The sequence below is a fragment of the Winogradskyella wichelsiae genome (assembly GCF_013403925.1).
In the GTDB taxonomy this organism is placed as follows: Bacteria; Bacteroidota; Bacteroidia; order Flavobacteriales; family Flavobacteriaceae; genus Winogradskyella; species Winogradskyella wichelsiae.
On the sequence record NZ_JABFDJ010000008.1, the window covers coordinates 57672 to 115342 of the forward strand.

The 57671-nt window shown below is 31.8% G+C and carries 54 protein-coding genes and 1 other RNA gene (2 of these 55 cut by a window edge); 26 read left to right on the forward strand and 29 right to left on the reverse strand.

Features of this window, described 5'->3' with window-relative positions; all coding sequences use genetic code 11:
• The 8 genes from pheT to ribB all read left to right on the forward strand — a co-directional run.
• On the forward strand, positions 1 to 296 hold the 3' portion of the coding sequence (pheT, locus tag HM985_RS15245) for a phenylalanine--tRNA ligase subunit beta (protein WP_179377079.1). 2131 nt of this gene lie to the left of the window's left edge; 296 of the gene's 2427 nt are visible here — the last part of the coding sequence; its start codon lies beyond the left edge, outside the window; the stop codon is at positions 294 to 296.
• A gap of 194 nt (positions 297 to 490) precedes the next feature.
• The gene (tpx, locus tag HM985_RS15250) at positions 491 to 991 is read left to right on the forward strand and encodes a thiol peroxidase (protein ID WP_179377080.1); all 501 of its coding nucleotides are present in this window, start codon (positions 491 to 493) and stop codon (positions 989 to 991) included.
• A gap of 7 nt (positions 992 to 998) precedes the next feature.
• On the forward strand, positions 999 to 1367 hold the full coding sequence (locus HM985_RS15255) for a diacylglycerol kinase family protein (RefSeq protein WP_179377081.1): 369 nt from the start codon (positions 999 to 1001) through the stop codon (positions 1365 to 1367).
• A gap of 111 nt (positions 1368 to 1478) precedes the next feature.
• Complete coding sequence (locus HM985_RS15260; protein ID WP_179377082.1) at positions 1479 to 2255, forward strand: M15 family metallopeptidase; 777 nt, start codon at positions 1479 to 1481, stop codon at positions 2253 to 2255.
• A gap of 46 nt (positions 2256 to 2301) precedes the next feature.
• On the forward strand, positions 2302 to 4761 hold the full coding sequence (locus tag HM985_RS15265) for an FtsK/SpoIIIE family DNA translocase (RefSeq protein ID WP_179377083.1): 2460 nt from the start codon (positions 2302 to 2304) through the stop codon (positions 4759 to 4761).
• Positions 4762 to 4798: 37 nt separating this feature from the next.
• Entirely contained in the window at positions 4799 to 5440 is a 642-nt protein-coding gene (locus tag HM985_RS15270) for a LolA family protein (RefSeq protein ID WP_179377084.1), read from the forward strand.
• Between the two features lie 21 nt (positions 5441 to 5461).
• Positions 5462 to 7477, forward strand: a complete 2016-nt coding sequence (locus tag HM985_RS15275; protein WP_179377085.1) for an LptF/LptG family permease — start codon at positions 5462 to 5464, stop codon at positions 7475 to 7477.
• A gap of 33 nt (positions 7478 to 7510) precedes the next feature.
• A complete protein-coding gene (gene ribB, locus HM985_RS15280) occupies positions 7511 to 8659 on the forward strand; it encodes a 3,4-dihydroxy-2-butanone-4-phosphate synthase (RefSeq protein WP_179377086.1) in 1149 nt (382 codons plus the stop codon).
• On the opposite strand, the gene HM985_RS15285 is transcribed toward ribB, so the two are convergent.
• The 3 genes from HM985_RS15285 to rpsA all read right to left on the reverse strand — a co-directional run bounded on the left by HM985_RS15285 (position 8656) and on the right by rpsA (position 12642).
• Complete coding sequence (locus tag HM985_RS15285) at positions 8656 to 9849, reverse strand: DegT/DnrJ/EryC1/StrS family aminotransferase (RefSeq protein WP_179377087.1); 1194 nt, start codon at positions 9847 to 9849, stop codon at positions 8656 to 8658. The genes ribB and HM985_RS15285 overlap by 4 nt on opposite strands.
• Before the next feature lie 71 nt (positions 9850 to 9920).
• On the reverse strand, positions 9921 to 10550 hold the full coding sequence (locus HM985_RS15290; protein WP_179377088.1) for an NAD(P)H-dependent oxidoreductase: 630 nt from the start codon (positions 10548 to 10550) through the stop codon (positions 9921 to 9923).
• A 256-nt stretch (positions 10551 to 10806) separates the two neighbouring features.
• A complete protein-coding gene (gene rpsA, locus HM985_RS15295; RefSeq protein WP_179377089.1) occupies positions 10807 to 12642 on the reverse strand; it encodes a 30S ribosomal protein S1 in 1836 nt (611 codons plus the stop codon).
• A 306-nt stretch (positions 12643 to 12948) separates the two neighbouring features.
• Here rpsA and HM985_RS15300 point away from each other — a divergent pair, with 306 nt between their 5' ends.
• The gene (locus tag HM985_RS15300) at positions 12949 to 13326 is read left to right on the forward strand and encodes a LysM peptidoglycan-binding domain-containing protein (RefSeq protein ID WP_179377090.1); all 378 of its coding nucleotides are present in this window, start codon (positions 12949 to 12951) and stop codon (positions 13324 to 13326) included.
• 68 nt (positions 13327 to 13394) lie between these two features.
• Here the strand turns inward: HM985_RS15300 and cmk are convergent, their stop codons facing one another.
• The 4 genes from cmk to lon form a co-directional block, all read right to left on the reverse strand.
• Complete coding sequence (cmk, locus tag HM985_RS15305; RefSeq protein ID WP_179377091.1) at positions 13395 to 14084, reverse strand: (d)CMP kinase; 690 nt, start codon at positions 14082 to 14084, stop codon at positions 13395 to 13397.
• A 4-nt stretch (positions 14085 to 14088) separates the two neighbouring features.
• On the reverse strand, positions 14089 to 15108 hold the full coding sequence (gene porQ / locus HM985_RS15310; protein WP_179377092.1) for a type IX secretion system protein PorQ: 1020 nt from the start codon (positions 15106 to 15108) through the stop codon (positions 14089 to 14091).
• Positions 15109 to 15179: 71 nt separating this feature from the next.
• Positions 15180 to 15956 (reverse strand): LysM peptidoglycan-binding domain-containing protein, encoded by a 777-nt coding sequence (locus HM985_RS15315; RefSeq protein WP_179377093.1) that lies wholly within the window; start codon positions 15954 to 15956, stop codon positions 15180 to 15182.
• Positions 15940 to 18393: an endopeptidase La gene (gene lon, locus HM985_RS15320; protein ID WP_179377094.1), complete on the reverse strand. Its 2454-nt coding sequence runs from the start codon at positions 18391 to 18393 to the stop codon at positions 15940 to 15942. Before lon ends, HM985_RS15315 begins: the two co-directional genes overlap by 17 nt.
• Before the next feature lie 231 nt (positions 18394 to 18624).
• Here lon and HM985_RS15325 point away from each other — a divergent pair, with 231 nt between their 5' ends.
• Genes HM985_RS15325 through HM985_RS15340 form a run of 4 tightly spaced genes read left to right on the forward strand, consistent with a single transcriptional unit; the run spans position 18625 to position 21584 of the window.
• Positions 18625 to 19179 carry an RNA polymerase sigma factor gene (locus HM985_RS15325; RefSeq protein ID WP_179377095.1) on the forward strand — a complete coding sequence of 185 codons (555 nt, stop codon included), beginning with the start codon at positions 18625 to 18627 and terminating at the stop codon, positions 19177 to 19179.
• Positions 19176 to 19739 carry a hypothetical protein gene (locus HM985_RS15330; RefSeq protein WP_179377096.1) on the forward strand — a complete coding sequence of 188 codons (564 nt, stop codon included), beginning with the start codon at positions 19176 to 19178 and terminating at the stop codon, positions 19737 to 19739. The genes HM985_RS15325 and HM985_RS15330 overlap by 4 nt, the downstream gene beginning before the upstream one ends.
• Positions 19717 to 20814 (forward strand): hypothetical protein, encoded by a 1098-nt coding sequence (locus HM985_RS15335; RefSeq protein ID WP_179377097.1) that lies wholly within the window; start codon positions 19717 to 19719, stop codon positions 20812 to 20814. Before HM985_RS15330 ends, HM985_RS15335 begins: the two co-directional genes overlap by 23 nt.
• A gap of 41 nt (positions 20815 to 20855) precedes the next feature.
• Positions 20856 to 21584 (forward strand): head GIN domain-containing protein, encoded by a 729-nt coding sequence (locus tag HM985_RS15340; RefSeq protein ID WP_179377098.1) that lies wholly within the window; start codon positions 20856 to 20858, stop codon positions 21582 to 21584.
• A gap of 90 nt (positions 21585 to 21674) precedes the next feature.
• Here the strand turns inward: HM985_RS15340 and HM985_RS15345 are convergent, their stop codons facing one another.
• From HM985_RS15345 to HM985_RS15370, 6 genes are all read right to left on the reverse strand, one after another.
• Positions 21675 to 23057, reverse strand: coding sequence for an MFS transporter (locus tag HM985_RS15345; RefSeq protein WP_179377099.1), 1383 nt, complete (start codon positions 23055 to 23057; stop codon positions 21675 to 21677).
• Positions 23058 to 23206: 149 nt separating this feature from the next.
• Positions 23207 to 24034: a M48 family metallopeptidase gene (locus HM985_RS15350; RefSeq protein ID WP_179377100.1), complete on the reverse strand. Its 828-nt coding sequence runs from the start codon at positions 24032 to 24034 to the stop codon at positions 23207 to 23209.
• A gap of 71 nt (positions 24035 to 24105) precedes the next feature.
• Entirely contained in the window at positions 24106 to 26523 is a 2418-nt protein-coding gene (locus tag HM985_RS15355) for a glycoside hydrolase family 31 protein (RefSeq protein ID WP_179377101.1), read from the reverse strand.
• A 261-nt stretch (positions 26524 to 26784) separates the two neighbouring features.
• Positions 26785 to 28695, reverse strand: a complete 1911-nt coding sequence (gene glgB / locus HM985_RS15360; protein ID WP_179377102.1) for a 1,4-alpha-glucan branching protein GlgB — start codon at positions 28693 to 28695, stop codon at positions 26785 to 26787.
• A gap of 3 nt (positions 28696 to 28698) precedes the next feature.
• Entirely contained in the window at positions 28699 to 29964 is a 1266-nt protein-coding gene (locus HM985_RS15365; RefSeq protein ID WP_179377103.1) for a glucose-1-phosphate adenylyltransferase, read from the reverse strand.
• Positions 29957 to 31372: a glycogen synthase gene (locus HM985_RS15370; RefSeq protein WP_179377104.1), complete on the reverse strand. Its 1416-nt coding sequence runs from the start codon at positions 31370 to 31372 to the stop codon at positions 29957 to 29959. The genes HM985_RS15365 and HM985_RS15370 overlap by 8 nt, the downstream gene beginning before the upstream one ends.
• A gap of 142 nt (positions 31373 to 31514) precedes the next feature.
• Between HM985_RS15370 and msrB the strand changes: the two genes are divergently transcribed.
• Together msrB and lpdA are read left to right on the forward strand one after the other, a co-directional pair.
• Positions 31515 to 32006, forward strand: a complete 492-nt coding sequence (msrB, locus tag HM985_RS15375; RefSeq protein ID WP_179377105.1) for a peptide-methionine (R)-S-oxide reductase MsrB — start codon at positions 31515 to 31517, stop codon at positions 32004 to 32006.
• Positions 32007 to 32185: 179 nt separating this feature from the next.
• The gene (gene lpdA / locus HM985_RS15380) at positions 32186 to 33562 is read left to right on the forward strand and encodes a dihydrolipoyl dehydrogenase (protein WP_179377106.1); all 1377 of its coding nucleotides are present in this window, start codon (positions 32186 to 32188) and stop codon (positions 33560 to 33562) included.
• A 94-nt stretch (positions 33563 to 33656) separates the two neighbouring features.
• Here lpdA and HM985_RS15385 read toward each other — a convergent pair whose 3' ends face one another.
• The 5 genes from HM985_RS15385 to HM985_RS15405 all read right to left on the reverse strand — a co-directional run bounded on the left by HM985_RS15385 (position 33657) and on the right by HM985_RS15405 (position 36934).
• Entirely contained in the window at positions 33657 to 34085 is a 429-nt protein-coding gene (locus tag HM985_RS15385) for a hypothetical protein (protein ID WP_179377107.1), read from the reverse strand.
• A 369-nt stretch (positions 34086 to 34454) separates the two neighbouring features.
• Positions 34455 to 35093 carry a porin family protein gene (locus HM985_RS15390; RefSeq protein ID WP_179377108.1) on the reverse strand — a complete coding sequence of 213 codons (639 nt, stop codon included), beginning with the start codon at positions 35091 to 35093 and terminating at the stop codon, positions 34455 to 34457.
• 181 nt (positions 35094 to 35274) lie between these two features.
• Positions 35275 to 35757 (reverse strand): outer membrane beta-barrel protein, encoded by a 483-nt coding sequence (locus HM985_RS15395; RefSeq protein WP_179377109.1) that lies wholly within the window; start codon positions 35755 to 35757, stop codon positions 35275 to 35277.
• Between the two features lie 34 nt (positions 35758 to 35791).
• Positions 35792 to 36214: a type II 3-dehydroquinate dehydratase gene (gene aroQ / locus HM985_RS15400; RefSeq protein ID WP_179377110.1), complete on the reverse strand. Its 423-nt coding sequence runs from the start codon at positions 36212 to 36214 to the stop codon at positions 35792 to 35794.
• Positions 36215 to 36295: 81 nt separating this feature from the next.
• A complete protein-coding gene (locus tag HM985_RS15405) occupies positions 36296 to 36934 on the reverse strand; it encodes a porin family protein (protein ID WP_179377111.1) in 639 nt (212 codons plus the stop codon).
• A 311-nt stretch (positions 36935 to 37245) separates the two neighbouring features.
• On the opposite strand from HM985_RS15405, the gene xerA reads away from it, so the two are divergent.
• Both xerA and HM985_RS15415 read left to right on the forward strand, forming a co-directional pair.
• Entirely contained in the window at positions 37246 to 38154 is a 909-nt protein-coding gene (gene xerA, locus HM985_RS15410) for a site-specific tyrosine recombinase/integron integrase (protein WP_179377112.1), read from the forward strand.
• A gap of 260 nt (positions 38155 to 38414) precedes the next feature.
• The gene (locus HM985_RS15415; protein WP_179377113.1) at positions 38415 to 39596 is read left to right on the forward strand and encodes a sensor histidine kinase; all 1182 of its coding nucleotides are present in this window, start codon (positions 38415 to 38417) and stop codon (positions 39594 to 39596) included.
• A 40-nt stretch (positions 39597 to 39636) separates the two neighbouring features.
• On the opposite strand, the gene rny is transcribed toward HM985_RS15415, so the two are convergent.
• From rny to HM985_RS15435, 4 genes are all read right to left on the reverse strand, one after another.
• Complete coding sequence (gene rny, locus HM985_RS15420) at positions 39637 to 41214, reverse strand: ribonuclease Y (RefSeq protein ID WP_179377114.1); 1578 nt, start codon at positions 41212 to 41214, stop codon at positions 39637 to 39639.
• A gap of 56 nt (positions 41215 to 41270) precedes the next feature.
• Positions 41271 to 41401: non-coding RNA, 6S RNA (gene ssrS, locus HM985_RS15425), on the reverse strand.
• A 60-nt stretch (positions 41402 to 41461) separates the two neighbouring features.
• Positions 41462 to 41749 (reverse strand): cell division protein ZapA, encoded by a 288-nt coding sequence (locus HM985_RS15430; protein WP_179377115.1) that lies wholly within the window; start codon positions 41747 to 41749, stop codon positions 41462 to 41464.
• 20 nt (positions 41750 to 41769) lie between these two features.
• The gene (locus tag HM985_RS15435; RefSeq protein ID WP_179377116.1) at positions 41770 to 42060 is read right to left on the reverse strand and encodes a hypothetical protein; all 291 of its coding nucleotides are present in this window, start codon (positions 42058 to 42060) and stop codon (positions 41770 to 41772) included.
• A gap of 336 nt (positions 42061 to 42396) precedes the next feature.
• Between HM985_RS15435 and HM985_RS15440 the strand changes: the two genes are divergently transcribed.
• A complete protein-coding gene (locus HM985_RS15440) occupies positions 42397 to 44088 on the forward strand; it encodes a M23 family metallopeptidase (protein WP_179377117.1) in 1692 nt (563 codons plus the stop codon).
• Between the two features lie 116 nt (positions 44089 to 44204).
• Positions 44205 to 46673, forward strand: a complete 2469-nt coding sequence (locus HM985_RS15445) for a TonB-dependent receptor (protein ID WP_179377118.1) — start codon at positions 44205 to 44207, stop codon at positions 46671 to 46673.
• Here the strand turns inward: HM985_RS15445 and HM985_RS15450 are convergent.
• Entirely contained in the window at positions 46670 to 47818 is a 1149-nt protein-coding gene (locus HM985_RS15450) for a cysteine desulfurase family protein (protein ID WP_179377119.1), read from the reverse strand. The two genes, HM985_RS15445 and HM985_RS15450, sit on opposite strands and share 4 nt — an antisense overlap.
• An 86-nt stretch (positions 47819 to 47904) precedes the next feature.
• Here HM985_RS15450 and HM985_RS15455 point away from each other — a divergent pair, with 86 nt between their 5' ends.
• Complete coding sequence (locus HM985_RS15455) at positions 47905 to 48855, forward strand: hypothetical protein (protein ID WP_179377120.1); 951 nt, start codon at positions 47905 to 47907, stop codon at positions 48853 to 48855.
• Positions 48856 to 48857: 2 nt separating this feature from the next.
• Here the strand turns inward: HM985_RS15455 and HM985_RS15460 are convergent, their stop codons facing one another.
• The gene (locus HM985_RS15460; protein ID WP_179377121.1) at positions 48858 to 49415 is read right to left on the reverse strand and encodes a Smr/MutS family protein; all 558 of its coding nucleotides are present in this window, start codon (positions 49413 to 49415) and stop codon (positions 48858 to 48860) included.
• Positions 49405 to 49620: a hypothetical protein gene (locus HM985_RS15465; RefSeq protein ID WP_179377122.1), complete on the reverse strand. Its 216-nt coding sequence runs from the start codon at positions 49618 to 49620 to the stop codon at positions 49405 to 49407. The genes HM985_RS15460 and HM985_RS15465 overlap by 11 nt, the downstream gene beginning before the upstream one ends.
• A 90-nt stretch (positions 49621 to 49710) precedes the next feature.
• On the opposite strand from HM985_RS15465, the gene HM985_RS15470 reads away from it, so the two are divergent.
• Entirely contained in the window at positions 49711 to 50013 is a 303-nt protein-coding gene (locus HM985_RS15470; protein ID WP_179377123.1) for a DUF2752 domain-containing protein, read from the forward strand.
• Between the two features lie 14 nt (positions 50014 to 50027).
• Positions 50028 to 50363 (forward strand): CCC motif membrane protein, encoded by a 336-nt coding sequence (locus tag HM985_RS15475; protein ID WP_179377124.1) that lies wholly within the window; start codon positions 50028 to 50030, stop codon positions 50361 to 50363.
• A gap of 78 nt (positions 50364 to 50441) precedes the next feature.
• On the opposite strand, the gene rocD is transcribed toward HM985_RS15475, so the two are convergent.
• On the reverse strand, positions 50442 to 51686 hold the full coding sequence (rocD, locus tag HM985_RS15480) for an ornithine--oxo-acid transaminase (protein ID WP_179377125.1): 1245 nt from the start codon (positions 51684 to 51686) through the stop codon (positions 50442 to 50444).
• 229 nt (positions 51687 to 51915) lie between these two features.
• On the opposite strand from rocD, the gene rlmD reads away from it, so the two are divergent.
• The 4 genes from rlmD (at position 51916) to HM985_RS15500 (ending at position 55347) form a co-directional block, all read left to right on the forward strand.
• The gene (gene rlmD / locus HM985_RS15485; RefSeq protein WP_179377126.1) at positions 51916 to 53370 is read left to right on the forward strand and encodes a 23S rRNA (uracil(1939)-C(5))-methyltransferase RlmD; all 1455 of its coding nucleotides are present in this window, start codon (positions 51916 to 51918) and stop codon (positions 53368 to 53370) included.
• Complete coding sequence (locus tag HM985_RS15490; protein WP_179377127.1) at positions 53371 to 53967, forward strand: DUF6452 family protein; 597 nt, start codon at positions 53371 to 53373, stop codon at positions 53965 to 53967.
• Entirely contained in the window at positions 53933 to 54697 is a 765-nt protein-coding gene (locus HM985_RS15495; protein WP_246285043.1) for a DUF6048 family protein, read from the forward strand. The genes HM985_RS15490 and HM985_RS15495 overlap by 35 nt, the downstream gene beginning before the upstream one ends.
• Before the next feature lie 125 nt (positions 54698 to 54822).
• A complete protein-coding gene (locus tag HM985_RS15500; protein WP_179377128.1) occupies positions 54823 to 55347 on the forward strand; it encodes a DinB family protein in 525 nt (174 codons plus the stop codon).
• 103 nt (positions 55348 to 55450) lie between these two features.
• Here HM985_RS15500 and HM985_RS15505 read toward each other — a convergent pair whose 3' ends face one another.
• The 3 genes from HM985_RS15505 to HM985_RS15515 all read right to left on the reverse strand — a co-directional run.
• Positions 55451 to 56395 (reverse strand): phosphoribosylaminoimidazolesuccinocarboxamide synthase, encoded by a 945-nt coding sequence (locus tag HM985_RS15505; RefSeq protein ID WP_179377129.1) that lies wholly within the window; start codon positions 56393 to 56395, stop codon positions 55451 to 55453.
• A 120-nt stretch (positions 56396 to 56515) separates the two neighbouring features.
• Positions 56516 to 57031: a hypothetical protein gene (locus tag HM985_RS15510; protein ID WP_179377130.1), complete on the reverse strand. Its 516-nt coding sequence runs from the start codon at positions 57029 to 57031 to the stop codon at positions 56516 to 56518.
• Between the two features lie 137 nt (positions 57032 to 57168).
• Positions 57169 to 57671: the 3' portion of a PhoH family protein gene (locus HM985_RS15515; RefSeq protein WP_179377131.1), read on the reverse strand. It continues 451 nt past the right edge of the window; 503 of the gene's 954 nt are visible here — the last part of the coding sequence; the start codon falls outside the window, past its right edge — the gene reads right to left on this strand; the stop codon is at positions 57169 to 57171.

Here is a 57671-nt window from a genome sequence, read left to right on the forward strand (position 1 = left end):
ATAGTCCTATTTCTAAATACCCATCAACAAGACGAGATTTTGCACTACTTTTAGATAACAAAGTAACGTTTTTAGACATACACACCATTGCGAAGCAAACCGAAAAACAATTACTACAAAGTATTAATTTATTTGATGTTTATGAAGGCAAAAACTTACCTAAAGGCAAAAAAAGTTATGCTGTAAGTTTTATTTTCCAAGATGAACATAAAACATTAAACGATAAACAGATTGATAAAATCATGTCTAAACTACAATCTAATTTTGAAAGTAAGCTAGGCGCTGAATTACGATAATAATCACTAATTATTATCAAAAAGCCCTTAACCAAATATGATTAAGGGCTTTTTTTATTTCATTGAAAATTATCAAATTATAGACTCTTACCATAACTCTGTTTCAGAATGCTTAATAATTCTAAATATTATCCTTTATTTAATATAATTCAATTATAAAGTTCCTATTTTTAACAAAATTAAAAATAAAAATCATGTCAAACATAACATTAGGAGGAAACCCTATAGAGACCATTGGAGAATTACCTAAAGTTGGTAATAAAGCACCAAATTTCACATTAACAGCAACTGATTTGTCTGCAAAATCTTTATCAGATTACTCAGGAAGTCGTGTTGTTTTAAACATTTTTCCTAGCATAGATACAGGTACTTGCGCGCAATCTGTTAGAACATTTAACGAAAAAGCAAGTGAATTAGAAAACACTAAAGTATTATGTATTTCTAAAGATTTACCATTTGCATTAGCTCGTTTTTGTGGGGCTGAAGGTTTAGAAAATGTAGAAAGTCTTTCGGATTTTAAAACAGGTGATTTTGGTAAAGATTATGGTATAACTTTTAAAACAGGACCGTTAGTTCCATTATTATCGCGTTGTATTGTTGTTTTAGATACTGACGGAACAATTTTACATACCGAGCAAGTTGCCGAAATTAAAGATGAGCCTAATTACGAAACTGCATTAGCAAGTTTAGCATAATTACTCAATGCCGAAAAAAGAACCGTTTATAATTAATAGAATTAAGAGTTTTGGCTTTGCTTTTAAAGGTATGATTATACTTTTTAAAACAGAAGCAAGTATTAAAGTACAACTCACTATAGCTATTGCTGTGACCATTGCGGGTTTCTATTTTGAAATCTCGAAAACAGAATGGATGGCCCAAGTTATTATGATTGGTTTGGTATTAAGTATTGAAGGTGTAAACACAGCTGTTGAAGCGATTGCCGATTTTATTCACCCAGATTATCACGAAAAAATCGGATTAATAAAAGATGTCGCTGCAGGAGCTGTTTTTATTGCCGCTATTTCTGCATTAATTATAGCTGGAATTATTTATATTCCTAAGTTCTTATAAGTGTATTATTTTTCAAATTTAATATGCGTTTCCATAAGAAATTGAATAGGATAAACGTTTCATATTTGTATTTTTGCCTCAATCAAATTTATCAAAACCTAGAGCTTCAAAATGAAAATATTATTTGCAACACTTATTATTATTCTCACCTTATTGAGTTGCAATCTAAAAGATAAAAAGAAGCAAACTGAAACTATTTTAAAAACGGAAATAGCAGTATCAAAACCGATTGAGAAACTGCAAATCAGTATTACAAAAAATCTAGTTTTAGGTAAGTTTGATTACAAAACCGATACGACTTTTACAAAAGTTGATAATCAATACACAGCAAAAACACTATACCTTAATAAAGAAGTATATAGCGCTTTTCTTAAAATGCAGAACGCTGCAAAAAAAGACAATATTAGTCTCATTATTCTATCTGGAACAAGAAATTTTGATGAACAAAAAGCTATTTGGGAACGTAAATGGAATAAATACTCTAACCTAGCACCTTTACAACGTGCAAAGATGATATTAGAATACAGCTCTATGCCTAGTTCTTCTCGTCACCATTGGGGAACAGATTTAGACTTAAATAATTTAAGTAATTCGTATTTTAGCACTGAGAAAGGAAAAGCAATATATGATTGGTTAGTAGAAAATGCTAATGATTATGGTTTTTACCAAGTTTATACTCACAAAGGTAATGGACGAACAGGTTATAATCTTGAAAAATGGCATTGGTCTTATTTACCTTTAGCCAAACCATATCTAGATTATTACAATTCTAACGTTACACTTAAAGATATAGAAGGCTTTAAAGGTTTTGAAAAAGCTGAAGATGTAGATATTATAAATATTTATGTTAATGGTATTTCAAACAAAGCAAAAGCATACGAATCATAAATTTCCTAGAAATAGGAACTAGCTACCGAAAAAAATTCGGCTTATAATGGCAAAAAAAACAACAAGAAAGAAAACTACAACTAAAGCTCCTCCAAAGAGCAAAGCTAAACCAAGGTTTAAAAAGCCTTCGTTAACGTTAACCAATCAGCAAAAATTGATTTTTGGTAGTTTCCTTATTATAATTGGTATTCTTCTTTTTATCTCTTTTCTCTCATTTATATTTACAGGAAAAGAAGATCAAAGTGTACTTCAAAATTTCCCTGAACGTTCTAACGATTATAAGAATTGGGCAAGTCAATTAGGTGCTTGGGTGAGTGAATTTTTTATTACAAAAGGTTTTGGTTTGCCTTCATTTATATTTTCTGGATTATTATTTCTTTCAGGTATATATGTTACGATAAACATGGACAAATCGAGGTTAAGAAAACATTGGATTTGGGGCACACTAACGGTTATTTGGCTATCTATTCTATTAGGTTTTTTTACTCATAAATATGATTTTTTAGGAGGAACTATCGGTTTCGAAATGAACGAGTATCTTCAAGATTACATTGGTAAAGCAGGTGTTATTCTTTTATTGCTATTTGGTTTTATTGCTTATTTAGCGATAAGATTTAAAGTTACAGGCGAATCAATTATAAACAGTTTTAAAAACGCAAAAACATCTATTAAGGAAGACTTAAGTTCAGAGGAATCAATCAAAAAACCTTCTGTAGTTATAGATAATAGTTTAACTGAAGAAGCTGAATCTATAAAATCTGCTTTCGATATTCCGAAAGAGAATACGGAGCCTACAATAACTAATTATTCAAAACCAGAACCGAAAGTTGAACCGAAAAAGGATCCTATTGCCGAAGGTTTAAAAATGGAAGTAACTGAAAAGCCTAAAGAGGAAACAATTGAAGAAGCTATTGAGGTTCCTGAGCTAAAAATAGAAGTTGAAGAGGTTGAAGAAGAAAAATCAGAATCAGATAATCTAGCGGATAAATTAGTTGAAGATTTTGGTCAATTTGATCCGACTTTAGAATTAGGAAAGTACCAATTCCCTACTCTAGATTTATTAAAGAAGTACGACAACGAAGGCATTTCTATAGATCAAGAAGAACTAGAAGAAAATAAAAATAAAATTGTTGAAACCTTAAACAATTATAAAATTGGTATTGCAAGTATAAAAGCAACAATAGGACCTACAGTTACACTTTATGAAATTGTACCAGATGCAGGAATTCGTATTTCAAAAATTAAAAATTTAGAAGACGATATTGCTTTATCTCTAGCAGCATTAGGTATTCGTATAATTGCACCAATCCCAGGAAAAGGAACAATTGGTATTGAGGTTCCGAATAAAAATTCGACCATAGTATCGATGCGTTCTGTTATTGCTTCTCAGAAATTTCAAAAATCTGAAATGCATTTACCAATTGCTTTCGGAAAAACCATTAGTAATGAAACCTTTGTGGTTGATTTAGCTAAAATGCCACACTTACTTATGGCTGGCGCAACAGGCCAGGGAAAATCTGTTGGTTTAAATGCTGTTTTAACTTCATTATTATACAAAAAACATCCTGCTGAAGTAAAGTTTGTTCTTGTAGATCCTAAAAAAGTAGAATTAACACTTTTCAATAAGATAGAACGCCATTATTTAGCCAAGTTACCAGATAGTGAAGACGCTATTATTACAGATAATACTAAGGTTATAAACACCTTAAATTCGCTTTGTATTGAAATGGATAACCGCTACGAAATGCTTAAAAATGCATTTTGTAGAAATATTGCAGAATACAATACTAAATTTAAAGCTAGAAAATTAAATCCTAATGATGGTCACGCATTTTTGCCTTACATTGTTTTAGTCGTCGATGAGTTTGCAGATTTAATAATGACAGCTGGTAAAGAAGTAGAAACACCAATTGCAAGATTGGCACAATTAGCTCGGGCTATCGGTATACATTTAATTGTAGCTACACAACGTCCATCTGTAAATGTAATTACAGGTATTATTAAAGCCAATTTTCCTGCGCGTATAGCATTTAGAGTAACTAGTAAAATTGATTCGCGAACAATTTTAGATGGCTCAGGTGCAGACCAATTAATTGGTCGTGGAGACATGCTTTATACACAAGGTAACGAACTCATCCGTATTCAATGTGCGTTTGTAGACACTCCTGAAGTTGAAAAAATAACAGAATTTATCGGTTCTCAAAAAGCTTATCCAGATGCTCATTTACTGCCAGAGTATGTTGGCGAAGAAGGTGGCATAAATCTTGATATAGATATTTCAGATAGAGATAAATTATTTAGAGATGCTGCAGAACTTATAGTTACAGCACAACAAGGTTCCGCTTCTTTGTTACAACGAAAATTAAAATTAGGTTATAATAGAGCTGGTAGAATTATTGACCAATTAGAAGCCGCAGGTATTGTTGGCAATTTTGAAGGCAGTAAAGCACGCCAAGTATTAGTACCAGATTTAGTTGCTCTAGATCAATTATTAGAAAACGAATAATAAATTAAGATTTTAAAAGATTAAAAGAAAAAAACGAATGAAGAATTTAATTATTATCGCATGTATTGCTTTAGGATTTAACGCTTTTGCTCAAAACGATGCTAAAGCTGAAGCCATGTTAAAAGACGTAAATACTAAAATTAAAAGCTACAAAAACATCAGTTTAGATTTTAAATACGAATTAAATAACACCAGTGAAAATATTAAGCAAGAAACCCGTGGAGATGTCGTTCTTGAAGGTGATAAATACAAACTTAATATTTTAGGTATTACGCGTGTTTTTGATGGTAAAACGTTATATACTATTAGTCCTGAAGACGAAGAAGTAACCGTTTCTTCAGACAATACTGAAGATGACAGTACTATAACACCGAGTAAAATGCTATCATTCTACGAAGATGGTTATACTTACAAAATGGATATTTTACAAACTGTTAAAGGGAGAAAAATTCAATATATTAAATTGAGTCCTATGGATACTAATTCTGAAATAAAGCACATTTTATTAGGAATTGATGCCACAACAAAACATATTTACAATTTAATTGAAGTTGGTAAAAATGGAACTAAAACAACCTTAACTGTTAATTCTTTTAAAACCGACCAACCAATTTCAAAAACCTTATTTACATTTGATAAAAGTAAATACAGTAATTACTTTATCAATAAAATAGATTAAGGTTAAATTAAATTATACGCTGTGAAAATATTAGATAGGTACATACTTATCACATTCTTAAAGACGTTTTTTAGCGTCTTTATTATATTCATGTTCATCTTCATCTTACAAGGTGTTTGGCTCTATATAGCTGAGCTTGCGGGTAAAGATTTAGATGTCATGGTGACCGCCAAATTCATCTTATACTACATGCCAAAGCTGATTCCTTTGGTAGTACCCTTAACGGTTTTATTATCTTCAATCATGGTATTCGGTAATTTTGCTGAAAACTATGAATTTGCTGCGATGAAATCTACAGGTATTTCGTTGCAACGCGCCATGCGAAGTTTAAGTATATTTATTGTAGCCTTAGGTATTGGCTGCTTCTTTTTTGCGAACAATGTGATTCCTTGGGGTGAATATAACTTTTATAATTTAAGACGAAATATTGCCAAAATGAAACCCGCTTTAGCAATTGCGGAAGGTCAGTTCAATGAAATTGGAAACATTAATATAAAAGTTGATTCAAAATCTGGTGATCGAGGTCAATTCCTTAAAGGTGTTGTTATACATGAAAAAAGCAATACACGGTCAGGAAATTATAAAGTTATTATTTCAGAGAAAGGTGAATTAAAAAGTAGTCCAGACTCTAGTATTCTTCAACTAGAGCTAGAAAACGGTCATTATTATGAAGAAATCATTAATAAAGACGTCAGGAAAAACCAGAATAAGCCACATGTCAAAAGTTATTTTAAAACATACATTACTAATGTAGATTTAGAAATTCTAAATTCTGATGACCTTGATGAAAAAAATCACACCGACAGATATAACATGTTAAATGTTAATCAATTAAGCTCTGTTATTGACACGTTAGAACAAAAACAAAATAACGATTACAAAGCTTTAGCTACTACACTATTTAATAGAAGTACCTTTTCTTCACTAAATATTAATATTGACACTAGGAGACCAATAGACTCAACCACTAGTGATTCTATCGCAGAGCCTGACGTGTCTAAATTAACGGTATTAGATTATTATAATACAGCTCAGCAAATTCAAATTCTCAACTTAGCTGTAAATTCATCCAATAGTGCCCAACAAATATTAGATTCTAACACAAAAAACTTAGCCACAAAACAAATTTTTCTAAACAAGCATATTATTGCACTGCAAGATAAATTTGTATTAGCCTTTGCTTGTATAATTTTATTCTTCGTTGGTGCACCTTTAGGAGCGTTAATACGTAAAGGCGGACTTGGCTTACCGATGATTATTGCAATTGTATTATTCTTAACTTATCATTTCTTTGGTATTTTCTCTAAAAATAGTGCAGAGAAAGGAAGTTTTAACCCTATAATTGGTTCTTGGCTATCTACTGCTGTAATGTTACCTTTAAGTATCTATTTGACTACACGCGCTACAAATGATAAAGGTGTCTTTCAATTTGGTATGCTTTTATTGCCTTTTAAACGTTTATTTAATACAGAACAAAAACTTCAACTTTCAGAAAGTGACACAAAAACTTATAATTTTTATTCAAAATATTCAATTGAAGAACTAATTGAGATTATAAAGGAGCAAGATGATTTAGACTTAAATAAAAAACCTAAGGAGATTGCGCTTCGTAGTTTATTAGATAGGAAAATACCTTTTGAAGGTTTAAAATCAGAAGGTTTAGAAATTTCAGATGCACTTATTGAAGCTCGATCATTACTTAAAGATTATAAGGATTATTCAAAAACAACTTTAATTAGTTACTGTATTGCCATTCTATTATTTGTATTACATTTTGTCTTCAACAACAATAAACTTTTACAATTTGGAGAATCTGCTTTAACTTTAAGTATTATAGCATTCATCTTTTTTCTAATTTATGTTAGTGTTAATGCTATTGTCTATACTAAATTTTATAAAAAAATAGCCTTAAAAGTGAAGCCAATTAATCCTTTATTATTGATTTTAACGCTTCCTATTTATCCTATAAAATATATCATTGTACGCAGTAGAATTTCTCAAGACTTTTTCTTAAGCTCTCTTCAAAACATAAAATAAGCGTATCTTTACATTGATTAAAAAAACAAGATCATGACTACCAAAACTGTGAATACAAAATTGACTTTAAATACCATTGAAGAAGCAATTGAAGACATCAAACAAGGCAAGGTTATAATTGTCGTTGATGATGAAAACAGAGAAAATGAAGGTGATTTTTTAGCTGCTGCCGAGAAGGTAACACCCGAAATGATAAACTTTATGGCAACTCATGGACGTGGTTTAATCTGTACACCACTTACTGAAAAACGTTGTGAAGATTTAGAACTTTCAACAATGGTAAGAAATAATACAGACCCTATGGAAACTGCGTTTACCGTTTCTGTTGATTTAAGAGGTAATGGTGTAACAACTGGGATATCTGCTTCTGATAGATCTAAAACAGTAAAGGCTTTAGTTGACCCAGATACAAAACCATTTGAATTAGGAAGACCAGGCCATATATTTCCTTTAATTGCTAAAGAAGGTGGTGTATTAAGGCGTACAGGACACACTGAAGCTGCAATTGATTTTGCAAGATTAGCTGGTTTTGAACCTGCTGGAGTGATTGTAGAAATCATGAATGAAGACGGCACAATGGCAAGACTTCCTCAATTGATGAAAGTTGCAGAGAAATTTGACATTAAAATTGTTTCTATTGAAGATTTAGTGGCTTACCGTATGGAGTACGATTCTTTAATTGAAAAGAAAGAAGACTTTAATATCGAAACAAGATTTGGTAAATTTAGATTGAGAGCTTATCAACAAACTACAAATGACCAAGTTCATATTGCGTTAACTAAAGGCACATGGAAATCCGATGAGCCAATCCTTACGCGTGTAAATAATACATTAGTAAATAGCGATATATTAGGTTCTTTAACTAATAATCCTGACCAAAAGTTAGATGACATGTTTAAAGTTATCAATGACCAAGGACGAGGAGCTGTAATTTTTATAAATCAACAACCAGAATCTATTAATTTACTAACTAGGCTTTCTATTTTAAGAGATAATCAAGTTGAGGGAGAATTAACAAAGGCTCCAAGTTTAGGAATGGATACTAAAGACTTTGGTATAGGTGCACAGATTTTACATGATCTTAAAATCGGTAAACTTGTATTAATATCTAACAGTCTCCAAACCAAACGTGTTGGTATGATTGGTTATGGCTTGGAGATTGTAGAATATGTTGAATATTAAATATTTGCTTTAATAATTTTAGCCATTTTTTCTGCACGTTGTTTAACTTCATCCTCTGACCAAGAGAGTTTAATTAAACAAGAAATATTACGACCAATATAATGATCAGATTGCTCAAAAGTCTTTGTTTTAAGGTATTCTAAACCACCTTTTACTTCATTTGAAATAGGAAATAAAGACTTTTGATCCTTTAAATGTTTCCATTCTTTTATATAATGCCAATTGTTTTGGTAATAATTCCAGCAGGCATCGACACCACCATCTTTAAATCCTGCAATAACTTTTTGCGCTGATTCTAAATTTGGTAAAAAGAAATTTAAAAAAGCATAACTTTCTTCACCTCCTTTAGGAACCCTTCTAAAAGTAACACCAGGAACTCTAGCAATAGCATTTCGTAACACATTATAGTTCTTTTTCTGAATTGCTATAAACTCTGGCAAACGCCTTACTTGCGCCAAACCTACAGCTGCATGCAATTCTGAGATTCTGAAGTTATAACCTAAAAAAGGATGTGTTTCTGCACCTCTATCATTACCCATATGATCATGTCCATGATCGCTATAATGATCTGCATTTATATAATATTCTTTTTTATTTGTTATCACTGCTCCACCTTCACCACAAGTTATCGTTTTTACAAAGTCGAAAGAAAAACAGCCTAAATCAGCAATACTTCCTAAAGGTTTGCCATTATAAGTACCACCAATAGCTTGACAAGCATCTTCTATAAATAACAGATTATGTGTATTACATATCGCTTGTAAAGCATCCATATCTCCCATACTACCGCACATCTGAACAACCATAACAGCTTTTGTTTTTGCAGTAATAGCTGCTTCAACAGCTTTTGGATCCAAGGTTAAAGTATCATCTATATCAACTAAAACAGGAATTGCCCCTAACATCATTATCGCTTCAAAACTAGCTACGAAAGTAAATGTTGGCATAATTACTTCATCACCTGCACCTACACCTGCAGATGCTAAAGCTACTGATACAGCAGCTGTTCCACTAGATACTAATTGTACATGATTAGATTTAAAGGTATTACTTAACTCACCTTCAAGTTCTTTAGCTTTCCAATGGCCATTTCGCATACCATCAAAACCATAACGCATTAAGACCCCATTGTCTAATACATCATTAACTTCTTTACGTTCTAAATCACTGAATAATTCAAATCCTGGCATATAAATATTTTTTTTGTTTTTAGACTAGAAACAAAGATACCAATTTAGAGAAATGAAGTCATCAAAAACGTTTATAATTCTATAACGGTTTTTAAAATAGGTTGTCTTACTTTCTTGAGGTTTGAAAACATATCATCTTCTGCTCTAAAGCCAACAGGAAGAAGTAAAACAGAACTAAGTCCATGTTTCTCTAATTCTAATTTTTTATCTAATTCAGTGGGGATAAATCCTTCCATAGGACAACTATCTATACCTTCTACCGCACAGACTGTCATTAAATTTCCTAAAGCTATATAAGCTTGTTTAGTAGCCCATGCTAACTTTTTATCGGCAGGCATACTCTCTATTGTTAATTTTAGTTCATTTTTAAAAGGTGTAAGAATAGCATCTGGTGTTTCTCTAATCTCTTTAATGGTTTTAAAATGATCTTCAACATTATCCCCATCGATTCCATTTTGAATACAAAGCACTAATAAATGAGATGCATCTACAACTTGCCGTTGACCATAAGCTACTTTAACTAATTCCTCTCTAATCACTTTATTTTCTACAACTACAAGTTTTAATATTTGTAATCCATAAGACAATGCTGTAAGGTTAAAAGCTTCTTTTAAGGTGTTTAATTGTGATTTTGAAAGCGTTCTTGACGCATCAAATTTCTTCGTAGCATAGCGCCATTTTAATTTTTCTATGATGGACATTTATGTTTTTTTTTTAAAAGTAAACAATTATTATTTTTTGAATTAAAATTATATAATTTACCTAAATTAAATGATTGAATTATGTACGGACCTTTATAATAACTTCACTAAAAGTAAAATAATCCATATGACGTAAATATTTATTAAGATATAATTTACAAAGCTTAAATAACAAACACCTAACGAATATAATATGGATAAAAAAAAAGCCTCTCAAAAAATTGAGAGGCTTTAAATTATTTAAAATTTAAGGAAATTATTTCTTCCCGTCCATTTTATCTTTAAGTGCTTGTAAAGCATCGTTTGCGTCACCTAAAGTAGGTTTAGCTTCTGCCGCTTGAGCTTCCTGTTTTTTAACAGCTTGCTTAACGATTTTAGCTTCTTCTTCTCTAAATACAGCAGTATGAGATGCTACTACACGTTTGAATTCTTTATTAAATTCAATGATCTTAAATTCGATCTCTTCACCTTTAACAACTTTAGAACCATCTTCTTTTTCTAAATGACGTGCTGGTACAAATGCAACGATATCTTCGTTAAAATCAATTGTTGCTCCTTTGTCTACCATTTCAGTGATAGCTGCTTTATGTACAGTACCTAAAGCGAACTCAGTTTCGTACTTGTCCCAAGGGTTGTCTGTAGTTTGTTTATGACCTAAAGATAATTTACGTCCTTCTACGTCTAACTCTAATACAACTACTTCTAAAGTATCACCTACGTTACAGAACTCAGATGGATGCTTAATTTTCTTAGTCCAAGATAAATCAGAGATATAAATTAATCCGTCAATTCCTTCTTCTAATTCAACAAAAACACCAAAGTTTGTAAAGTTACGTACAATACCTGTATGCTTAGAATCTACTGGGTATTTAGTAGTGATGTCAGTCCATGGATCTGGTGTTAATTGCTTAATACCAAGAGACATTTTTCTGTCTTCTCTATCTAAAGTTAAGATAACAGCATCGATTTCATCTCCTACAGATACGAAATCTTGAGCTGAACGTAAATGTGTTGACCAAGACATTTCACTTACGTGAACTAATCCTTCTACACCTTCTTCTACTTCAACAAAAGCACCGTAATCAGCGATTACAACAACTTTACCTTTTACTTTATCTCCAACTTTTACAGTTTCACCTAAAGCTTCCCAAGGATGCTTAGATAATTGTTTAAGACCTAATTGGATTCTTGATTTGTTTTCATCAAAATCAAGGATTACAACATTTAATTTTTGATCTAACTCAACAATCTCATTTGGATGGTTGATACGAGACCAAGATAAATCTGTAATATGAACTAAACCATCTACACCACCTAAATCGATAAACACACCATAAGAAGTAATATTTTTTACAATACCTTCTAATACTTGTCCTTTTTCTAGTTGACCAATGATTTCTTTCTTTTGTTCTTCAATATCAGCTTCGATTAACGCTTTATGAGAAACAACTATATTCTTGAATTCGTGGTTGATTTTCACAACTTTAAATTCCATAGTTTTGTTTACATACTGATCGTAATCTCTAATAGGCTTCACATCAATTTGAGAACCTGGCAAGAATGCTTCTATACCAAATACGTCAACGATCATACCACCTTTAGTTCTACATTTTACAAAACCGTTTACGATTTCGCCAGTATCATGTGCGTTATTTACACGTTCCCATGCTTTAATAACACGCGCTTTTCTGTGCGATAATACTAATTGACCAGTTGCATCTTCACGAACATCAATTAATACTTCTACTTTATCACCTACAGCTAAGTTAGGATTGTAACGGAATTCGTTAAGTGAAATTACACCTTCAGACTTTGCGTTAATATCAATAATAGCATCACGGTCTGTGATCGTAATTACAGTACCTTCTACTACTTCGTCATCTAAAGTGTCAACGAAATTTTCTGATACTAATTTTTCAAATTCTTCTAATTTAGTATCCGCTACTTGCTCAATTCCTTCTTCGTAATTGTGCCAATCGAATTCCTTTAAGAATTTTTCTGGGTTTGCTTGAGCTTCAGATACTACTGGAGCTTCAACTTGAGTTGCTGCAGTTGCTTCAACTTCAGCTTGGTTTGTTTCTTTTTCAGACATGTGTGCTGAATAAAAATTTGTATTCTGTATTTTTTGAAAGATTTGCGAAAAATCTACAGAAGTTATTATTAGATTTGTTTTCTATCCCTTTTCTTACTTTCTCTAATTCGCTAAAAAGGAGTGCAAAAGTACTATATATTATTCTGAAAACCAAACACTAATTTATGTGACTTTAGTTTTATTGTTGTGTCTTATAATTACAGATATCAATTTGATGCTTAGAGTCCTAAATTTTAACACATAATTTGGTATCTTTACAATAACAACGATTTATAAATTAAATATTAACAACTAAAACATATTATTATGGTAAAATCTAAATATCAAGATGTTCTTGACCTAGGAGAAAAATTAAACATTAAAGAAGGTAAAGTTGAAGAAGCAGACGGAAAACTAAAAGTTTGGGGTACAGCTGCAACACCTTACGAAAAAAACTTAATGTGGGACAAAATTAAAGAAATCGGTGGTGATAATCCAACAGATATTGTAGCAGACATTAATGTCGAAGACGAATCTGTTTTTGCAAAACATACTGTAACGTCTGGCGAAACTTTAGGAAAAATCTCTAAGCAGTATTATGGTGAGCCTGGTAAATATCAAAAAATATTTCAAGCGAATACTGACATCTTAAAGAATCCAGATGTAATTCAGCCTGGTCAAGAATTAATTATTCCTAACTTATAATAAGGAATAAGCATTAAAAAAGAAAGCGACTTATCTTATTACATTTAGTAATTGGTCAGTCGTTTTTTTCATTTCAGAATTATTTGATTAGCCATTTCAAGAATAGAAGCTAATTGCTCTTTAATCGTTAATTCTGAATTATCGATTTCTAAAGCATCCTCTGCTTTTACTAATGGAGAATCTTCTCTTGTTGAGTCTATGTGATCTCTTGTTGTAACATTTTCAAGCACCGCTTCATAAGTTAAATCATCACCACGCTCTAATAATTCTTTGTAGCGACGCTTAGCTCTTGTTTCTGCAGAAGCTGTCATAAATATTTTTAATTCTGCTTCAGGAAAAACAACGGTTCCAATATCTCGACCATCCATTACAATGCCTTTATCTTTTCCCATGAGCTGCTGCTGCTCTACCAACTTGCTTCTCACTTCAGATAATGTTGCCACAGGACTAACATATTGAGAAACCTTAAGTGTTCTAATATCTGATTCTATATTTTTATCGTTTAAATATACTTCTGCAAAACCTAAAGCTTCATTAAACTTAAAAGTAATTTTAATACGCTCTAAACTAGCTATTAAATCTTCTTTATTAAAGAAACCTTCACCTATACAATTATTTTCTAAAGCAAAATAAGTTACAGCTCTATACATTGCACCTGTATCTACATAAATATAGTTCAGTTTTTTTGCTAATTGTTTTGCAACCGTACTTTTTCCTGTAGATGAAAATCCATCTATGGCGATAACTATTTTATTCATAATGTTATTGTAAATCTATTTGAAGCCCAAAGAAACTTGTATTTGAGGCTCCTGAATATCTAGCATGCGTATAACTAAATCGCATTTTATTTAATTTAATTCCAATACCAACTGAAAGTCCAGAAAAGTTTCTCTGATCTACAATTCGTAATTCTTCTGCCCGTCTAAAATTATACCCTAACCGAACATTAAATCCTCCCTCAGGAAATAGTTCTGCTCCTAAAATTAAATGACGCAGTCCTTCATTTAAAAAGCTCACTTTTTCTTGAGTTTGGTTACCGTCTAAATCTGTGGTTGCTCTTGCTGGGTTTGATACGGCTATTGGCCATTTTTGTAAATTCTCTAAAGTAAGATGCCAACGTATAGGAACGTTTTCTAAAGTTTGCGACATTCCAAAGTTAACCTCAAACGGTAACGGTTCTTTTTGACTTGCGTAAGTGGTAAATTGTGTACCGAAGTTTCTAACTGTTAAGGCGGCATGAAAATCTAATCTTTCATTAATATACATTGCACCAAAATCTAAGGCGCCACCGATAGAATTATATTGCTCTAAAGCAGAAGTAATAATCTTAACGTTAGTACCTATATAAAAATCCGTAAAAGGTATATTATAATTATAGCCCGCTGAAATTGCTGTTTCATTACCGCTAAAAGTTCCTGTTGAATTCCCGTCTACATCATATCCGTCAAACGATCCGTAATTAACGTAGGTAACACCTATATGAAGCGTCTGCAAATGTCTATCCCACGTATATGCATACGCTGCTGTTCCGTAACTAATATCTCCTAAGTAACTAGAATAATTTACAGCAAGTTGATTATTCATTTTGTAGTTAATAGATGCAGGGTTGTAAAGTGCTTCCGTTACATCGTGATCAAAGTTGGTAATAATTTTACCACCTAATGCAGCCTGTCTTGGAGAGGATACTAAATTTAAAAATTGATATGTCGCTTCTCCACCCAATTGAGCAAAAGCCGGTAATGCCAATAGCATTAGTAATAAGGTAGAAACTCGTTTAACCATAGATTTGCAAAATAACTAAATCTATCTTAAAACGAGGATATGATTTTTTTATTTTTTAAAAGCTTAATTTTCTAATTTAATTTTAATTTTTGGCCAATTATAATAACATCATTTGTTAGTCTGTTTAATAATTTAATGCTTTTAATAGTTGTTCCATTACGTAGAGCAATTCGATATAAATTATCACCCTCTTTTACTGTATAAACGGTTTTATTACTACCCTGGTTTTTATTATCGTTACTTTTAACTTTAAGTTTTTGCCCTACTTGTATTAAATTAGATTGCAAATTATTTAAGCTTTTTAGTTCTGGTATACTTAAATGAAACTGTCTGGATATACCATATAACGTATTTCCAGATTTCACAACATGTAAATTTGAATCTGTTTTGTTTTCTTTTACTGATTCTGCTTTTTGTTTTGTTGCTATTAAAGGATAGCCTTCAGAATCTAAATTTTTTACCCAAAGCTTTTGTCCTACATCAATTAACGTTGTCTTTAGATTATTTGCATGCATTAATTGATTTAGAGAAACTTCGTATTTTTCAGATAAATCTAACAAAGTTTCTCCTTCTTTTACAGTGTGATATTCTATGGCATCTGCATCTATAACATCATATGATTCTAAATTATTAGTAGGAACATATGGCGTATGTACAGAATCTATTTGAGCTCCTAAAGCTATATTTTCAAATTTAACTAAAATAATTTCACCGGTATTAACATCTAGTAATGCTGGTTTACCATCTAATATTACATCTTGAAAACTTGATTCATCCTGCCCAGTAGCTTGCATAGAGACCAATAAACCAATTAATGATATAATAATTAGTCTAAAGCTTTTTTGCATTTTCTACCTTCTGTTTTGTTAATGCAAGTTTTAGAACATCACTCATATCTTTTACATAGTGAAATGTTAAGCCTTTTAAATATTCTTGCTTAATTTCCTCTATATCCCTTCGGTTATCTTCACAAAGTAAAATCTCTTTAATACGCGCACGCTTAGCTGCTAAGATTTTTTCTTTAATTCCACCTACTGGTAATACTTTACCTCTCAATGTAATTTCACCTGTCATTGCTAAACTCTTTTTCACTTTACGCTGCGTAAATAAAGAAACTAAAGATGTTAACATCGTTACCCCTGCACTAGGACCGTCTTTTGGTGTTGCTCCTTCTGGCACGTGAATATGAACATTGTATTTACTAAAAACTTCTGGGTTTATTCCAAATTCTTCTGCATTTGCTTTAATGTATTCCATAGCAATTGTTGCAGACTCTTTCATTACTTTACCTAAATTACCTGTAATAGATAAGGTTCCCTTGCCTTTAGATAAAATTGATTCTATAAACAAAATATCACCACCAACGCTTGTCCAGGCTAAGCCTGTAACAACACCTGCAACATCATTGTTTTCGTACTTATCACGCTCCATTCTAGGACTTCCTAATATCTCTATAACATCTTCATTAGAAATTTTAATGTTATACTCCTCTTCCATTGCAATATTTTTAGCCGCATAACGCACCATTTTTGCAATTTGTTTTTCTAAGCCTCTTACACCAGATTCGCGCGTATAACCTTCTACTATTTTTTCGAGTTGTGGTTTTGCTATCTTTAGAGCAGAACTATCTAAACCATGTTCTGTTAATTGCTTTGGTAATAAATGTCTTTTTGCTATTTCAACTTTTTCTTCAATAGTATAACCTGTGACATTAATGATCTCCATACGATCTCTTAATGCAGGCTGAATAGTATTCATGCTATTAGAGGTGGCAATGAACATTACTTTAGATAAATCATAACCCATTTCTAGGAAATTATCGTAAAATTCACTGTTTTGCTCAGGATCTAAAACTTCTAGCATAGCAGAAGATGGATCTCCTTGACTTCCTGTAGAAAGTTTATCTATTTCATCTAATACAAATACAGGATTCGAAGTTTTTGCTTTTTTCAAACTCTGAATAATTCGTCCTGGCATTGCACCAATATAGGTTTTTCTATGACCACGGATTTCAGCTTCATCGCGCAAACCACCTAATGAAATTCTAACATATTCTCTACCTAAAGCTTCAGCTACAGATTTACCTAAAGATGTTTTACCAACACCTGGAGGTCCGTAAAGACAGATAATTGGTGACTTCATATCATTACGAAGTTTCAATACAGCTAAATACTCTATGATTCTTTTCTTAACATCTTCAAGTCCGAAATGATCACGATTCAATATTTTTTCTGCACGTTTTAAGTCGAATTTATCCTTGCTAAACTCATTCCAAGGTAAATCTAAAAACAAGTCTAAATAATTACGTTGAATAGAATACTCAGCCACCTGAGGATTCATACGTTGCATTTTTGCTAATTCTTTTTCAAAGTGCTCCTTTACTTTATCATCCCACTTCTTTTTCTTAGCACGCCTTTTCATATCCTCGATTTCTTCACCTGAAGAAACACCACCACCCAATTCTTCCTGAATGGTTTTCATTTGTTGGTGCAAGAAATACTCACGTTGCTGTTGGTTCATATCACTCTGAACCTTAGATTGAATATCGTTTTTAAGTTCTAATTTCTGAAACTCAAGATTCATGAATTTCAATGTTTGAAGTGCGCGATCCTTTAGATCATTAATCTTTAATAACTCTTGTTTCTCCTCTACATTAAGGTTCATGTTAGAAGACACAAAATTCACCAAGAAAGAATCACTTTCAATATTTTTAATAGCAAAACTAGCTTCTGAAGGAATGTTTGGACTTTCTTTTATGATATCTAAAGACAAATCTTTAATAGAGTCTATTATGGCTCTAAATTCTTCATTCTCTTTTGCTGGTTTTGCTTCTGGTATATCTGAAATTGTTGCCGTTAAATATGGTTTTTCGGAAACGACTTCATTGATTTCAAAACGTTTTTTACCTTGAATTACAACGGTTGTATTTCCATCGGGCATTTTTAAAACCTTTAATATCCGTGCAACAGTACCCGTTTTATAAATATCTTTTGCTGTTGGGTTTTCTACTGATTCATCGATTTGAGAAACTACTCCAATAACTTTTCCACCCTTGTTAGCATCATTAATTAATTTAATAGATGCATCTCTACCTGCGGTAATCGGAATAACGACACCTGGAAATAAAACGGTATTTCTTAATGGTAATATTGGTAAAGATTCTGGTAAAGACTCATTGTTTATTAACTCTTCGTCTTCAGGCGTCATTAATGGAATTAATTCTGAATTCTCATCAAAATCCTGAAATGACAGATTGTCTAAGTTTAAAAAATTTGATTTCCCCATAAATATATTTAGGTCATTCTGTCATTATTACAAACAGAACAACATGATTTTAAAATGCATTAATAATTAACTTCACACTGAATACCAAAACATTAGAAGATATTCAAAGTTATTCACACTTGTATATTTTCAATTGTTATGCCATTACCTTTATAATATTAAAAACTTTTTTTCAAAATAACTGTAACATACTAAAAAAGTAACACTCTATAAGTTAAAGCAATTGTTTTTTTGACATCAACCAATCAAAATATCGAACAGTTATTACAGCTTTGTCAATCTGGAAACCAACGTGCACAATTGGAAATATACAACAGATATAATAAAGACATGTATAACACAGCCATTAGAATTGTAAAAGATTCTTTTATAGCTGAGGACATTATGCAGGAGTCTTTTTTAACGGCTTTTACAAAATTGAACACGCTACAAGACACCAATTTATTTGGCGCATGGTTAAAACGTATTGTTGTGAACAACAGCATTGGGTACTATAACAAAGCGGTAAAACAAAACGAAGTGTATTTAGATAGTGTCATCTATAAAGTTGAAGTCGATAACGGCATTAATAAAAATGAACAGAACAACGATAAAGTAAAATTGATTTTAGACGCTATGAAAACCCTAAAACCTAATTACAATTTAAGCTTATCGCTACATTTAATTGAGGGTTACGATTATGAAGAAATCTGTGAAATCATGGATATTACTCCTGCCAATTGCAGAACGATGATATCTAGAGCAAAGGAGAGTTTGCGAAAAAAAATAATATTAAAAGCATCATGAAAGAAGATAACTTAGATCGTCTATTTGAAAACTTAAAAGATGAATTTGATGTACAAATACCTCAAAGTAATCATGAGCAACGATTTCTAAATAAGTTAAAAGCTGAAGATCTTGCTTCAATTAAAGTAAAGAAACAGTCTCGTTTTAATTGGAAACCTTTTTTAGCTATTGCCGCTTCTATCGTTATTTGTTTCGGGCTATTTACAACATTGCAACAACAGCCTGAAGATTTAGATTTAGCAAGCGTATCTCCAGAAATGTCCGAAACACAGGACTTTTTCACGATTACCATTGAAAATGAATTAAAGCGACTTAATAAAGAACGCTCACCATTGACAGAACAAATTATTAATGATGCTTTAAAACAAATTCAACTTTTAGAAACTGATTACCAAAAATTAAAAACAGATTTAACCGAAAGCGGAAAAAACCAGCGTGTTATTTATGCGATGATTTCCAACTTTCAAACTAGAATAGATATTTTAAATACTATTTTGGAACAAGTAGATACTTTAAAACAACTTAAAAAAAATACCAATGAAACTAAACACATTATATAAAATAGCCTTATTACTTTTTCTAATTCCGAGCTTTGCCCTAGCAAATTCAGATCAAGATTTTGTCAAATCTAGTAAAGAAAAACACATAAAAAAGTCTTTTAATGTTTCTTCTGATACCACTTTAAAAGTTAATAATAGCTTTGGAAACATTGATGTTATTACTTGGGAAGAAAACAGGATAGAATTCGATATTACCATAAAAGTATCTGGTAATGATGCTGAAAAAATTCAAGATAAAATAAATGGTATTAATATTGATTTTTCTTCAAGTAAAGATCTTGTTTCAGCTATAACCACTATTAATAAAACAAAAAGTAATTGGTGGAATTGGGGTAGAAACAACAGTATACAAATAGAAATTAATTATGTTATTAAAATCCCCATATCTAATCATGTAGATTTAAATAACGACTACGGATCTATTAATTTAGATCGCCTAAATGGTGTTGCTAAAATTAGTTGTGACTATGGTAAAATAACAACTAAAGAATTGATGGCAGACAATAATGACATTAGATTTGATTATAGCAGTAACTGTTATTTTGAATATATAAAAAGTGGGGAAATCACAGCCGATTATAGTGGTTTCACAGTCTCTAAAACTAAATATTTAAATATAAATGCCGATTACACAGAATCAATTATAGAAGCTGCAGAGCACGTAAACTATAACTGTGATTATGGTTCTTTAAAAGTAGACAATGTTAATAACCTTGAAGGCAATGGAGACTACTTAACTTTAAGATTAGGCAATGTCTTTAAAAATGTAAAAATCAAAGCTGATTATGGCTCTATAAAGATAGATAGAATGGCTTCAAAAGCTAAAAATATTAATATTCAATCTGACTTTACAGGAATTACCATTGGTCATGATTCTGAATATAACTTCAACTTTAATATAGATTTAGAATTTGCTTCCTTAAGAGAATCTGAAGGTTTTAATTTTACTAAGAAAGAAAATGATAACATCGAAAAACAATACGAAGGTTATTACGGAGTACAAAACTCAGGAAATACAGTTAGCATTAACTCTGAATACGGAAGTGTAACTTTTCAAAATATTAAATTACAATAATCATCTCATCAAATAAAAATCAATCAAAAAAACGGACAACTATGAAACTATTAAAATTAACTACACTATTTATCTTCTTTTTAAATACTATACCCGTTTCTGCACAATGGGGAGGTGGTGAAAAAGTTAAAGGAAATGGTAAGATTAACACAACGAACATCGATACAAAGTCTTATGACAACATAAATGTTTCAGGCTCTATGGACTTTATGCTTGTTACTGGCAAAGAAGGACATATTTCAATTAAAGCAGATTCTAACCTCACTGAATATATTATTGTTGAAGTAAAAAATGAAAATCTAATAATTAAGGTTAAAGATGGTTATAATTTGAAGCCTAGCGAGACGATATTGATCACAATATCTTATAAAGACCTTGATTCTGTTTCCCTTTCAGGATCGGGAGACGTTGAAAACTCTGGTACTATAAAAACAAATAAATTTAAAGTCAACTTAGCTGGCTCTGGGGATATTAATTTAAATGTCGAATCGCAATCTACAGAGAGCAATATTGCTGGCTCAGGTGATATAAAACTTAAAGGATTCACTGAGAATTTAAAGACTATTGTTACAGGATCTGGTGATTTTGATGGAAAAGAATTTAGAAGCACTAACGTTGAAGCTATAATTACAGGCTCTGCAGACATAAAAGCACACTGTAATGGTGGTGAATTAAAAGTTAGAATTGCAGGATCTGGTGATGTTAAATATTTTGGAACACCAGAAAATATCGACTCTAAAATTACAGGTTCAGGCAGTGTTAGTAATTAGTGCTCATCAACAATATAAAAAAAAAGGATAAGTTAAAAAAAACTTATCCTTTTTTTGTTTTAAGCAAATAATTATAAAACTATTTTTCTACTATATTTTTGCTTTGGGTACTCTAAATAAAAGCGCTATTCCTGCAACAAAAAAGACCACCAAAAATAATATAGCATTTCTCATGCTTCCTGTTACTTGATCTATAGTTGCAAAAATAACCATACCTATTACAATGCCGATCTTCTCAGCGACATCATAAAAGCTAAAATACGAAGTAGTATCTTCTGTTTCGGGTAAAAATTTAGAATAGGTTGATCTCGCCAAAGATTGTACTCCACCCATTACTAAACCAACAAAACCTGCTGCTATATAAAACTGAAAAGGCGTTTCCATGAAATAGGCATAAAAGCAAAGTAACATCCAAAAGAAATTAATAACAATAAGTGTTTTAATATTTCCAAATTTTGTAGACGCACGCGATGTTAAAAAAGCACCCAAAATAGCAACAACTTGTATTATTAAAATACTAGATATAAGTCCGAATGTTTTTGCATCAGCATCACCCCAAGCAATCTCTTCTTCTCCAAAATACACAGCAACTAACATAATGGTTTGAACAGCCATACTAAATACAAAAAAGGCGACTAAGTAACGTTTTAAACGTAAATTTTGATTTAACTGAAGCCAAACTTGTTTTAATTCTTTCAATCCATTAAAAACAACATCTTTTGTTACTTTACCCCCTTTTGAAACTCCTTTAGGTAGTATGTAAAATGTATATTGACTAAAAATAATCCACCATAAACCCACAGTAATAAAAGAAATACGCATTGCTGCAAATGATGCACTATTTTTTGCTGTTTGTAGAGCATCTGTGATTTCTGTTTCTGTACCTGTTTCTAATAGGGTTTTAGAAATACTTATATCAAACCCAAACCAGTTAGGATACATAACCATTGCTAGGTTTAGTACCAACAGCAAAACGCTACCTAAATACCCCATACTAAAACCTTTAGCACTTATACGATCTTGTTGCTCTGGAAAAGCGATATCTGGCAAATACGAATTATAAAAAACTAAGCTTCCCCAATAACCTATTAAGCCCATAAAATAAAATAATAAGCTCGTATGAATACTTTCGAGACTAAACCAATATAAACCTATACAACCAAGTCCGCCAACATAGCAGAAGAATTTCATAAAAGTCTTCTTATTTCCAACATAATCGGCAATACCTGAAAGAATAGGAGAAAGTATCGCTACAATTAAAAAAGTAAATGCTGTGACATAAGTGATCAGTGCGGTACTTTTAAAAACCATTCCGAAAGCAGAAACATTCTTTTCTACTTGAGAAACAAATAATGCAGAGTAAAATATTGGAAAAATTGAAGAGGCAATCGTTAAGGTATAAACTGAATTTGCCCAATCGTAAAAAGCCCAAGCATTAAGAAGTTTTTTACTTCCTTTTTGAAGTTGATTCATAAATCTTATATCATTAATTAATTGTTTACTTGATAAACTGAAATCTTAAATTCAGTTGAGATGTTATATCATTTTATCAAGAAAATCAAAAAATAAAAAAAGCTGCTCAAATTGAGCAGCTTCGAAAGTAATCAAATATTATTAAATTCTTAATTTATAGCTCTAAATGATGTAACACCATATTTAGCTGCTTCTTCTTTAGCTTGTGGTGCTAAAGCTTTTAAATTTTCAATTCTAGAATCGTTACTTGGGTGTGTACTAAGAAACTCAGGCGTAGATGAAGCTCCACTATTAGCTTTCATACGTACCCACAATTCTGATGCTTCTTCAGGGTTATAACCTGCAATTCCCATTAAATATAAACCAATCTTATCTGCTTCAGTCTCATGAGCTCTACTAAAAGGCAACATTCCTGCAACATTTGAAACGACTCCAAATGATTGATTAAATATACCCAAAGCTTGATCATCGCTTGATAATGCTACATTACCAACTGCCGATAGCCCTTGTTGTATATAAGCGGCACTCATACGTTGTTGTCCGTGATTTGCTAAGGCATGTGCTACCTCGTGCCCCATTATAGCTGCAACGCCTGTTTCATTGGCCGCAATAGGAAGAATCCCTGTGTAGAATGCTATTTTTCCTCCTGGCATACACCAAGCGTTTACTTGCTCTGATTCTATCAACTTATATTCCCATTGGTAATCTTCTAAGTAACCCTCAAAACCATTTGCTGTTAAATAACGCTCTGCAGCAACTGCTATTCGCTGTCCTACTCTAGTAATCATCTCTGCGTCTGATGTCCCCGTAAGCACTTTATTTTCTGTCAAAACTTGGTTGTATTGTGCAAAAGCAGATGGAAATAATTCATCATTACCAACAAAAGCCATTGTTTTCTTTCCTGTAAAAGGATTTGTAGCACATGAAACTGCCACAACGACTATTACAAAACTCAATACTATTTTATTTAACTTCATACTTAATTCTTTTATAAACATTATTAATATCTAAGCAACATATTTAGGACACAAAACTAGGCAATAAGTCACTAAGATTTTACCTTTAAGCCTTTAATATGTAACTGAGAAAAATTCTTATCGACAATAATATATTCATTATTATCAGTTTTTTGACTCTTGAAATCCATCTTTTCGTTATCTAAATATACTTCAAAAATATCAAAAGGCAATCCATGTAATTGAATTTTAAACGTTTCATAAGGTGTAATAAATTTACCTTCTTTATACTGATTAATAATCAATTCTTTTGATTTACCTGTTAGACTAAAATTTCTTAAACTATAACGTCCTTTAGTATAATCGAAACCATCATTGGCATCACTAAAAAGCTCACTTTCTTCTTTGCCTTTTTTATAATAAACATCTAAGGTAATTTCTGTAATTTCTTTCTCACCAACGTATTGTTGAATAGGATATTTAGGAATTATAGCTCCTGCTTTAATATAAATAGGCATACTATCTATATCTGCATCAACCCACATTTCTTTACCTCCTTTTACAACATTGTCTGTCCAGAAATCATACCATTGCCCTTTTGGAATATACATTCTACGCCCTTTAGCATTCGGTTCTAAAATAGGACAAGCTAAAATTTGTTCTCCAAAAATAAATTCGTCAGTTCTATAATGTGTTTGTACATCTTCTTGATCGTATAAAACTAAAGACTTTAATAAGGGTGTTCCGTGATCTACATAATTCCAAAATGCAGTATATAAATAAGGCAATAATTGGTATCTAATTTCAATAAACTTTCTTACAATATCAGTTACATCTTCATCAAAAGCCCAAGGTTCTTGATCGCCATGATCACCAGAAGAATGCACTCTAAAAAAGGGATGAAAAACACCTAATTGAATCCACCTTGTAAATAATTCACCTTGTGGCTGTTCTGCAAATCCTCCAATATCACTACCAGCAAATGAGAAACCAGACATTGCCATACGTTGTGCTTGGATGTTTGCAATCCATAAATGCTCCCAAGTAGCTACGTTATCACCTGTCCATGTTGACGTATAACGTTGTGTACCAGAATAGGCAGAACGTGTAATAACAAATGGACGTTTTGGAAATGAGTATTTTTTTAAACCTTGATACGTTGCTCTAGCCATCTGCATCCCATAAATATTATGAGCTTTTCTATGGCTACATGGATTTCCGTCGTAATCGTGACGAACATCATCAGGGAATGTTTTATTAGGAACTTCCATTACGGCTGGCTCATTCATATCATTCCAAACCCCTTTAACTCCTATATCTTCAATTAATTCTTGAAACAGTCCTGACCACCAATCTCTAACTTCAGGATTTGTGAAATCAGGAAAATAACATTCTCCTGGCCACACTTTTCCTTTCATATAATCGCCGTCTGCACGTTTACAGAAATAATCTTTTTCTAAAGCTTCATTAAAAACAGAATACTCTTTGTCTATTTTAATTCCTGGATCAATAATAGCAACGGTTTTAAATCCATCATCTAACAATTCTTTAACCATTCGTTTTGGATCCGGAAAATATTCTTTGTTCCAAGTAAAACATCTAAAACCTTCCATATAATCGATATCTAAATAAATAGCATCACAAGGAATTTTAAGTTTTCTAAAGGTTGACGTAATTTCTTTTACTTTACTTTCTGGATAATAACTCCATTTACACTGGTGAAATCCTAATGCCCAAAGTGGTGGTAAATGATGTGGTTTTCCGGTTAGATCGGTATAACTTTCTACGACGTCATTCATTTTAGGTCCGTAGAAGAAGTAATAATTCATCTCCCCCCCTTGTGCCCAAAAGCTTGTTACATTTCTACGTTCGTGCGCAAAATCGAAAGAAGATTCAAAAGTATTATCAAAAAAGATTCCGTAAGCTTTTCCTTGATGTAAGCCTGTGTAAAAAGGAATGGCTTTATAAATAGGGTCTGTATCTTTACCAAAAGCATAAGAATCTGAAACCCAATTGCTATAACGCTTTCCTTTTAAATTAAGATGATTTGGCTTATCTCCTAGCCCGTAATAACTTTCTCCATCATTAGAGACTTTACTCATTTTTACAACATTCCCTCCATGCTCGTAACTTTCTTCCCAATGGAATCCACTTTCATCTTGACTTATTAAAACACCATCTATAACATCGTAAATAGAAGTACGCATATCTTCTTTAGAAATCTCACACCTTAATTTTGATGTTGTAACGACATAACAAGTTTCTTTCTCTTCAATTTCTAATTTATTATAACCAATACTAGCGTATTTAGTTATGGCATATGAAAAGTCATTATTAAAATTACCCACGGTAGTGTACCTGAAACGCAGTAAACTATCTCTAACAACAGTTAATTCTAAAATAACATCATTGTCTGCAGTAAAATACAGCTTATCAACATCCTTTTTAAAATTTATGATTTTTGAGGGAAATAAATTCCCCTTATTTTCTAATTCAGTGTTTATAATCATAAGTCAATTTTTTAGGCAAAAATTACTAACAAAAAAACGGAAAAAAACCAACATTAAAAAGGGTTACTAAGTATATTGATCGTTAATATTAACGATAACGTTTTCGAAACCTGTAATAAATAGTTTTTAAGGAGTTACATTAGTACTTATTCAAAATCAAGGGATAACTAAAATAAAACATAGACACTTTTCTCTAAGTTTTTAACTTTATATTTTAAATGAAAACCTGATAGTGCAGAGACTAACAGGTTTATAATTTATTTATTTAGAATACTTAAAAACTACCATCCCTAAAGGTGGAATAATTATTTCAACGGATTGATCTCTATAATTCCAAGGAATAGATTTTGTTATTTTTAATTTATTTTTATACTGACCTGTACCAAAGTATTTTTTTTGATCGCTATTAAAAACCTCTTTCAGTTTACCTTTTCTTGGCACCCCTAATTTATAGTTTTCTTTTGGACTTGGTGTCATATTACAAGCGATGATTAAATCCTCCTCTTTATTATTTCCTTTTCTAATATATGTGAAAACAGAATTTTTAGAATCCCCATAATCAATCCACTCAAAGCCGTCTATTGAAAATTGCTTTTCATATAATGCAGGTTGTTTCTTGTATAATGTATTTAAATCTTTTATTAATTGTTGTACCCCTTGATGAGGACTAAATTCTAATAAGTGCCAATCGAGACTATTTTGAAAATCCCATTCGTTACTTTGCCCAAATTCTGCACCTTGAAATAATAAATTAGTTCCGGGGTGTGTAAACATATAACTGTATAAAAGTCTCAAGTTTCCAAAGCGTTGCCACTCGTCACCAGGCATTCTTCCTAAAATAGATTTTTTACCATAAACCACTTCATCATGACTTAAAGGCAACATAAAATTCTCTGTAAACGCATACGTCATAGAGAATGTTAAATCATTTTGATGGTATTCTCTATAAATCGGTTCTTTTGCAAAATACTGAAGCGTATCATGCATCCAACCCATCATCCATTTCATTCCAAAACCTAAACCTCCCATAAACGTTGGTTTAGATACCATAGGAAATGCGGTAGATTCTTCTGCTATAGTTTGTACATCTGGAAAAGAAGCATAGACAGCTTCATTCATTTCTCTTAAAAAGGACATGGCTTCTAAATTTTCGTTTCCACCATATATATTTGGTTCCCATTCGCCATCTTCTCTACTGTAATCTAAAAACAGCATAGAGGCAACAGCATCGACTCTTAAGCCATCGGCATGGTATTGATCTAACCAAAATAAAGCATTACTGATAAGAAAAGACTTTACCTCATTACGTCCGTAATTAAAGATTAAACTTTTCCAATCTTGGTGATAGCCTTTTCTTTTATCTGGATGTTCGTAAAGTGCAGAACCATCGAAGAATCCTAGACCATGAGCATCTTCTGGAAAATGAGAAGGTACCCAATCTAAAATAATTCCGATATCATTTTGATGTAATTTATCGACTAATAGTTTAAATTCTTCAGGATAACCAAATCGAGAAGTTGGTGCAAAATATCCTGTAACTTGATATCCCCAAGAAGGATCGTATGGAAATTCCATAATAGGCATTAATTCTACATGCGTAAAATTCATTTCCTTTACATAGTTAACCAATTCATCTGCCAATTCTACATAAGAAAGAAACCGATTTTCTTCAATTTGCTTTTTCCAAGAGCCTAAATGAACTTCATAAACAGAGTACGGTGCATCTAAAGCATTATGTTTAGCTCTCTTTTTTAACCAAGTTTTATCTTTCCATTTGTAATCATCTTCCCAAACAATAGAGCCTGTGCTAGGATTATGTTCGCAACGTCTTGCATAAGGATCTGCTTTTTCGGAAACAATACCATTATTATTGCTATGGATTTTGTATTTATAGATACTTCCTTTAATAACATTAGGAATAAAACCTTCCCAAATTCCACTAGAATCCCAACGGACATTTAAAAGGTATTCATCATCCTTCCAAAAGTTAAAATCTCCTACCACAGAAACTTGATTAGCGCTAGGTGCCCAAACTGCAAAATAAGTCCCTTCTACGCCATTAACTGTAGTTAAATGCGAACCGAATTTCTCATATAAACGATAATGTTTACCAGACTTAAAAAGGTTAATGTCAAAATCTGTAAAACGACTGTATGCGATTACTTTTTCCATAGATTAAAGTACAAATCCTTTAGGAATAACGGCACCTTTTTTAATAACTACAATACCTTCTTTAATAACATACTTGTCTGTTTCGATATCTTCTAGATGTGATCCTCCATTAATTCTAACATCATCACCAATACGCACATTTTTATCTATAATTGTATTTTTAATATAGCAACGCTCACCTATTCCTATTAAAATTTCAGTGTTATTTTTATTAATTCCTGCTAAAGATTCATAATCATCATTTCCCATCATATAGGTGTTAATGATGGTTGAATCTTTACCTATTCGCGAACGAATACCAATTACTGATTTTTCAATTTTGGCTGCACCTATAATGCAACCTTCTGCAATAACCGCTCTGTCTAAGCTTGTTCCTGATATTTTAGATGTAGGAAGTATGCGTGCATTAGTATATACACGTTGTTTAGCATCGAAAAGATTAAATTGAGGTATATCATCAGTTAATCCAATATTAGCCTCAAAAAACGAATCTATATTTCCTATATCCGTCCAATAACCTTCAAACGGATAACTTACCGTTTTATATTTTTCTATGGATTGCGGTATAATTTCTTTTCCAAAATCCACAGTACTTTCATCAGCCATCAACTCTATAAGTAGCTCTCTATTGAAGACGTAAATCCCCATAGAGCCTAAGTATTCACGACCTTGACTTCTCATTTCATCCCCAACATCAGATTTCCAATCGACTAATAGATCTGTAGACGGTTTTTCTATAAACGAAGTAATAAGATTGTCTTCATTTGATTTCAAAATCCCAAATGAAGTGGCGTCCTTCGCATTTACAGGGTAGGTTGCTACTGAAATATCTGCTTTACTTTCAATATGTTTGTCAATAATATCATTATAATCCATTTGATATAATTGATCACCTGATAGAATTAAAGCATACTCAAAATCATGTTGTAAAAAATGATCCATACTTTGTCTGACGGCATCGGCTGTACCCTGAAACCATTTGTCACTTTTAATTGTTTGTTCTGCCGCTAATACATCTACAAATGCAGAACTAAAAAAACTAAAGTGATATGTGTTCTTAATATGTCTATTTAGAGAGGCAGAATTAAACTGCGTTAAGACATACATACGTTTCATATCAGAATTAATACAATTAGAAATAGGAATATCTACCAACCTGTATTTACCTGCAATTGGCACTGCTGGTTTAGATCTTTTTTCAGTTAATGGATACAGCCGAGACCCCTGTCCTCCTCCTAGGATAATTGATAATACTCTGTCGTTAATCATAGTGTTGTTTTATTGAGTTGTATAAATTGATGTAGGCATTTGCTGAAACTTTCCATGAGTGATCAATACTCATTACAAATTTTCTATTAGCGTTGAATTGGGTTTTCTTTTTATATAATTTTAAAGCTCTATCAATAGCGCTGCTTATATCGGCAACAGTAACTTCGTCATGACAAATTCCAAAGCCGCCCTTAGCGATATCTATAACAGTATCTTTAAGTCCTCCAATACTTCTAACTACAGGCACAGTTCCATATCTTAAACAATACATTTGGTTAAGTCCGCACGGTTCTACACGAGACGGCATCAATAAAAAATCTGCACCAGCATAAATGAGGTGCGATAATTTTTCATCATAACCAATATATACATTATAGTTCCCCTCAAATTCTGATTTTAATGAACTAAGCTGTTCTTCAGTTTCTTTAAACCCAGAGCCCAATAGTAAAATATTTATCTCTTGTTCTTGAAGTGCATTTTTAAAAACTGCGGGTAATAATTCAGCCCCTTTTTCACCAACCAATCGTCCTATAAATGCCACTAATGGTTTCTGTTCATCTAAATTAAACGTTTCGCAAAGCCATTTTTTATTTGCTTTTTTTCCTGAGGCAATAGTTGTTTTATTGTAATTTTTAATAATAAAATCATCCGTTTCTGGATTCCAAACATCGGTATCTATTCCATTTAAAATACCAACTGACTTGGTGCTTTCTTGCGATAATAAATGCTCTAGTCCATTAGCATGATGCTTAAGTTCTTCCATGTAACTAGGTGATACAGTTGTTACACGCCATGCACACTTTATAGCCGCAGCCAAAGGATTTATGCATTTATCCCAATCTAATAAACCAATCTTTTCTATATTAAATTGTGGTATTTTATGTAAATGCTCATAAGACATCCAACCTTGATATTGGGCATTATGAATGGTGGTAATTACAGGAATCTGATTTAAAGACTGATACTTAAAAGACTCTTGAGCCATAAATGGAATTAACCCTGTGTGATGATCATGACAGTGAAGAATATCTGGTGGATTTTCTAAAGTTAAAATCCAATCTAAAGCAACAATTTGAAACGCTAAAAATCGATTAATATCATTTTCGGAATAAACATATTTTTCAAAAAGCAAGTTTTCAATATGTATAAAAAACACATCAAAATCTAGAACATCATCTGTTGTTTTTAATAAACTATAAGGATACACTGCGTTACCTAGCGTAAGTTCACCATTAAAAATAGTAGTAAAACTATTGTTAGCTGTAAACTTATTATCGTAAAACGGCATTATTACCGCACTGTCCTCACCTACTTCATTTTGATATTTTGGCAAAGCACCAACAACATCAGCCAAACCCCCAATTTTTGCTATAGGGTAACATTCTGCGCTTAAATGGAGTATCTTCATTATTTTAAACTATTTGTTTCTAAATTTAACACTTATTTTTTTAAATAAATCATGGTATCTATAAATAAATTAGAAGAATTAAGTAATTATAGAAAGGCTTTCTCGACTTACTAAAGAAAATGCATTTAATAAACTTAGAAAAATGAAAAAGATCTTAATAATTGCCTTAACGACTTTTATATTCAGTTGTAATAGTTCTGCGCAGAAAAATAAAACTGCAGAAAGCGAAAATATTACCTTTAACGTAACTAAAACTGATGCTGAATGGAAAACTCAGCTCACTGATAAGCAATATCATGTCTTAAGAGAAGCTGGCACTGAGCGTCCGTTTTCTAGCGCATTAAATAACAATCATAAAGAAGGTGTTTACCATTGTGCTGCATGTAACATTGCTTTATTTAAAAGTGAACATAAATTTGATTCTGGCACAGGTTGGCCAAGTTTTGATCGTGTTATTGAAGGCAATGTTGCTTTCGGAACAGATACTAAAATTGGTTATACTAGAGATGAAGAACATTGCGCTAATTGTGGAGGGCATTTAGGACATGTATTTAACGATGGGCCTAGAGCAACTACAGGAAAAAGACATTGTATAAATGGTGATGCTTTAACTTTTGTACCAGCTGAAAATTAAACACTATTTTTAAGAAACCACATGTTAAATATTTATGACCTGTGCTTCCTTAAATAAAAAAGGGTACAAATACCCATTTATCTAGATTTCGTACAATTTAAACGCTTCATATTTTGGGATTTTGTTTTCGGAATTTGTTACTTTTGTAAATACAAAAATTCAATTAAAATAACTTACCCATGAGTAAATACGATATTATAGTATTAGGAAGTGGTCCTGGTGGCTACGTAACTGCAATTAGAGCATCACAATTAGGATTTAAAACTGCTGTTGTAGAAAAGGAGAGTCTTGGTGGTGTGTGTTTAAATTGGGGTTGTATTCCTACAAAAGCCCTTTTGAAATCTGCTCAAGTATTTGAATACCTTAAACATGCTGAAGATTACGGATTAAAAGTTAAAGATGCTGAACACGATTTTGATGCTATAGTAAAACGTAGCCGTGGTGTTGCTGATGGAATGAGTAATGGTGTTAAGTTCTTAATGAAAAAGAACAAAATCGACGTTATTGAAGGTTTTGGTACACTTAAAACAGGTAAGAAGATTGATGTTGATGGAACAGAGTACTCTGCAGACCATATAATTATTGCTACTGGTGCGCGTTCTCGCGAGCTTCCTAGCTTGCCTCAAGATGGCAAAAAAGTAATTGGTTATAGACAAGCAATGACATTGCAAGAGCAACCTAAAAAGATGATTGTTGTAGGTTCTGGTGCTATTGGTGTAGAATTCGCATACTTTTATAACTCTATAGGAACTGAGGTTACTATAGTAGAATATTTAGATAAAATCGTTCCTGTTGAGGATGATGATGTTTCTAAACAATTAGAACGTAGCTTTAAAAAGGCAGGCATTAAAATAATGACTTCTGCTGAAGTTACTTCTGTTGATACATCGGGAGCTGGTGTTAAAGCCACTGTAAAGACTAAAAAAGGAGAAGAGACTTTAGAAGCTGATATTGTATTATCTGCTGTTGGAATAAAATCTAATATTGAAAATATTGGTTTAGAAAATGTTGGTATTGCTGTTGATAGAGATAAAATCTTAGTTAACGATTTTTACCAAACTAATATCCCTGGTTATTACGCTATTGGTGATGTAACACCTGGGCAAGCTTTAGCACACGTTGCTTCTGCGGAAGGGATTCTTTGTGTAGAAAAAATCGCTGGTCAACATGTTGAAGCTTTAGACTATGGAAACATTCCTGGCTGTACATATTGTTCACCAGAAATCGCTAGTGTTGGTTTAACTGAAGCACAAGCTAAGGAACAAGGTTTAGATGTTAAGATTGGTAAATTTCCATTCTCTGCATCAGGAAAAGCTAGTGCTGGCGGAAATAAAGAAGGTTTTGTAAAAGTAATTTTTGATGCTAAATATGGCGAATGGTTAGGATGCCATATGATTGGTGCTGGTGTTACCGATATGATTGCAGAAGCTGTTTTAGGTCGTAAGTTAGAGACTACAGGTCATGAGGTACTAAAGACAGTACATCCTCACCCAACAATGAGTGAAGCGGTTATGGAAGCTGTTGCAGCTGCTTATGATGAAGTAATTCATTTATAAGCTATAACAACCTTATTAAAAGGGACTGAGTTATTACTCGGATGGTTTAATATATTAAAAATGCGTTTCAAAAATTGAAGCGCATTTTTTTTTTTCAAAATTTAATTCCGGTTTTTAAGTAAAAGCTAGAAATATCTCCATAGTTATAATTGTAAACATTACCTCTGTTACTCGTTAGGAAATTAAACCCAGCATTAATGAAGGCATTGTTATTTATATCGTATTGTAAGCCCGTAGATATTGAAACACCTACATCAGCAGATAAACGCTGCTGTATTTTGTAAAAATCTAATTTCACCCCAGACAGAAGACTCAATTTATCGGTTATCTTCACCTTATATAACAATGGAACCTCTATTAAACTAGCTTCTGCATTTAAAAATTCAAACTGATTTGCAGTAAAAGAAATGTTCTTAGTTAAGAAAATTCCATTAACTGCTAAATCCCAATTTTGTGACGCTAAATCTTCTTGGAATGTAGCAAATTGTGAGGCTTGCTGTCCAAAAGATTCTGAACTAGACATTATATACACGCTCGAAAAAGTAATGATAAATATCAAATGTTTTACAGTAAATGTCATAGAGTCAATAGTTGTAGTTAATATCAAAAATAGAACATTTTCAAGTGTAACTAATTAACTCTTTAGTTATTAATTAGTTAAACAAACCTTTATACTTATGTCCATTTAAATTGAAACTGTAATACTTCTGCTGATATATTCATCTAAATAGTGAACTTTCGTTTAAACTAAAAACGTCTACCCCACTCCAAAACTTTTTATTCTACTATTCAGTAATGAATCATTAAAAGATACATTTGTCAAGCTATAAAACAAAAAAAAGTTCCAGAATTAACTGGAACTTTCTTTATACTATTATTTAGGATGTTTAGTTTAGAACATAAACCCTAAACCAAATTGCCATACATCATTTTTACCATCAACGTTTTCAAAAAGTGTATCATCTTTAAAAATATTTGTCAACCCCTTAGTATAACGTGCACTTAAAAAGAAACCACTATCAAACTTATACGATGTACCAAGTGCCAAACTTGTGTCAAAATCCTTAACATAAGAATCATCACTATCAATTTCAATATCTCCACCGTCAGAATTTGGTTCTGTATCGAATTCTTCATGAATTTTAAATCCAAATTGTGGACCTGCTTCAACACTTAATCCTTTTACTAAATAAACCTTTAGCAACAAAGGAACTTGAATATAGTCTAGTTGATACTCTACATTTTGATCGGTATCAAAAACATTATCCTGATCTCGTTCTAAAATATCAAAACCTTGCCCCGAGTAAAATACCTCTGGTTGAAAAGAGAATCTTTCAGAAATTGGAAGCTCGGCAACTAAACCTGCGTTAAAACTTGTTCTTGAATCTACATCATCAAAATCGTCACCACTGAGCTTAGAGAAATTGACTCCTCCTTTAGCTCCTAATTGAAATGCTTTTGAATCTGATTGTGCATTAATTGATGTTAATGCAAATAAAAATGCTCCGGTAAATACAATTAATTTTTTCATTATCTTGATTGTTTTATTTGAGTTAAAAGAACAAATTTATATACCGTAAAGCACCTAACAATAAGGCTTAACAGCAGTTTAACAAGATGATGATTTCTTCTAAAAAATAATCGGAAAAGTTTTATTTAGTCGGCAGCTCAATGCATTAAATCATTAACTCTTTTAAAGAAAAACCTAATTCTCATAACTTAAAACCTAACCCTAAAAATATTCCATTTGGTGCTATTTCTTCAAAACCAATTGTATATTTCATTTGCAAATCTAAACGTGAAGATAAATTATAAGTTAATCCTAAATCTACGCGAACTTTAAGTTTGGCATTAAAAAAGTCGAAGAAATAATTAATACTTGGACCCACAAGAATGTTAAAATCGTCATTAATATTATATTTAAAATATATTGGTGCATTCAAAAATTTAAAATCTCCTAAACTTATAAAGAGTAACTCGGGTTGTAAATTAAATTTATTCTTAATATTAAGATTTGTAAAGGCACCAAAATAGTAGCCCGTTTGAACTTTTTGGTTGGCCCCAAAATTACCTTGTTCTTCATTTAAAAATGTAAAATTAAAACCACCTTTAATTCCTAATTTAGTTTGTGCTTGTAGACTAAATGAACCCATTAAAATTATAAGTAAAATGACTATTTGAAGAACGTTTTTCATTTTAATCAATTTAAATATTAATAAGTACTACTTACTATTCGTTTAAAAAACTTTCAATAGCTAGTTCATAACTTTGCAAACCGAAACCTAAAATAACCCCCTTAGCGTTAGGCGAAATATACGACTGATGTCTAAAATCTTCTCTAGAAAACGTATTAGAAATATGTACTTCTACTACTGGAGTTGTAATCGCTTTTACGGCATCTCCAATTCCTACAGACGTATGGGTATAAGCCGCGGCATTTAAAACAATACCGTCGTAATTAAAACCTACTTCTTGGATTTTATCTATTAGCTCTCCTTCTATATTAGATTGAAAATACTCTAAGTCTACATTAGCATATTTATGTACCACAGAATCGTAAAACTCTGTAAAAGTCATATTACCGTAAATATTAGTTTCACGCTTTCCTAATAAGTTAAGGTTGGGGCCGTTTATGATAATTAATTTTTTCATAAAGTAAAGATATTAAAATAAGCGCATAAAAAAACCGAAGCAATTGCTTCGGTTTTTATTTGTTATTAATTTTTCTTTTAATTAAAAGAAAAAACCAACTGATACTTGTAAAACATTATTGTTTATAGAATAATCATCAGAACCTTCTCCATCATAAATATTAGACAAGCCTAAATTATAACGAGCTGAAAAGTTTAGACCACTATCCATTTTATAACCAAGACCAAAATTAAAACCTAAGTCAATTCCTTTATAGCTATCTTTGACATCTTCATCGCCAGATTCAGAAAAAGTTTCTCCCTCAAAAGTTTCTGAATATTCATAATCCTCTTTAGCAGAAAGCAATAAACCAATTTGAGGTCCTGCTTCAACACTAAAACCTTCAGCTATATAATACTTAGCCATAATTGGAATATTAAGATAACTTAACTTTACAGTAGATTCTGAACTTCCTGAGTATCCAAATTCAGAATAAGAATCCTCAGCACTTGCTCCTTGTATAGAATATAGTAATTCTGGCTGTACAGAAAACTTATCTGAAATAGAAATTTCAGCTACACCTCCAATATGAAAAGATGTTAAACCGTCAAGCTCTTCTGTGTCGTCACCACTAAATGAAGAAAAGTTAAGACCTGCTTTAGCACCAAAATTAACTTCTTGTGCATTTACGTTTGAAAATCCAAGAGCAGCAACAGCTGTAATAAGTAATAATTTTTTCATAATTTTAAATTGATTTTTGTTTGAATTGATGCTCAAAAATAACTTTTGAAACCTATTCAAAAACCTCTTAAATGTTAAAATTTAACGCGTTTTATCGATGATTCTACCTCTTAAACCTGATAAGAGAATAATAAATTGATTTACAGGTTTTTACATAAAATGTCTATTTTTAAATACAAAAAAGAAAAATAACACACCTCTAGTTAATGTTATTTTTTAATTAACCAAAAGATTACGATCTTTTCATTTTTAGAATTAAAAAGTTAAATGCATAATAGAATTTTTCAAACTATAAATCCTTATTTTTAACCATGAAATGGGAACAAGCGATTACAGATTATAAACATTATCTTCAACTAGAACGTGGTTTATCTAAAAACTCAATTGAAAATTATAATTACGATATCAAAAAACTTATTTCATACCTTGAAGAGAACACAATAGAGACATCTCCCCTTAACATTAACACAAATATTGTTAAAGAATTTATTTACGCTGTTTCAAAAAGTCTTAATCCTAGATCTCAAGCCCGTTTAATTTCAGGACTTCGTAATTTTTTCGATTACCTTATTTTTGAAAACTACAGAACTACAAATCCACTTGATTTAATTGAAACTCCTCGGATTGGCAGAAAATTACCAGATACTTTAACCATACAAGATATAGACAAATTAATTAATGCCATTGATTTAAGTTACCAGTATAGTGGAGTAAATTTAGGCGAACGTAATAGAGCTATAATTGAAATGCTTTATAGCTGCGGCCTACGAGTAAGTGAATTAATAGAATTAAAACTATCAGATTTATTTTTTGAAGAAGGTTTTATAAAAGTTACCGGAAAAGGTAATAAACAACGTTTTGTTCCCATTGGCACTTCCACACAAAATTATATAAATATTTGGATAAGTATCAGAAATCACATTAGCGTTAACCCTGAATCTAAGGATGTTTTGTTCTTAAATTATAAAGGAGGGAAATTAACTAGAGCAATGGTTTTTACGATTATAAAAAAGTTAGTTAAAAACTCTGGATTAAATAAAAATGTATCACCACATACATTTAGACATTCTTTTGCTACACACCTATTAGAAAACGGAGCCGATTTAAGAGCCATACAAATGATGCTTGGTCATGAAAGTATAACGACTACAGAAATCTATATGCACTTAGATCGCTCACATTTAAGTGATGTTTTAAATAAATTTCACCCAAGACAATAATTTAATTCAATAACCTTACTCATCCCTAAAGCATGAGTTTCTTTACCATCAAGAATTAATATCAATCAATTCTTATAGCTTAACACTCTAAGTTTCGTGATTTATTTATTGCTAATCTCCTGACAATAAGTTAAGTTTACAGTACATGAATATTATCTTATGATTCTCTAAAAGTTATAAAAGCACATAAACCGAAGAAAATAAGGTTATATATTGTGACAAATTCCTCTCGCTAGTGTCCAAATACAAAGCATAAAACCATGAAATTCCCTAGTCTTAGCTTAAGAAACTACATTTCAGTTCGATACAAAAAAGATGCACTAAAAGAGCATTGTATCGAAGAGGATAAGCATAAAATTGCGTTAGAACTATCTAATATTGGACTTTGGGATTGGAATTTTAAAACTAATAAAGTTTTTTATTCAAAAGAGTCTAAGCAAATTTTAGGTTATGATGAAGCCGAAATAATAAATAGTTCTAAATTTTGGGATGACAAGATACATCCAGAAGACAAAGATGTTTATTTTAAAGACTTTAAGTTATTTTTAGATGGTACTTTTAATCTATACCAAAACGAATATAGAATTCGTTGTAAAAACGGTGATTACAAATGGATATTAGACAAAGCAAAGGTTATAGAAAAGGATCAAAATAATAAACCTAGTCGTATCATTGGCACACACACCGACATAACAAGTTCTAAAAATAATGAAGAACTTCTTAAAAAGAATCTTCAACTCATTACTAGTCAGAATAAAAGACTATATAGTTTTACCCATATCGTTTCTCATAACTTAAAAACTCATATCGGTAATTTTAAAAATATTTTAGAATTTTATGATGAAGCCAATTCTGAAAATGAAAAGGAAGAATTAATAGGTCATCTCCAATCCATTTCAGAGTCTTTAACTACAACTATAGTAGATCTTGATGATATAGTAAGTATTAGATCTAAAACTGATATTAGCGAACTAAATGAACGAATTGATCTTTCTAATTTTACTGATAAAATAATTGAAAGTTTAACCATTGATAGTTCTAAAAACGGTGTTACAATACACAATGCTTTAAGGAAGGATGAATCTTTTCTAACCAACAAAGCTTATTTGGAAAGTATATTTTATAACTTAATTTCTAATGGTATAAAATATTCAGATCCAGAGAAGGATTCTCAAATTATCATTCAATCGATTCATACAAAAGACACCATTAAAATTTTAATTTCTGATAACGGTATTGGTATCGATTTAAATAAACATAAAAATCACGTCTTTGAAATGTATAAAACGTTTCATGGTACAGAAAGATCGGATTCTCGAGGTATCGGTTTATTTATAACCAAAACACAAGTTGAAGCTTTACAAGGTGAAATACAAATTGAAAGTACACTACACCACGGTACAGCCTTTACTTTAACATTCCAAAAACAAAAAGCACTCTAAATTAGAGTGCTTTTTTTATTCTATACTTAAGTAGTTTTATTTACTTGGCTATATTAACTGCTCTAGTTTCTCTAATTACAGTCACTTTTACTTGCCCTGGATATGTCATATCTGTTTGAATTTTCTGAGAAATTTCAAAAGATAAACTAGCCGCTTTATCATCTGTAACTTTTTCACTTTCTACAATAACACGTAATTCTCTACCTGCTTGTATTGCATAAGCTTTCTTTACTCCTGTAAACCCAAAGGCTACATCTTCTAAATCTTTAAGACGCTGTATGTAAGAATCCAAAACTTGACGTCTAGCTCCTGGTCTTGCACCAGATATAGCATCACAAACCTGAATTATTGGTGCAAGTAAAGTTGTCATTTCAATTTCATCGTGGTGAGCACCTATAGCATTACAAACTTCTGGCTTCTCACCATGTTTCTCTGCCCATTGCATACCTAAAATTGCATGTGGAGTTTCAACATCCGTTTCGGATGAAGGCACTTTACCTATATCATGTAATAATCCTGCTCGCTTAGCCAATTTAGGATTTAACCCTAACTCAGCAGCCATAACTCCACAAAGTTTAGCAACTTCACGCGAGTGTTGTAACAAGTTTTGTCCGTAAGAAGAACGATATTTCATACGACCTACCATCTTAATTAATTCAGGGTGTAAACCATGAATTCCCAAATCGATCACCGTACGCTTACCTACTTCTATAATTTCTTGTTCTATTTGTTTTTCTGTTTTCTTAACAATTTCTTCAATTCTAGCAGGATGTATTCTACCATCTGTCACTAACTTGTGTAATGATAAACGTGCAATTTCACGTCTTACAGAATCGAAACAAGATAAAATAATTGCTTCTGGCGTATCATCTACAATAATTTCTACACCTGTTGCCGCTTCAATAGCTCTAATATTTCTACCTTCTCTACCAATAATACGACCTTTAACGTCATCTGATTCTATATTAAATACAGATACACAGTTATCAACTGCCTCTTCTGTACCAATACGCTGTATGGTATTAATAATAATTTTCTTAGCTTCTTGTTGTGCTGTTAATTTAGCTTCTTCAACATGATTTTGAATAAAAGCCATAGCATCTGTTTTAGCCTCTTCTTTAAGTGACTCAACTAATTGCGACTTAGCTTCTTCTGCAGATAAAGAAGAAATAACTTCTAACTGCTTAATTTGATTTTTATGAGATTTCTCAATCTCTTCTTCCTTCTTATCTAAGAATTCTAATCTAAAATCGTAATCTTTTATTTTACTCTCTAAAGATTGATTAGACTTTTTCGCTTTACTAAGTTCATTAGAAATATTAGATTCTTTATCTCTAATACGCTTTTCAGCTTCAGCCATTTTCTTATCACGAGAAAAAATTACTTTTTCATGTTCTGATTTTAATTCAATAAACTTCTCTTTAGCTTGTAATATTTTATCTTTCTTTAATGATTCTCCATCAGACTTAGCAATTTTTAAAATTGATTTTGCTTCAAGCTCAGCATTAGCTATTAATTTTGAAGCCTTCCCTTTTTCTAAAGCTTTTGCTATAAAGTATCCTATTATTACTCCTATTATTAATCCTCCAACAATAAATATCATTGTGTTAGTATCCATCTTAATTATTTAGTTTTAGTGTATAAAAAAAGCCTACATCAGTTTTGGTTTTGTATAAACTCCTTAAAAACAAGTATAGGGCTAACAAGCTGATCAAAAATCTGTCTAAGACACTGAAACAAGTTCAGTACTAACAGCACGATTTTACAACTTAAACTCACCCTTTTTAAAGAATTGATCGTTGAGTTTATCAAAAAATGTAACTAATGTAGGCAGTAACCTTATTTTATTTTAAAGAACGTACGAGTTAAATATGTTGATTTAAAAGTTCATTTAAAGCATTTAGCTTTTCTTGAACCTCTTCATTAACATACTCTTTATCTATTGATTTTTGCTCTACTTGAGCCGCAAATTGTAAGGCACACATTGCCAAAACATCTTGCTTATCTCTTACAGAGTAATTCTGCTCAAATTGCCCAATCATAGCCTCTATTTTTTTTGTGGCTTTACGTAAACCCTCTTCTTGACTAGGGTTTATCGTTAACGGATAAACTCTATTTGCAATAGAAAGTTTAATTTTTAATTGTTCTGGCATTATAATCTAAATTTACAACATTATTCTGAGAGTTGCCCAATACAATGGTCAATATCTCTAATAAGTGCATTTATTTTGAGTTTTGTTTCTCGTTTATTTTCGTCACTACCAAGCATTGAATTCGCCATTTTGAGTGTGTCATATTTTTCCACCCAAGCAGAAATCTCTTCTTGCTGCTCTAAAAGCTTTTGTTGTTGCTGCTCTAACTGAATCTCAAGCTCAGCGTTGGTTTGTTTTAAAACCGCTTGCTTTTGCAAAATCTTATTGATTTTATTCTCCAGCGCATCAACAATGTCTCCTATTTTACTCATTAAAGCAATTCAATACTATTTAAACAAAGTTAACATACCAAATCAATAATCACAATTGTTTTACAATTATTTTTCATTAAGCCACATCAATTTCAAAATCAAATAAAATAAAATTCATTTATAAAACTTTATTTATATTCTAAATTGCCCATACACCAACCTTTATCTTTATCTACGACGCGTAAATACTTCTTGATAGAATTATAATATTCGTGATTTAAATTTTAATTTGGTAATATTATAAGTTCAACAGAAATTTCTCGTTAATAAAATTATATCTTTTTAGTGTTTGCAAAATGTAAGCAAATTAATATTTTAGCTGTTATAGCAGATCTTATGAAACAATTTTTAATTCTCTTTTTATTAACTAGTTCATTATATGGACAATCGGAATATCCTCAAGATTATTTTCGTGACCCCTTAGATATTCCTATTGTACTTTCGGGTACGTTTGGCGAATTACGTTCTACACATTTTCATGCTGGATTAGATATTAAAACACAACAACGAGAAGGTTTAAAAGTCTATGCGGCAGCACTAGGTTACATAAGTAGAATTAAAATCTCTCATTTTGGCTACGGAAAAGCCATCTACATTACACATCCTAATGGCTATACAACCGTTTATGGGCATCTTCAAAAATTTTCTAAACGATTAGAAGATTATATTAAACAATGTCAATATGACAAAGAGAGTTATGAAGTTGAAGTTTTCCCTCATTCTGAAGAACTTTTAATAGAGCCTGATGAAGTTATTGCCTATTCAGGAAATACGGGTGGTTCTGGCGGTCCTCACTTACATTTCGAAATTAGAGACAACTTAGAACGTACAATGAATCCATTACTCTTTGGTATAGAAGTAGAAGATTCTACAGCACCCTACGTCACTGCGGTATTTGCCTATCCTAAAGACGAAAACGCAATTATTAATGGAAAAAATGAAAGAGTGCCCTTACGCTTAATTCCACAGAAAACAGGTGATTATGCTGTTGAAAAAATTAAAGCTTACGGAAATATTGGATTTGGGGTTACCTCTAACGACAAGCAAGATTTAGCACCGAATAATAACGGTGTAAGTAATATTCAAACCTTTTTTAATGGAAATAAAAGTTTAGAAATAGATTTTAAACGTATTAGCTTCGATGAAAGTAAACATATTAAACGTCTTGTCGATTATGAATACTACGTTCGAAAACGCTCTAAAATTCAGAAACTATTTATTGAAAAAAATAATCCTCTAAGTATTTATAAAGACGCTTACGATAAGGGCTACGTTAAAATTGAAGACAGTACAGCCTCTGTTTATAAGATGAGAATTAGAGATTATAACGGCAATGAATCTTGGGTTGTAATCCCTATAGATGGTAAATTAGAAACAATAAAAAAAGATACTACCGCTATAGATCGCTCTAAGCAATCATTAGTTTACAGTGATAAAATGTCAACATTAACTTCAGGTAATTATACCGTAAATTTCTATAAAAACACCTTGTATGATGATACCTATATAGATTTCAAGGTAAGTTCTGATACTATTTTTTTGGGAGATGATAACGTTGCGATGCAAAAGAATTTCTACATAAATTACGACTTAAGTAATTATAAAAAAGAACATCAAGACAAACTTTATATTGCTAGGTTTTATGGTTCTTATAAAAAGCCTTACTATGCTTTGACTTCACGTAAAGGAAATGTTTTAACTGCAAAATCTAAAGCATTAGGCACCTATGCTTTATCAATGGATACGGAACCGCCAACTATAACACCAACCAATTTTACAGATAAAAAATGGATAAGTAACTATCGCTATCTTAAACTTAAAATTGACGACGAGTTAACAGGAATAAGTAAATACAGAGCTACAGTAAATGGAAAGTGGATTTTAATGGAATACGATTATAAGCAAAACACACTTATACACGATTTTAATGATAATGTCGTTAAAGATACTAAGAACGAATTAAAAATAATTGTCACGGATAATGTTGGAAATAGTTCTACATTTGAAGCAACATTTTTTAGAAAGTAGAAATTTTAGACCATAGATCTGCACACTTTTAGCTTCTAATCTATAGAATCTTCGTTGCTTCGGTGTCATAAATTTAGAATCTAAATAACTCTTGAACCTAACTAAAAACAAAATATTTGAAACGCTTACATTTCACCGTCCTCATTGGCTTATTTTTTAGTCTACTTTCGTTTTCACAAAATGCAATAATTAGAGGTGTTATTCTAAACGAAGGCAACAAACCTATTGAAGGAGTTAATATTGCAGCCAATACAGGAGAAGGTACAGCAACCAATAGTAATGGATTTTACGAACTTAAAATTCCATATGGCGTTGAAGTTACCGTTATTTTTACGCACGTTTCACATAAATTAGTTGAGCAAAAATTCAACTTAAAAAATGGGCAAGAAATAGAATACAACCCTGTGATGCTTATTGAAGTTGAACAAATTGCAACCGTTGTTATTAATACAAACACAAGACAGTCTGTAGATGGTGTTACCTCTATTTCACCACAAATGATAAGAACTATAAAAGGTGCACAGCCTGGTGTAGAAAACATTCTTAAAACCTTACCTGGCGTAAATATCTCTAACGAACTAAGTACTCAGTATTCTGTACGTGGTGGAAATTTTGACGAAAACTTAGTTTATGTAAATGACATAGAAATATATAGGCCTTTTTTAATTCGCTCTGGAAATCAAGAAGGTCTTAGTTTTGTAAATACCGATTTGGTTCAAAATGTCGATTTCTCAGCAGGAGGTTTTCAAGCTAAATATGGTGATAAATTATCTTCTGTATTAGACATAACATATCGTAATCCTGTTGATTTTGGAATAAGAGCAGATTTAAGTTTACTTGGTGGAAGTATTGCTGCCGAAGGCGTCTCTAAAGATGGAAAATTTTCTGGTATTGCAGGTGTACGTCACAGAGACAATAGCCTATTATTAAACAGTTTAGAAACAGAAGGTAATATAGAACCGGTTTTTGCAGATGCGCAAACATTTTTAACCTATCGTTTTTCGAGTAAGTTTCATTTAAATTTCCTTGGAAATATTTCTTCAAACAAATACAACTTTCAACCCGAAAATAGACAAACTAACTTTGGTACTATTGATGATCCTGTTGCGCTATTAGTATTTTATGATGGACAAGAAAAAGATCAATACCAAACCTATTTTGGGGCATTCAAAGCTAATTACTTTGTTAATAACGATTTAACGCTTAAACTTGTTGCTTCTGCTTACCATACAACAGAACAAGAATATTTTGACATTTTAGCAGAATACCGTTTAGGAGAAGTTAACACAAGTATTGGTGATGAAAACTTAGGTGAAGTTGAATTTAGTGAAGGTATTGGGTCTCAACTTACACATGCCCGAAACGATTTAGATGCTTTTATAGTTAATGCTGAACATAAAGGAGATTATAAAATTGATGACGAGAGTACATTAGAATGGTCTGTAAAATATACACATGAAGATATTAGAGACCGTTTAGTAGAATATGAAATTATTGATTCTGCTGGTTTTTCAATTAGACCCCCTTCAATAAGTCAACCTAACGAACAACCTTACACTTCTTTTTCGGGCCCTTTAACTGCTTATGAAGATATCAGAGCGACTAACCGAATTCAAATTAATAGATTTCAGGCTTTTGTTCAATATAGCAAACAAGCCGATTGGAACGGACATGAGGTTTTTTATAATGCGGGTGTAAGATCTCATAGTTGGGTTGTAAGTGGTGATGATATTGAAACAAGTGATACACAAACGGTAATTAGCCCAAGAGGGCAATTTGCTATTAAGCCTAATTGGGATAAAGACATGCTTTTTAGAGTGGCTGCGGGGTTATATTACCAACCTCCTTTTTATAGAGAATTAAGAGATTCTTCAGGAACGGTGCAACCCAATGTAAAAGCTCAAAAATCATTTCATATTGTTTTAGGAAACGAATATAGTTTTGAGATTTGGGATAGACCATTTAAATTAGTAACTGAAGCTTATTATAAAGGAATGACAGATGTTAATCCTTACACGCTAGAAAACGTAAGAATTCGTTACAGTGCAGACAATAATGCTGTTGCCTATGCATATGGTTTAGATTTAAGAATTAATGGAGAATTTGTGCCAGGCACAGAATCCTGGTTTAGTTTTGGCTATTTAAAAACGGAAGAAAACATTGACGATCGTGGTTATATTGCCAGACCAACGGATCAACGTTTAAAATTTGGTGCTTTATTTCAAGATTACGTGCCTAACATGCCAGATCTAAAAATGTACTTAAATTTAGTATATAACACAGGAGTTCCTGGTGGTTCACCTAGTTATGCTGACCCTTATAATTACCAAATAAGATTACGAGATTATAGACGTGCTGATTTGGGTATTTCTTACGAATTAGTAAATCCTGAAAAAACTTATAATTCGAAATGGAAAGCCGCTTTCAAAGAGTTATCAATAGGTTTTGAAATCTATAATATGTTTGGTAATCAAAACTCTATCACTAATACTTGGGTAAGAGATGTATATAGTAAAAACCAATATGCTATACCAAACTACCTAACACCACGTGTGTTTAATGTAAGATTGTCTACGCGATTTTAAGAAGCAGCTAAGGTTTTTAAGACACCAACAACATAGTCTAATTCTTCCTTAGTATTGTAAATACTGAATGAAAAACGTATAGAAGGTCTAGCTAATTCTTCATCAGATAAAATAGCTTTTAATACATGAGACTCCTGACTACTACCACTTTGGCATGCACTCCCTCTAGAACTCGCAATTCCTTTTAAATCGAGTTGAAATTGTAACATTGATGCTTTTCCTGGTGTTTTTGGTAAACGAACGTTTAATAATGTATAGGTACTTTTTTCTTCGGAGTCAGAGCAACCATTGAAACTTATATTAGGAATGTTACTTTGAAGCGCTGCAATAAAATAATTCTTTAAATTTAAAATGTAAGCATGTTCTTCATCAAGATTGTCATAAGAAATTTTTAAAGCTTCATCCATACCTACAATATTATGAAGAGACTCCGTCCCTGCCCTATGGCCTCGTTCTTGCTCTCCTCCAAAAATCAAAGGCTTTAAACTTGACTCTTTTCGTATAAAACAAAACCCAACGCCTTTAGGACCATGAAATTTATGGGCACTTGCTGCTGCAAAGTCTATAGGTATTTCTTTTAAATCTATTTTATAATGACCAATTGATTGCACAGTATCAGAATGAAATAAGGCACCATAAGATTTTACAATCTTAGCTATGTTTTTAAAATTTAACACATTACCAATCTCATTGTTAACATGCATTAAAGTCACTAATTTTTTTTCATCAGAATGACCTAAAACAGATTCAAGATCTTCTTCATCTATACTTCCATCAACTTTCAGTTTTACATATGTAACTTTTATGTCATATTCTTTCTGCAATTGATCTATCGTATGTAAAATAGCATGATGTTCTATCTGAGATGTAATAATTTCTGTAACACCTAAATCTCTAACAGCACTTCTTAATACTAAATTATCAGCTTCCGTACCGCCAGAAGTAAAAACGATTTCTGACCCAGACACGTTAAAATAACTTGCTATATTTTTTCTACATTGTTCTAAAAGTGACTTAGACGAACGACCAAAACTGTGACTTGAGGATGCGTTTCCGTAAGTTTCATTTAGCACTTTTGTCATACGTACTACAACTTCTGGTCTTAAAGCAGTAGTGGCTGCATTATCTAAATAGATTAAATTCATCTTGCAAAAATATTGTAAATAAAATTATTTAGATAATGCAGCGTTATAATTTTACAAATCCTTTATTTTTGTTGAAAATAGAATTTATGATACGTCGTTTTTTTATACTCTTTTGCTTCGCTCTGTTAATTGCCTGTGATGATGGCGATATCCTTACTGTAGACTTAGATTTTGATGAAGAATTAGCGCAATGTGATAATTTTGAAGAGTATTATCTTGTTTATGATACACGAGAGGATCCTAACGAAGCGCTCATCTTCATTTTTGAAAAAGGGGATGATACCAATGACGCATTATTTACACATGCAACTACTGAAGGTTCTCCTGCAGAATTAACAATTGATGGTGTTGATACTCGTTTTATTTACAGAACCTATAACAGAGAATTAACAGCCGATGATATTTGCGCTGTTGTTTCGCCTGGCGACCTAACTGTAGGAGACGACTATGAAGCAGACTCTGGTGATGTTTATGTTACCTCTACGATTGAAGATGATGATAACGATGGTGTTCCTAATGAAGACGAAGGCATAGCTGGTTTACCTGATGAAGACGGAATTTATACGGATTCTTTAGATACAGACGGTGACGGCATACCTAATTACTTAGATATAGATGACGATGGTGATAATGTTTTAACAGAAAATGAACTTGATGAAGATAATGAAGATGAAGATGATGATCCTTTAACTAATCCACTTGATACGGATGGTGATGGTATCCCTAATTATTTAGACGCAGATGACGATGGCGACGGAGTTTCAACACGTTTAGAAGATGCTAATGGTGAAAATGGACCAAGTGATGATCGTGTAGCTGTAAACGGAGTGTTAGTAGAGCTTTATTTAAATAGTGCAGAAGATACCCCTTATGATTTTGAGGATTACAACGCTTTTGAAAATTCTTACACTAGAACTGTAGAAACAACGTTTATAATTAACAATACCGATTTAACAATCTTTAGAACTACTGAAATCACTCTTGGTACACTAACAACAATTATAGAAGACTTTGATCCTGACGATTACGATTATTAAATTTATGGTTCTACATTTTGAAGTATTTGAACTTCTGTAGCACCTAAGCCATAAATTTTATAATCTGCATCGTAAAATCTTACGTTATTGTAGCGACTAAATAGTGTTTCTAATTCTTGGCGTAGTACACCTTCTCCAACTCCGTGTATAAAGACAATTTTAGGTATGCGTTTGCGCATGGCAAATTCTAATTGTCCTCTAGCTGTATCTAATTGCAGATTAAGCATCTCATAATTAGACATTCTATTTGAAGACTTTGTTAAATGATGAATATGTAAATCTACTTCAAATTTTGGAGCGTGGCGCTCTTTAGATTTTACTGTTGGTGCTGATTTTCGTTTTTTAGATTCTTTTTCCCTTTTTACGGCTTCAAAATCTGTATTATAAACAGCACTTTCAAGCGAGTTTCCAGAGGCCATTAACATAAGTTCTCGCGCTTCAAATTGTAATTCAAAACCATCAGTATCTTCAACCGTAACTTTATTTTCAGAAATTTTAGTTACAATTCCTGAAATATTATCGTCAATTGTTTCAACATTATCACCTCTTTTAAACTTCATCTTCTTTTTCTGTTTTTACAAACGATTCTTCTGGCTGATCATTTTTACTAGAAATATTTCTAGAGGTTCTGTAGACACCTACCATTAATAAAGCAATACCTCCTATTAATAAATAGGTGTTTTGTTCTTGTTGAGCCTGAGCATAAAAAGCAATTATACCTCCCACTAAAATGCAAACAAAATTAAGAGTTCTAGAAATATCCATAATTCATTGATTAAAACAAGGCAAAAATACACTTTAGAAAAATATTTACTGCAATTATAAAAGTAATTATCAAATTGTTAATTTAGCACCATGTTTATACTCGCAAAAGGACTTGAAGAATATATGTTGCCATGCATGTGGAAACAAACGTTTAATATTGATTGTATGGGTTGTGGTATGCAAAGATCTATCAACCTAATTTTAAAAGGTGATCTTGTTGCTGCTTTTTTTATGTACCCTGCTATCTATACGCTTATAGCAATGTTTGCCTTTTTATTATTGCATCTTAAATTTCAGTTTAAAAATGGTCATCGCATCATTTTAGCTTTTTTTATATTAAATATTAGTATTATTGTAGCTAGCTTTATTATTAAAACTTTTTTAACCAACTAAAATCAACTTACAAAATGGAAAAACAACAAATACCTAATGGAACTTTAGTCCTTGTCATGGGAATTTTATCAATCGTCGGCTGTTGCTGTTATGGTATTCCTGGATTAATTTTCGGAATCGTAGCAATAGTATTGGCAGGTAAAGCAACTAAAATTTACAAGGTAGCTCCTGAAACTTATTCTGGTTTTGGAAATGTAAAAGCAGGTAAAATTATGGGGATCATTGGTGCAATTCTTAGTGTATTAATGGTAGCTTACATCCTTTGGTTTATTTCTTTCTTTGGAATGGAAGCATTAGAAAACCCTGAATTAATGCAAGAAAGAATGCAAGAATTGATGGGACCTCAATAGTCTTATATTTTAATAAATAAAAAAGCGATTTTCTTAATTGAAAATCGCTTTTTTTTTAACTCTTATTTGAAACCTTTATTAAACTTCAAATTCTTTTAAAGTCTTTGTTATAATAGATACACAATCTAATAATTGTGCTTCTGTCATTACTAAAGGAGGCGCAAAACGAATAATGTTTCCATGTGTTGGTTTTGCTAATAAACCATTGTCTCTTAATTTTAAACAAATATTCCAAGCGGTTTCGCTGTCTTCGTCATCATTTATTAAAATAGCATTTAATAATCCTTTTCCTCTTACAGAGTTTACAATAGAACTTGTTTCTATAAATTTAGAAAGTTCACTTCTAAATAACTGTCCTAATTTTTCTGCATTATTTGCTAAATCTTCATTTTTAACAACCTCTAAAGCAGCTATTGCTACGGCTGCTGCTATAGGATTACCACCAAACGTACTTCCGTGATTTCCTGGTCCAATAACATTCATAATAGCATCATCAGCTAAAACGGCAGATACAGGGTAAGCACCACCACTTAAGGCTTTACCTAAAATTAAAACATCTGGTTTTACGTTTTCATGATCTACTGCTAACATTTTTCCTGTTCTAGCAATACCCGTTTGTACTTCATCTGCTATAAATAAAACATTATATTTTTCACATAATGCTTTGGCTTTAGATAAGTAACCTTCGGTTGGTACATAAACACCAGCTTCACCTTGAATTGGCTCTACTAAGAAACCTGCAACATTAGCATTGCTTTTCAATGTGTTTTCTAAAGCTTCAAGATTATCATATGCAATCTTAATAAAACCATTAGTATAAGGACCAAAGTTTTTACGCGCTACAGGATCGTTACTAAAAGAGATAATAGTTGTTGTTCTTCCGTGAAAATTATTCTCGCATACTATAATTTCAGCTTCATTTTCTTCAATTCCTTTAACTTCGTAAGCCCATTTTCTACAGATTTTTAAAGCCGTTTCAACAGCTTCAGCACCCGTATTCATTGGTAAAAGCTTATCAAAATTAAATGTTTCAGAAGCATATTTTTCATACTTTCCTAACATGTCATTATAAAAAGCTCTTGACGTCAATGTTAACGTTTGCGCCTGCTCTGTCATTGCTTTTACAATATCTGGATGACAATGTCCTTGGTTTACTGCAGAGTAAGCAGAAAGAAAATCGTAATACTTTTTGCCTTCTACATCCCATACAAACACACCTTCTCCCCTGCTCAATACTACAGGTAACGGATGGTAATTGTGTGCACCATACTTGTTTTCTAAATCTATCGCTTGTTGCGAATTTAATTGGTCTAAAACAGCCATTTTAAAAAGTTTAAAAGTTAATATCCAAAAAAAATGGATATCTAAAATAACCATTCCTTATCTACCTTTATCCTTTCGAAGTGTCCGAAAATTCAGCGTGGGAAAGAAATCATCCCTAGAGTGCTGCAAATTACAAAAATAATAGAAATATGCCTCCCCCACGCCCATCAATTAACGTTATGCTATTTGTAAAATTGCAACTATCTTTGCACTCTAATTTATATAAGAAATGCCAAAAAGAGAACGTAACAAATTTGTAAGACGCGGAGAAATCATAGAAATCCTAATTGAAGGTTATGCCTACGGAGGAAAAGGTATTGGTCGTATCCGTAACGAGCATGGCGAATTTGTAGTATTTGTCCCTAATACTTTACCTGGGCAATTGGTAAAAACTCAGATAAAAAAGACGAGTAAAAAGTATGCTGAAGGTAAACTTTTTGAAGTTTTAAAAGCTTCTGATGATGAAACTAATATGCCATACCAAAGTATTCCTGGCGCTCCTTATATCAATTTACCGATTGAGAAACAACACGAATACAAGAAACAAAGTACTTTAGAGTTATTTAAACGTATTGGTAAAGTTGCTGATATTGAAGATAAATTTGATGAGTTTGTAACGTCGCCAAACACTTTTCATTATAGAAATAAAATGGAATATGGTTTTTCTGCTATTGGTTATGATCACGAATTAAAAACTGATGTAGATGAATTTACTCTAGGTTTTAAAAAACGTGGAACCTGGTGGTGTGGTGACAATCTTAATAAAGACTCAGGTTTATTTGATGCTGAATTTGAAAATCTTCTTAAAGATATAAGATCTTATTGTATTGATACAGGATTAGATCCATGGCATGCGCCAAAAAGAGAAGGTTTCTTTAGATATTTTGTGGTTAGAAAATCTTATAAAACCAATCAATTGTTGTTTAACTTGGTAACCACATCTTACGACTTGCCTAAATTTGATTTAGACAAATTTGCAAATTACCTTGTAGAATTGCTTGGTGACCGAGTTGCTGGTTTATTACATACAATTAACGACGAAGTTGGTGATAGAACCATAGCTACAACTGGAAGTATTTCGCTTGTCTATGGTGATGATAAAATTGTTGAAGAATTACTGGGCTTAAATTTTGAAATTAGTATGAAAAGCTTTTTTCAAACCAATCCTAAATGCGCTGAAAAACTGTATACAAAAGTCGTTGATTATGCTTTAGAAAATAAAGAAGCCATTGATAATACTGTTGTTTTAGATCTATTTTGTGGTACAGGAACCATTGGTCAAATCATTGCCAATAAATCTGAAAACACTAAAATTGTTGGTGTAGATATTGTAGCTGCTGCCATTGAAGATGCCAAGGAAAATGCTAAACGCAACAATATTGAAGGTTTAAAATTCTTTGCTGCTGATGTTGGAAAATTTTTAACTGAGCACCCAGAATACACCAATAAAATAAGAACTATTATTTTAGATCCTGCAAGAGCCGGAATTGCGCCTAAAACCCTTAAAAAAATAATAAACCTAAATGCAGAACGTTTGGTTTATGTATCTTGTAACCCTGCAACGCAGGCTAGAGATACAGAACAGTTAATGGAATCTGGGTACATCATCAAAAAAATGAGTTTAGTTGATCAGTTTCCGCATACAGCGCATATAGAAACGGTAGTATTATTTGAAAAACAATAAATGAAAAACGTAAAATTCTTAATTCTATTAATTGCAGTTGCACTTATTAATTGCGAACGCGATGATATTTGTGCTGCTACAACGCAAACCACACCTAGGTTAATTATAGAATTCTATGACGCTACAGACACTGATGAATTGTTGAACGTTCCTAGAATTACCGTTTATGGAGAAGGCTTGTTTACAGATGAAGATGGTGTTACCACCGAACCAATTGAAGAATCTGACTTAATAATTACAGATTACGACGATGATGATTCTTATGTATTTAATGTTAATAGTAATAAAATAGCTTTACCACTTATTGTAGGAAATGAAGGGGAACTAACAACAACACGTTTTGTTTTAGAAAAAGATACAGATCTAAGAATTGATGACGATGAAGACACCAACTCTAATATCGATATTATAGAAATCTCATATAATAATGAATTCGTTTACGTCTCTAGAGCTTGCGGCTATAAAAGTAATTTTAATAGTTTAGGTGTTTCTAGAGTTGCAGATGATGATAATTGGATTTCTAATATTGAGATTGAAGAAACAACACAAGAAAGTATAGAAGATGAAAGCACAACACATGTACGTATCTATCATTAGAAGCGTAATATTAACGCTGTTGTTTTCTACAATAGCTATTGCACAACAAGAGAAAAAAAAATCGGTTAAAGATACTTTGGTCTTTAAAGAAAAGTATGGCCTTAGAGTTGGTACTGATCTCAGTAAATTAGCACGCACTTTTTTTAGTGATGATTATTCGGGTTTTGAAATTATGGGAGATTATCGCCTCACCAAGCGTATTTATATTGCAGGTGAATTAGGTAATGAAGAACGAACACTTGACACAGACTATTTAAATAATACCACAACAGGTAGTTATTTTAAAGCAGGAATTGATATGAATTTCTACCAGAACTGGTTAGATATGGAAAATATGATTTATGCAGGTTTCCGTATCGGTGCAGCTACATTTAGTCAAAAATTAAATAATTACACCGTTTATGATGTTTATAACCAATATTGGGATAACCAATACACTGTAAACGAAGGACAAGAATTTGATGGCTTAACTGCGCTATGGACTGAATTACAAGTAGGTCTAAAAGCAGAACTCTTTAATAATTTTTATGCAGGATTAAATATTCAGTTAAAAGTTCTTTTAACTGAAAAAGAACCTAGTAGCGATTACGAAAATTTATACGTTCCTGGTTATAACAGAACCTATGATAGTAGCCGTTTTGGAGGCGGTTATGGCTTTAATTTATCTTACTTAGTTCCTATTTTTAAGAAGGATAAAATAATAATTCAAGATAAAGAAGTTGAAGAATAAACCAACATTCCTTTTTGCGTATTATAGCCACAGGCTAACAAAATTTAAAATTCATCTTTAATTAAATTTATAAGGCTGATTCTAATTTAAAAAATCCTTATCTTACTTCTTCAAATGTTATCTTCATGGATAAAGATGCTATTGCTGATTTAATAGACGCAAAACATGCTGAATTAATTGCTTGGTTAGAAAATCAACCTCAAGAATCCTGGACAAAAGGCCCTGAGGGTAAGTGGACTACAGGTCAACAAGCTCTGCATTTACTTCAAAGTATAATTCCATTAAATAATGCTTTGAGTTTACCTAAATTTTTACTTCGTTTAAAATTCGGAAAAGCAAATAGACCCGTTAGATCGTATGATGCCATAGTAAAACGTTCCCTAGAGCGTTTACAAAAAACAAAAGGTAAAACCTTTAAGGGATCTAGAAATATGAAAGTCCCTGCTTATGAAGACAAGCAATATATCTTGAACAGATTACAAACGGAAGAAAAGAAATTACAATATAAAACAAGACGAATTAGCGACCAAAATTTAGACAGTGTTGTACTGCCACACCCCTTAATGGGAAAAATGCCTGTTAGAGAAATTATTATGTGGACCGCTCACCATGTTGATCACCACATTAAGATATTAAAAAGTAACTATTAATAATAAAAACAAAACCTAACAATTAATAATAAAAACAAAACCTAACATTAGAATAATAATGTTAGGTTTAAATCATTTTTTAAACTAGAAATAATTTCTAGTTTTATCTTAAATACGCTAATACATTTTCTTCTATCCTATTTTGAATATCTGAAACATCACCCTTTACAAAGGTATCTCCTGTAATGTTTTCATAAAGTTCAATATAACGCTCGCTAACCGATGTAATATATTCGTCACTCATAAAAGGAACCTTTTGTCCTTCTAGACCTTGAAAATCATTAGAAATTAACCATTGTCTCACAAATTCTTTAGACAATTGCTTTTGAGCTTCACCTTTATCTTGACGTGCTTGGTAACCTTCAGTATAAAAATAACGTGAAGAATCTGGTGTATGAATCTCATCAATTAATACAATTTCACCATCTTTAGTTTTACCAAATTCATATTTAGTATCTACTAAAATTAATCCACGATCGGCAGCAATCTCTGTACCACGTTGAAATAATTTTTTTGTATAATCTTCTAAAATGATGTAATCTTCTTCAGAGACAATACCACGTTTTAAAATATCTTCTCTAGAGATATCTTCATCATGGTCACCCATTTCTGCTTTTGTAGCAGGTGTAATAATAGGTTCAGGAAATTTATCGTTCTCCTTCATCCCTTCAGCCATTGTAACACCACAAAGTATTCTCTTTCCTGCTTTATATTCTCTAGCTGCATGCCCAGACATATAACCACGAATCACCATTTCTACCTTAAAAGGTTCACATAAATGACCTACAGCAACATTTGGATCTGGTGTAGCTACCAGCCAATTCGGTACGATATCTTCAGTTTCCTTCATCATTTTTGTTGCAATCTGGTTTAAGATTTGCCCTTTATATGGAATCCCTTTAGGCATAACCACATCGAAAGCACTTAAACGGTCTGTAGCGACCATTACTAATTGCTCATCGTCTATATTATAAACTTCTCTTACTTTTCCTTTATAAACGTTTTTTTGATTTGGAAAACTAAAATTGGTATCTATTATGGTGTTCATTTAATCGTCATTTAATTATGTACTACAAATGTAATTTCTTTACTTGTGCCATACAATAATCTAAATAAAAAAAGGAGAAATAAAATTTCTCCCTCTTTAATTAAAATATGTAGTGATTATTTATTTAAATCTAATATTATAAGTTACTCCAATACCTACAGCTTGTATATCAATATCATTCTCTGCAAAAGTATTTTGGTAATACGCATAAATATTCCAATCACGATTATGGTAACCAATTTGTGGGTTAACATAAAGGCCTCCTTCATTTTCATCTACGCCTGTTAAAAAACCGTAACCTATATCTGAACCTATAAAAAGCCCACTACGCTTAAAGTAATAACGCATGAATCCAGCAAGTGGAATAATACCAAAATCATCATTTCCATCCTTTCCAAAATAATTGGTGTAACCAGAAGCCAAACCAATACCTAAGTTAGGATTAAACAAATATTGACCTCTCAAATCTAAACCTAAAGCAAAAGATGACGCATCCCCTGCATCGCTTATTGGTACTCCTGCCGTTAAACCTACTTTAAGCCACGAATTGTCTGAATTAAAATCTATTTCATCTTCTTGAGCAAATAATGGGCTTAACCCTAATGATAATCCTACTATCAAAAATAACTTTTTCATCTTTTCTTTTTATAAATTTTTATTATAACAGCAAATTTATGCAAGATTACTCGTAAGAATTTATATAATTTCTCTTTTTAATTATATAATTAAAAGACAAAAGCAACCCAACCCATAATTAACAAAAAACTTAAGTATTATTCCCTGTTTTCAATACTTTTATAAGCTGCAATCACTTTCTTTACAAGCTTATGACGAATAACATCTTTATCATCAAGGTAGATCATACCAATACCATCAACGTTTTGTAACACTAAAAGAGCTTCCTTCAATCCAGATGTTGTACGACGTGGCAAATCGACTTGTCCAGGATCTCCTGTCAACAAAAATTTGGCATTCTTACCCATCCTTGTTAAAAACATCTTCATTTGTGCATGTGTTGTATTTTGTCCTTCATCTAAAATTACAAAAGCATTATCTAAAGTACGACCCCGCATAAAAGCTAAAGGTGCTATTTGAATTACACCTTTTTCAATATAACTTTCTAATTTTTCTGCAGGAATCATATCGCGTAAAGCATCATATAAAGGTTGCATGTACGGATCTAATTTTTCTTTTAAATCTCCTGGTAAAAACCCTAAATTCTCACCTGCTTCAACAGCAGGACGTGTTAATATAATTCGTTTAACTTCTTTATTTT

Bases quoted from the DNA above. Each gene is read 5' to 3' on its own strand.
- tpx (WP_179377080.1), top strand. From the start codon at position 491: ATGTCAAACATAACATTAGGAGGAAACCCTATAGAGACCATTGGAGAA.
- HM985_RS15255 (WP_179377081.1), top strand. From the start codon at position 999: ATGCCGAAAAAAGAACCGTTTATAATTAATAGAATTAAGAGTTTTGGC.
- HM985_RS15260 (WP_179377082.1), top strand. From the start codon at position 1,479: ATGAAAATATTATTTGCAACACTTATTATTATTCTCACCTTATTGAGT.
- HM985_RS15265 (WP_179377083.1), top strand. From the start codon at position 2,302: ATGGCAAAAAAAACAACAAGAAAGAAAACTACAACTAAAGCTCCTCCA.
- HM985_RS15270 (WP_179377084.1), top strand. From the start codon at position 4,799: ATGAAGAATTTAATTATTATCGCATGTATTGCTTTAGGATTTAACGCT.
- ribB (WP_179377086.1), top strand. From the start codon at position 7,511: ATGACTACCAAAACTGTGAATACAAAATTGACTTTAAATACCATTGAA.
- HM985_RS15285 (WP_179377087.1), bottom strand. From the start codon at position 9,849: ATGCCAGGATTTGAATTATTCAGTGATTTAGAACGTAAAGAAGTTAAT.
- HM985_RS15290 (WP_179377088.1), bottom strand. From the start codon at position 10,550: ATGTCCATCATAGAAAAATTAAAATGGCGCTATGCTACGAAGAAATTT.
- rpsA (WP_179377089.1), bottom strand. From the start codon at position 12,642: ATGTCTGAAAAAGAAACAAACCAAGCTGAAGTTGAAGCAACTGCAGCA.
- HM985_RS15300 (WP_179377090.1), top strand. From the start codon at position 12,949: ATGGTAAAATCTAAATATCAAGATGTTCTTGACCTAGGAGAAAAATTA.
- cmk (WP_179377091.1), bottom strand. From the start codon at position 14,084: ATGAATAAAATAGTTATCGCCATAGATGGATTTTCATCTACAGGAAAA.
- porQ (WP_179377092.1), bottom strand. From the start codon at position 15,108: ATGGTTAAACGAGTTTCTACCTTATTACTAATGCTATTGGCATTACCG.
- HM985_RS15315 (WP_179377093.1), bottom strand. From the start codon at position 15,956: ATGCAAAAAAGCTTTAGACTAATTATTATATCATTAATTGGTTTATTG.
- lon (WP_179377094.1), bottom strand. From the start codon at position 18,393: ATGGGGAAATCAAATTTTTTAAACTTAGACAATCTGTCATTTCAGGAT.
- HM985_RS15330 (WP_179377096.1), top strand. From the start codon at position 19,176: ATGAAAGAAGATAACTTAGATCGTCTATTTGAAAACTTAAAAGATGAA.
- HM985_RS15335 (WP_179377097.1), top strand. From the start codon at position 19,717: ATGAAACTAAACACATTATATAAAATAGCCTTATTACTTTTTCTAATT.
- HM985_RS15340 (WP_179377098.1), top strand. From the start codon at position 20,856: ATGAAACTATTAAAATTAACTACACTATTTATCTTCTTTTTAAATACT.
- HM985_RS15345 (WP_179377099.1), bottom strand. From the start codon at position 23,057: ATGAATCAACTTCAAAAAGGAAGTAAAAAACTTCTTAATGCTTGGGCT.
- HM985_RS15350 (WP_179377100.1), bottom strand. From the start codon at position 24,034: ATGAAGTTAAATAAAATAGTATTGAGTTTTGTAATAGTCGTTGTGGCA.
- HM985_RS15355 (WP_179377101.1), bottom strand. From the start codon at position 26,523: ATGATTATAAACACTGAATTAGAAAATAAGGGGAATTTATTTCCCTCA.
- glgB (WP_179377102.1), bottom strand. From the start codon at position 28,695: ATGGAAAAAGTAATCGCATACAGTCGTTTTACAGATTTTGACATTAAC.
- HM985_RS15365 (WP_179377103.1), bottom strand. From the start codon at position 29,964: ATGATTAACGACAGAGTATTATCAATTATCCTAGGAGGAGGACAGGGG.
- HM985_RS15370 (WP_179377104.1), bottom strand. From the start codon at position 31,372: ATGAAGATACTCCATTTAAGCGCAGAATGTTACCCTATAGCAAAAATT.
- msrB (WP_179377105.1), top strand. From the start codon at position 31,515: ATGAAAAAGATCTTAATAATTGCCTTAACGACTTTTATATTCAGTTGT.
- lpdA (WP_179377106.1), top strand. From the start codon at position 32,186: ATGAGTAAATACGATATTATAGTATTAGGAAGTGGTCCTGGTGGCTAC.
- HM985_RS15385 (WP_179377107.1), bottom strand. From the start codon at position 34,085: ATGTCTAGTTCAGAATCTTTTGGACAGCAAGCCTCACAATTTGCTACA.
- HM985_RS15390 (WP_179377108.1), bottom strand. From the start codon at position 35,093: ATGAAAAAATTAATTGTATTTACCGGAGCATTTTTATTTGCATTAACA.
- HM985_RS15395 (WP_179377109.1), bottom strand. From the start codon at position 35,757: ATGAAAAACGTTCTTCAAATAGTCATTTTACTTATAATTTTAATGGGT.
- aroQ (WP_179377110.1), bottom strand. From the start codon at position 36,214: ATGAAAAAATTAATTATCATAAACGGCCCCAACCTTAACTTATTAGGA.
- HM985_RS15405 (WP_179377111.1), bottom strand. From the start codon at position 36,934: ATGAAAAAATTATTACTTATTACAGCTGTTGCTGCTCTTGGATTTTCA.
- xerA (WP_179377112.1), top strand. From the start codon at position 37,246: ATGAAATGGGAACAAGCGATTACAGATTATAAACATTATCTTCAACTA.
- HM985_RS15415 (WP_179377113.1), top strand. From the start codon at position 38,415: ATGAAATTCCCTAGTCTTAGCTTAAGAAACTACATTTCAGTTCGATAC.
- rny (WP_179377114.1), bottom strand. From the start codon at position 41,214: ATGGATACTAACACAATGATATTTATTGTTGGAGGATTAATAATAGGA.
- HM985_RS15430 (WP_179377115.1), bottom strand. From the start codon at position 41,749: ATGCCAGAACAATTAAAAATTAAACTTTCTATTGCAAATAGAGTTTAT.
- HM985_RS15435 (WP_179377116.1), bottom strand. From the start codon at position 42,060: ATGAGTAAAATAGGAGACATTGTTGATGCGCTGGAGAATAAAATCAAT.
- HM985_RS15440 (WP_179377117.1), top strand. From the start codon at position 42,397: ATGAAACAATTTTTAATTCTCTTTTTATTAACTAGTTCATTATATGGA.
- HM985_RS15450 (WP_179377119.1), bottom strand. From the start codon at position 47,818: ATGAATTTAATCTATTTAGATAATGCAGCCACTACTGCTTTAAGACCA.
- HM985_RS15455 (WP_179377120.1), top strand. From the start codon at position 47,905: ATGATACGTCGTTTTTTTATACTCTTTTGCTTCGCTCTGTTAATTGCC.
- HM985_RS15460 (WP_179377121.1), bottom strand. From the start codon at position 49,415: ATGAAGTTTAAAAGAGGTGATAATGTTGAAACAATTGACGATAATATT.
- HM985_RS15465 (WP_179377122.1), bottom strand. From the start codon at position 49,620: ATGGATATTTCTAGAACTCTTAATTTTGTTTGCATTTTAGTGGGAGGT.
- HM985_RS15470 (WP_179377123.1), top strand. From the start codon at position 49,711: ATGTTTATACTCGCAAAAGGACTTGAAGAATATATGTTGCCATGCATG.
- HM985_RS15475 (WP_179377124.1), top strand. From the start codon at position 50,028: ATGGAAAAACAACAAATACCTAATGGAACTTTAGTCCTTGTCATGGGA.
- rocD (WP_179377125.1), bottom strand. From the start codon at position 51,686: ATGGCTGTTTTAGACCAATTAAATTCGCAACAAGCGATAGATTTAGAA.
- rlmD (WP_179377126.1), top strand. From the start codon at position 51,916: ATGCCAAAAAGAGAACGTAACAAATTTGTAAGACGCGGAGAAATCATA.
- HM985_RS15490 (WP_179377127.1), top strand. From the start codon at position 53,371: ATGAAAAACGTAAAATTCTTAATTCTATTAATTGCAGTTGCACTTATT.
- HM985_RS15495 (WP_246285043.1), top strand. From the start codon at position 53,933: ATGAAAGCACAACACATGTACGTATCTATCATTAGAAGCGTAATATTA.
- HM985_RS15500 (WP_179377128.1), top strand. From the start codon at position 54,823: ATGGATAAAGATGCTATTGCTGATTTAATAGACGCAAAACATGCTGAA.
- HM985_RS15505 (WP_179377129.1), bottom strand. From the start codon at position 56,395: ATGAACACCATAATAGATACCAATTTTAGTTTTCCAAATCAAAAAAAC.
- HM985_RS15510 (WP_179377130.1), bottom strand. From the start codon at position 57,031: ATGAAAAAGTTATTTTTGATAGTAGGATTATCATTAGGGTTAAGCCCA.